This is a genomic window from Pedobacter sp. Hv1 (genome assembly GCF_001412215.1).
In the GTDB taxonomy this organism is placed as follows: domain Bacteria; phylum Bacteroidota; class Bacteroidia; order Sphingobacteriales; family Sphingobacteriaceae; genus Pedobacter.
This window is the reverse complement of sequence record NZ_LLWP01000009.1, coordinates 460,285-517,955: the sequence shown is the minus strand read 5'-3', so window position 1 is coordinate 517,955 and position 57,671 is coordinate 460,285. Positions and strand designations below refer to the sequence as shown.

Genomic DNA, 57,671 nt, shown 5'->3' with positions numbered 1-57,671 from the left:
GAAATTAAGCTGTTTGTTGGCATATTGATGAATGTAATTGAAAGGTTTTTTGACATATTTTTTTTGCAAACGATCTAACAACAACAAACTATCTGGTGTAATTACGGCCCTAGCAACCTCAATACCTGCAATTGCTGTAATGCTTACCCAAATCTTTTTATCTTTTTGCATTCTGATAATCATCGTCACGTTATGCTCATCACCATCCATATTTAGATTTGCCTTGCCTCTCAAAGCCAGTGTATTAAAAGACAGGTTCTTGCTTTTCAACAAATTTAGGTTTTCGGGCTTTTTATCAACCTCTACCTTTTCTTGGCTAACTGGAGGGGTAGTCACAATTATTCTTTTGGGCTTACATCCAAATGCGACTATTGCAATTACTACTAAAGAAAGGCTATTTAATATATTTCTTTTCATTAATTTTCTTGTTTAGTTTTTCGGAGTCATTTCCTGCTTGTTTGGCCTTTTGCCATTGCAAAACAGCTCCTTCTTTGTCTCCTTTTAGAAAAAGAATATCGCCATAGTGCTCTAAATAAACAGGATTCGACACCTCATTGTTTGGTAATGCTTTTTGTATCCAAGTTAAAGCCAAATCGTATTTGCCCATTTTAAACAACACCAAAGCATAGGTATCGGCTATTGATGTATTTTTTGGAAGGGCTGCTGCTGCCTTGGCTACGAGCATTTCGGCCTTTGCCAAGTTCTGGTTTCTTAACGCTAAATAGTAGGCATAATTGCTTAACGTGAGGTAATTATCTGGTGCCAGCTCAATAGATTTATCGAAGGCAAGGTCTGCTTCTTTTAATTTTTGTTGGTCTATCAACACCTCTGCTTGCAAGGCAAAAATCATCGCTTTTAGGTTTTTATCGTCTCCATCTAATTGCAGGGCCGATTTAATTTCTATTCCTGCTTCGGCATTTTGTCCATTTCTATGTAAGGCAAATGCTCTGTAATAATACAATATAGCCTGGTTTGGATAGATGGATAAGGCATCTTCACCAGTTTTGATGGCCTCGGTATACTGCCCCATTAAGTTTTGGATGCCCAAAATCTTTTCCCAAGCGGCATAAAATTGCTCGGAGATTTTTAATACAGCTTGATATTGTTCTTTGGCACCATTTAAATTTCCCTGCTGGTACAAAACATCTCCGTACAATACAATTAATTTAGGGTCGTTTGGATGATTTTTAACGGCCAATTGGATCAGATCTGTGGCATCTTTAGCTACTAGCTGATTACCAAAGCGGGGTAGCATACTTGCTACAATTTTAAGTTGATTGGCAACTGGCATTGCAGGGTTGGCAAATGCAGCTTTCAATGGTACAATGGCCAGTTCGTTCTTTTTCTGAGATTGATAGATATCGGCCATAGCCAAATCTATTTCATAATTATCTGGCTCTAAACTCTTGGCTTTTCCGAGAACAGACAAGGCTTCATCTTTTTTGTTTTTCTCTAACAAAACCCCGCTCAAATAGAGATAACTTTTTACATCGTTAGGATTTTCGGCCAACAACTTATCTATTGTGGCATTATCTGGTGCTGCACTGGCTTGCATTACCACACGTTGTCTGGCAGCTGTTAGTTCTTTTGAGGCGCCGAATTTTTGCTCTATTTCATCGTATGCTTTTTGTGCCTCAGCATTTTTACCACCAAGAAAAAGGGCATTTGCTCTATCAAAATAATTATCTTCGGTTGCTGGCGACTGTTGAATCAACTGTGTAAAAACATTAACCAAAGCATCCATATTGCCATTGCGTTTATAGATTTCGGCTTGTAATTTTAAATACCAGACATTTTTAGGATTGATATTGATTGCCTTTTTAATTGCCGTTTCTGCATCCAACAACTTATTCTGTCTGTAGCTTATTGTTGCCAATTCAAAATATGCGGCATCATGTTTAGGATCTAATGCAACAATTCTCGCAAAATTAGCAGCAGCATTGCCATAGTTTTCGATCAGCTTATCTTTTAGACCTGCAAAATAAAGTTCTGTAATGGTATTATTTGGATTGGCTATGCCAAATGGCTGCTCTTGGGCACTCAAAAGTCCATAACAAAAACACAAACCAATACAAACAACTTTAAACTTCATTTTATAATTTTATAATGAACGTATTTTATTTCCCTGTATGTCCATAACCCCCTGCACCGCGAGCCGTATCACTTAATTCTTCAACACTTTCCCAACTAATGGTTTCGTGTTTGGCAATTACCATTTGGGCAATCCGATCGCCATTGTTAATCACAAAAGCTGTATCTGAAAGGTTGACCAATAATACTTTAATTTCGCCACGATAATCTGCATCTATGGTACCTGGCGAATTTACAATCCCAATTCCATGCTTATAGGCCAAGCCACTACGTGGTCTGATCTGTGCTTCGTATCCAATGGGCAACTCTATATGTAAACCTGTTGGAACTAAAAGACGTTGCAAAGGTTTAATTGTGATTTCTTCATTTGTAAATGCTCTTAAGTCCATACCTGCAGCATTTGCTGTTTCATAGGCCGGCAAAGGGTGATCTGAATGGTTGATGATCTTAATATTCATTATCAATTAGCTTCTTTTTAGAATTTTCAGTAAATCTTCTTTTTCGAAATAGACAATACTCGCTATAAAAGCAATCAATAAGGCATTGCCGATATAGATATTTCGGTTAAATATAAAAAATGAGGCGAAAACAATTGCTGTAGAAACAATTAAATAGGCCAAAATCTTCTTGAGGTTGTAAGGTATTGGATAATACTTCTGTCCGAGGAGGTAAGAAATGACCATCATGGTAGCATAAGCAGCCATTGACACCCAGGCAGAACCCATATAACCATAATGTGGGATCAATAGGATATTGAAAACAATGGTAATCATTGCCCCAATTATAGAAATGTAAAGTCCGAAACGGGTTTGATCTGACAATCTGTACCAAATAGACAAGTTCATGTAAATGCCCAAACATACATAACCCAACAACAAATAGGGCACTGCTGGCAAACCCACCCAATATTCTGCCCGATGTGCGGCATCTCTGCTGATAAAATACTTTAGAATTTCGATATTGGCTACCAAAGCCACAAACAAAATAGCCAAAGCAATTACAAAGTATTGCAGAATTTTAGCATAGGTGTTTTTGGCATTTTGATGTTTGGCATGACTAAAGAAAAATGGCTCGGCCCCCAAACGAAAAGCGGTATTGAAAATGCTCATAAAGATGGCTATTTTACATACTGCCCCATAAATACCAACCTGAGTTTCTGTGGAGTATTTACCTAAAAGGATCTTATCTAAGTTTTCGTTGATGATAAAAGACAAATTGGCCACTAAGATTGGCCAGCTGTACGAGAGCATGTTCATAAACATGGCCTTATCAAATTTAAGCTGGAGCTTTAAGAACTCTGGGATCAACAAAACGAAGGTGATCAAACTGGCAATCAAATTGGCAATAAATACATAACCCACCCATTTTTCGCGAAACCAGCCGGCAAAAAAGTGGGCCATTGGCCAATCGTGTTTGATAATGGCCGGAATACCATAAATAAAGAACAAACAGATACTTACATAGGTTAAAATATTGATAAACTTGATCAAGCTGTAACGAAATGGCTTCCCATCTGCCCTTAATTTCGCAAAGGGAATGATGCAGATGGCATCAGAAAACAACAGCCACAAAAAATATTGTACGTATCGCCTTTGGTCTTCAAATTCTGCCAAATCGCCATTCAATAACCATTTGGTAATTGGGTTGGTAAAAACCAAGCCCGTCAACAAAAACAAAGTGGAGATAAAGGCAATCACCAAAAAGGAATTGTTATAAACCTGCCCCTTTTTATCCTCATGTTTATTCAGATAACGGAAAAAGGTAGTCTCCATTCCAAATGCCAGTACTGCATTGATCAATGATGCCCAGCTGTACATTTTGGTAAACACCCCATATACAGATGCCGTATAGGTACGGGTAAAGATAGGTGTTAAAACAAAATTGAGCAGCCTAGATAAAATGGTACTGATACCATATACCATTGTTTGCCCCACAAATTTTTTATATACCGACAATTGATTTTAGATTTTAGACCTTAGACTTTAGCTTGCTGAGCAGCTGCCCACTTACAAAATCTTTAATCAGTTTATTTTTTCACTTCACTATAATTGTAAATTAGCTTTACCAAAGCAGGTTCTTTTTTACAACTTCAAAGTTGCGATAATTTTTAGCTTCTCCATCTACAACTTCAACATTTTCTACTTTAGCCTTTTCTGGACCTTCATTGCACCAATCTATAAACATTTCTAAGGTGGTGGCATCGGCTTCTGCTTCGATATAAACAGAGCCGTCTTTTTCATTTTTAACCAAACCTTTTACACCCATTTGATCGGCTACGGCCTTGGTACTTGCCCTAAAGAAAACGCCTTGTACTTTACCTGTTATTTTAATATTGATATGTTTCATTTTTTTAGTAAAAAGTATTTAGTAGTTAGTATATAGACATCATGTTGATCAGTTCAATAGTTCATTGGTCATTTGTTCATTAGTTATCAAGCTAAACTCAGACTGATATTTTTTAATATTTTGATATAATGGTTGTCACATTGAGCCTGTCGAAATGCCTTACCAACTGGTCTTCGACAGGCTCAGACTGACATTTTTTAAACTCTAGGACTTCATACTCCTTTACCCAAAATCCATTTCCGTCAACACTGTCCTTTCATTTAAAAACTCTTCCCATATTTCATTTAAAATTGTTGCAGCAGGCTTAATCTCATCCAGCATGGCCGAAACCTGACCAATTTCTAATTCTCCTTCTTCCATATTGCCTTCAAACATACCCAATTTTGCTCTTGCCCTTCCTAAAAGTTCGGCTAGCTGCGTGGTATTTGCACCATCAGCTTCGGCTTGTGCCACTGCATCGGCAAACTCATTTTTAAGCAAACGAACCGGCACCAGTTTTTTCAATCTCAGTTTGGTATCTCCCTCGGCAGCATTGACAATTTTTATCTTGAAATTAGGGTGTGCCGATGATTCTTCTGCAACTGCAAAAGCAGAACCAACCTGAACTGCATCTGCACCCAAAGCAAATGCGGCCAACATGGCTTTACCACTTCCAATACCTCCTGCGGCAATTACCGGAATTTTAACCGCAGCTTTGATCATTGGGATCAGGCACAAGGTAGTTGTTTCTTCTCTACCGTTGTGGCCTCCTGCTTCAAATCCCTCAGCTACAATAGCATCGACACCACTTTCTTGTGCTTTTAACGCAAATTTGGTATTTGCAATTACATGTACAACCGTTATCTGGTGCGACTTTAAAAAAGAAGTCCAAGTTGCAGGGTTTCCAGCCGAAGTGAATACGATTTGAACACCTTCTTCTACCAAAATATTCATAATTTCTTCCACGTTTGGGTACAGTAATGGAACATTTACCGCAAAAGGCTTTGTGGTAGCTTCTTTACATTTTTGAATATGTGTTCTCAATACATCTGGATACATGGAACCTGCACCAATAATGCCAAGGCCACCTGCATTAGAAACTGCAGCAGCCAATTTCCAGCCACTGCACCAGATCATTCCAGCTTGGATAATTGGGTATTTGATATTGAAAAGTGTGGTAATTCGATTGGCCATTTTGCTAAAATAAACGTTTTATAGTGGTTTCTTTTTTAATTATTCGATCTTCAGCAAGGTCAATCAATACAATGCCTGGTTTTTTGCCAACAGTTAAACTTCCGTATTGTGCCGCTATGCCTAAAAATTCGGCACCATTAAGAGTTGCCCATTTCAAAGACTCCTCAAATGAGATATTTTTATAGAATTGTAAGGTTTGCATCTCTGCCAAAATATTTAACTCATTATTACTGGTCAAGCTATCTGTGCCGAGCGTTATTTTTAGCGCTTCGTTCTTGAAGAGCTCCACTTCAGGCAAATGATCTTCAATATACAAATTGGCTTTGGGGCATAAACACCAGTATAATTTTTGATGTTCTTTTTGGGCAAAGTCCATATCGGCCTTTGTGCTAAAAGTATTGTGTACCAAAAGCGTATTCACATGTTTGGGCAGTTTTGGCAAGTGGTAATTTAATGCGTTTTTACCAGAATTGTGTGCTTCACTTTGTGCTATACCAGCAGCCGCAAAAAAATCGGCAAATGTTCCAGTTCCTTTTTCAAAAAGCTCATTTTCTCCAACAGTTTCTTGGTTATGGATACTAATTACATCTTCTATTTGGGTATTTGTACTGATCTGTTCAAACAAAGTTGACGATACTGAATATGGTGCATGTGGCACCAAGCTTGCTTTTAATGGCGCAAAATCATTTTTTAATTGAATGCCAGCCTCCACAATCGGTTCAGATGGTCTATTGAACCCAAAAAGCTCTACAAAAGTTTGGTAATAAATTTTACTGTTTAGCTTTACCGATCTAGAAATTAAAAGGTTCGAAATATCGCCTACGGCAACAATTCCATTCTCATACATCTCTTGGTCTGCTGCTTGCATGGCCGCAATAATCTCGTCTTCTGGTTGATCTCTTATGGCCAATAAAGCTTTGATAAAGTTGGTAAGCCCTGTTTTTTCGGCTATTTTACCTCGCAAATGCGACAATTCTAAATGGCAATGGGTATTGATCAAACCCGGAACCAGCACCCCTTTGTAATATTTGGCTTGTTCTATTCCTTGGCTTTTGGCTTCATCAGCAGTGAGTACCTGTTTAATCGTTCCATCAAGTGCAATTTCTAGCACACCATTTTGAATAGGTTGGCTAACCACAGGGAAGATCCAATCGGCAGTTATAAAATTTTGCATGTACAAATTAAGCGGAATAAGATTAAACTGAAAAGATTTATCATTAACAATGTTGCTAAAGGCAACAAAGTGTTGCACATCTCCACAACTTCAGAATTATCCTTAAATTTTAAATTACTGACAGTAAGATGCTTACAAATATATTTTTCTTTGGCACCATTATGTATCCTAATGGTATAGAGTTTAATAAATGATACTTTAAAAATAACAATTATGAAAAAATTAATTTTATCAGCTGCATTTGTGGCTATCGCAGGGTTAACAGCAGTAAATGCAAGCGAAGTAAAAATAAATCCAGTTGTTGCTGTTCAGGATAGCGTGATTAAAACCCCAATTAAATTAGAAGAATTACCTGAAGCTGTTTTAAATACATTAAAATCTGATCCTTATAAAAAATGGACACCAGTTGCCGCTTTTAGCGTAAAAGATGGCCAGAAATCATATTTTCAAATTGATGTTAAAAAAGAAGAAGAAACTTCATCAATTAAACTAGATAAAGACGGAAAACCAGTAGAATAAGCTAAGCGCTGATTTATTTAACTATTAACTAATCGCATAAAGCCGGAATTTTTCTCCGGCTTTTGCTATTTTTGCTGTATGGCCAGCCTATTGATTATTGAAGATGATACTACTTTTGCCCAATTGCTTGAAGTTTTTTTAGCGAAGAACCATCATCAAGTACAAACTGTTGTCAATGTTCAGCAAGCCAATAAGATCTTAGATCAACAGGAGTTTGATTTATTATTGATTGATTATCGCTTACCAGATGGAACGGGTTTAGACGTTTTAACCAAAGTACGTGAAAAGGGGGTTATTGTTCCTGTGATTATCATGACCAGCTTTAATGATGTACGTACTGCCGTAAAATCGATCCAATTGGGGGCCTTTGATTACATTACCAAACCTGTTAACCCAGATGAGTTGTTAATGATCATTAACAATTCGTTACTTAAAAAGGAAAGCAAAAATAAGCTTCAGCATGAAGAGCTCAACGATTTTATCAAAGGTAAAAGCACCATTGCCGACAAGCTTTATGCACACATCGATTTGGTTGCGCCTACAGATATGTCGGTAATTATACAGGGCGAGAGTGGAACTGGTAAAGAATATGCGGCCAGGACATTGCACCTGCAAAGCAAAAGAAAAGATAAACCTTTTGTTGCGATAGATTGTGGGGCTTTATCTAGAGAGCTCGCTGCAAGTGAATTTTTTGGTCATGTAAAAGGTGCATTTACAGGGGCATTACATGACAAAAAGGGACAGTTTGAAGCCGCCAACGGTGGTACGCTGTTCTTAGATGAAATTGGGAACCTGAGTTATGAAGTACAGATTAAATTATTGAGAGCTTTACAGGAAAGAACCATACAGCCTTTAGGGAGCACCAAACAAATTAAAGTAGATGTACGGATTATTGCTGCTACCAATGATGATTTAACCAAGAGCATTCAACAAGGGGAGTTTAGGGAAGACCTCTACCACCGAATCAATGAGTTTAAAATACAATTACCTCCCTTACGTGATCGAGGTAAAGATTTGGAGCTTTTTATTGCTCATTTTATCACCTTGGCCAATCAAGAACTTCAGCGTAATGTTAAAAGCATATCGACAGATGCGAAATCACTTTTATTACAATACGATTGGCCGGGAAACCTGCGTGAACTTCGCAATGTAATTAAACGGATGGTTTTACTAAGCCCTGGAGAAGAAGCGAGCCTAGCTGCTTTACCAGACGAGATGATGATTGCCATCAACCAATCGCCAATCTCCAATCCATCTGATCTCAAAGCCATTAACGAAGTCAACGAAAAAACCCTGATTACAGAAACCCTGATCAAAGTTAAATACAACAAATCTCAAGCGGCCAAGCTATTAAACATCGATCGGAAGACTTTATATGCTAAGATGGAGCGTTATGGCATTACATAATCTTTTCATCAATTGAGGAGAGCAATTGATCCAGTCGCACTAACAAAATATTAATTTCTTCTTTTTGCCCGCTATCAGAATCAGCTGCAACTTTCAACTCCATCATTCTAAAATCTTTTGCCAGTGCCTTGGCCCCAATTTGTCCCAATCTGCCGGCAAGGCGATGTACAATTAAACGACTATTTTGTACTTCATTATTTTGCATTGCTTTTTTCAGCAAGCTCATATCGGCCAAACAATCTTGTTTAAAACGATCTACAATTTTGTCAAATAGCTGTGGGTCGCCAAAAGTCATTTTTTCAATCGTACTCCAGTCAATCTCCAATCCAATTTCTACTGGCTTGGTCTTTTCAAAAATCGAGAGCAGTTCTTCTGCCCTAAAAGGCTTCATGATCAAACCATCAAATCCATCCTGTAAAATTGATTCTCTTTCATCTGGCAGAACTTGGGCCGTAATGGCATAAAACTTTACGGTACGATCTATCCTTTTTTTCAGCAGATGGTAAAGTGTTAAGCCCGACATGTCTGGCAAACGCATGTCAATTAATACATATTTCACTTCCTCATCAACTGCTGCATTTAATACGGCTTCTGCTTTGTCAAAACTTTGGAAGGCAATATGTTGCTGTGTAAAGATCAATTCGCAGAGTTCCAGAATAAGATGATCATCATCAATAATCCATACCTTGCCTGTATCTGTAATTGGTTGGGTAGTTAAATTTAAGTGATCTACTGTTGTCTGTTCTGATAAGCTATAGGTTAAAAAGAAGTTAAAGACTGTACCTACCCCCTCTTCGCTTTTGGCCACAATTCGTCCACCTTGCTGTTCAACTAATGATTTAACAATACTTAATCCCAAACCAGTACCTGTTGGGTTAATGGTCTTTTTCTCTGGAGATTCTACCTGCTCAAACTCATTAAATATCCTATCCACATCTGTTTTCGCAAAACCAATTCCTGTATCGCTAATGCTAAAATTAAAATGCAATTGGGCTCCTTGCTGTTTATAAGCAACTGCTAACACAATCTCGCCCTTTAAGGTAAATTTAACTGCGTTGCCCAATAGGTTAAATAAAATTTGCTTCAATCTAAAGGGATCTCCATTGATATAGGTTAAATCATCCAAGTCAAATGCAGCCACTAAACGCAATGATTTTTCTTCTGCCAATGGCCGCATCACAGCTACTACTTCTGTTAAAATTTGATGGATGTTGAAACTTTGGTTGGTAAATGAAAATTCGCCAGAAATAATGCGGTTGTAATCTAAAATCTCGTTAGCGATCTGTAGCAAGTGGCTTGATGATTGATAAATTGCGTTGAGATCTTTTTTACTTGGATTGGTCTGTTGAGACACGATTTGAGCATAACCTAAAATGGATTGAAGAGGTGTCCTGATCTCGTGGCTCATGTTAGATAGAAAGCGTTGTTTGGCCTTTCCATGATATTCTGCTTCTTCTTTGGCTTCTTCTAAGGCTGCTCTGTATCTATTGCTCTTTGAGATATCTGTTAAAATAAAATAGAGCAAAATCCCTGTCAATAGAAAAAAGGCTAAAATAATTGCGCTGATCTGCGAAATTCCTTCATTGACCAACTCTTTGGCTACCTGCCCGTTTTTTCCTATTTGGGCTACAGCCTCTGCTTCTACCTTTTTTAAAATATCGAGCATTTGTTGTGTCAATACATTGTTGGCATTGGCCAGCACAATTTCTCGCTTTAAAAATCGCTGTATTTTAACTTGTTGCTCTTGTGCAATGGCCTTAAGCGAAACCTCCATATTTCTGATAATACTATCTTCAGACAGGCCACTTACCGTATCACGTTTAACTTGCAGTTCTTCACTAATGATTTTATAGACTTCGGCTTTCTTTTTACCAAACAGCCTGCTTAAAAAACCCTTAGATTTTTCGGCTTCAGGTTCTAATGTGGTGGTAGAAGTAGTTGTTTTGGTAGTTAAGATGGTACTATCTGCACCTCTAAAACGTGTGCTTACCATTTCGTTCAATTTAGCTACTTCATCAGCATAAGACTTGTTGTTTACCAAGCCTTCTCTAACTTTCAAGTACTCTATAAATTGTCGATCGCGTACGTTCAACAACTTTTGTATAGAAACCAATCGCCTAAACTGCACCGTATCCTTTGCATATAATTTTTTTAAAGTATCTACCACCAATTTCAACCTTTTCGATTCTTTAAAAAACTGACTATAGTTATCGGGATCTTTGAGTGCTTTATTTTTTTGAACCTGATCTAGCCCTGCTATTTGATGCGAGAGCTTATTCACCATTCTCAACCTATCATTTGGTGTAGAGATGTTCTCTACAGTGGTGAGTATTTTTTGCAGTGCAATTTTATTCACAGCCCAAGCCATTAACAAAGCCAAGGATGCTAAAAAAAAGCCCATAATGATTTTGCCCTTTGTTGCCTGCAGAAAACGATGTTGAGTAATTTTGGCCATTATTTAATTTAACGCTGCATTTGTTAAAATGATTACTTTATAGACAGATATAGCATTACTTTTGTTTAAATTAGAAAAATAAGTAGCCGTATTAAATGAACCGTATAGATAGACTTTTTGGAATCCTAATCCTTTTACAATCAAGAAAATATGTAACTGCCGAGAAAATATCCCATCAATTTGGGATCAGTGTACGCACAGTTTATCGTGATATGAAGGCATTGGGCGAACAGGGTATTCCTTTAAGTTTCGAGCAACATAGGGGCTATTACATTGTTCAAGGTTACTTTCTGCCACCTATTTCTTTCAACTCTGATGAAGCCAATGCCTTGTTGTTAATGGAGCGTTTTTTAGAGGGTTTTGCAGACAAATCGATCATGCACCATTATACAACGGCCTTAAACAAAGTGAAGGGCGTACTTCGTTCTACGCAAAAAGAAAAACTAGAACATTTAAATGAGCACATTAAGCTACAGTTACCAGAGCGCTTAAAAAACGATACAGAACACCTTTCTGTGTTACAAAATGCCATTTCTGCAAAATGTATTATTGAAATTGATTATCAAAACAATAAGGCAGAAGTGAGCAAACGTGAAATAGAACCAATTGGGTTAATTTTTTATGCTTTTAGCTGGCATTTAATTGCATGGTGCCATTTAAGAAATGAATATCGAGACTTTAAGGTAGCTAAAATTGCCCAGGTAAAATGTACCGAAATCCCATTCAGAAAATCGCCACACATGTTGGTAAGCGATTACATGAAATTATTGCCCGTTAATTATTAAAAATTAATTTCTCATTTAATTTAACTTCTCTTTTTTACGCTGCCATAGGGTTGTCACTTGTGTGTTTTTTCTTTGTGTAACAAAACATAAAAATGATGAACATTATTGAACTCTTATTGACAGAATTAGAGCGTGAAGCTCAAACAACCCGTAAAATGTTAGCCCTTATTCCGGCAGACAAATTTGACTGGGCACCTCATCAAAAAAGCATGAAGATGGTGAACTTGGCCACACACATTGCCGAATTGCCTAGTTGGGTTACCCTAGCTTTAAAAACTGATGAGCTTGATTTTGCTATTACGCCTTATGAACCAGCGGTTGTAGCTAATGCAGCAGATATCTTGGATTTGTTTGAAAAAAGCTATGCAGATGGCAAAGCAAGCCTAAGCCAAGCCGCTGACGAAGACTTGAGTGGTAAATGGGTATTGCGCAATGGCGAAGAAATTTATGCGACCATGACCAAGTATGAAACCATTAGACATGCCTACAGCCAAACCATACACCATAGGGCACAATTGGGGGTATATTTAAGGTTGTTAAACATTCCTATTCCAGGCAGCTATGGCCCTAGCGCTGATGATCAGAGCTTTTAATTGCTGATCGGGAGTTATATAGTTGTTGGCGAGGACACCAACAACTGCTAGAAGTTGGTCGGGATTTATAATCTCGGCCAACACTTATAACAATAGGCTTTACATAGCTATTGGCGGGGACACCAACAGCTGCTAGAAAAACCAATAAATGTCAGTCTGAGCCTGTCGAAGACCAATACAAACGCTTCGACAGGCTCAGACTGACAATCTTCTAAAGAATCGTGAGTTCTAATCCAGGCCGTTAAATTATGGCTTCGTTTAAGATTCCAACATCTTTTATCATTATCGGACTAGAATTGGTTAACTTTGTAAATTAATTACTAATTCCATCCAATGTCTGATTCAACAACACGTTTAAATAAATACATTAGCGAAAGCGGTTTATGCTCTAGAAGAGCTGCCGATAGGTACATTGAACTAGGTCAAGTTTTTATCAATGGCCGTAAAGCTAAAGTTGGCGATAAAGTATTTTTTGGTGATCTAGTAAGTGTAAATGGCAATAACATTGAGCCAAAACAAGCAGAAAATACCATTCTCTTAGCCTACAACAAACCTGTTGGCATTACCAGTACCACAGAGGCCAATGTAAAGGGCAATATTGTAGACCACGTAAACCATAGCGAACGTGTATTTCCGATTGGGAGATTAGATAAGGATTCGCAAGGCTTGATCTTTTTAACTAACAATGGCGATCTGGTTAATAAAATTTTACGTGCGGGCAATAACCACGAAAAAGAATATATTGTTACCGTTAACAAACCTTTAACCGATCAATTTATTGAGGGCATGGCTAAAGGCGTACCAGTTTTAGGGGTAATGACCAAAAAATGTAAAGTGACTAAAGAAAGTCCTTTTGTTTTTAAGATTACCTTGATTCAAGGGTTAAACCGTCAGATTCGTAGAATGTGCGAGCATTTTGGTTTTGAAGTAACCAAGCTAGAAAGAACCCGCATTATGAACATTACGCTAAAAGGCTTGGCCATTGGCGATTGGAGAGAGTTAACGGAGCAAGAACAGACTGAAATTGGCAAATTAGTGGCCAAATCAAGTTCTGAAAAAGCGGTAACACCGAAAAGGGTAAATAAAAAACCAACCATAGAGAAAGAAGAGAAACCTGCACAGCGCTATGCTAAAAGTAAAACAGGTGGAACAAAATCAAAAGGAGGTGCCCCGAAAACAGGAGGTTCTTTTAAAGGTGGCAATGCCAATAGTAGCGATTGGTTTAAAGCCGGTCCAAGCAAAAGACCAACCAGACCTTCTAATGGCAAACAAGGTGCACCAGCAGCAAAAACACGTAGCCCGAAGCGGAAATGATCACACTCTTAATTTATCTAAATACACTTATTTTTGTATTATTAGCTGCTTTACATTTTTATTGGGCTGTTGGGGGTAAATGGGCCTTGGCATCAAGTATTCCTGTATCTGCTACTGCAAAGCCACTTTTTAACCCAGGCCTTATAGGATCATTGATCGTGGCCATTGGCCTACTTTGTTTTGCATTGGTGATCTATTTTCATTTGGCCAGTTTTTATGAACCCATCAACCCTTATCTAGATCATATCACCCTAATTATTGCACTGATATTTTTTATTAGAGCCATAGGAGATTTTAAATATGTAGGTTTATTTAAGAAAGTAAAAGCAACTCCATTTGCCATTAGTGATAACAAAATCTACATTCCACTTTGTTTCTATTTGGCTATGAGCTGTTTACTTATTGTAATCTTATAACCCTTCAGCTCTTCATCCTTTTTACCCTCAACCTTTTTAATTACCTTTGCCCCTAATGGTTAGCACTAAAAAAATAGACATTCGTTCGTTGGACCTGCCTTCTTTGCAACAACATTTTACGGCAATGAAGGAACCTGCATACAGGGCAAAACAAGTTTACCAATGGCTTTGGGAAAAATCTGCCCGAAATTTTGAGGAGATGAGCAATCTATCTAAAGATTTGCGTAAAAAGCTCGACGACAATTATGCCATCAACGTTGTGGAGATCAATAGTGCGCAGTTTAGCAACGACCATACCATTAAAAATGCTTTTCGTTTATACGATGGCAATATTGTAGAAGGTGTTTTAATCCCTACCGAAGAACGTATGACCGCTTGTGTAAGCTCGCAAGTAGGCTGTAGTTTAACCTGCAAATTCTGTGCTACGGGTTACATGGATCGCAAGCGCAACTTAAACGCAGATGAGATTTATGATCAAGTAGTTTTAATTGACCAACAGGCTAAAAAGAATTACAATATCCCTTTAACCAACATTGTGTATATGGGCATGGGCGAGCCTTTGCTCAACTACGCAAACGTATTGAAATCTATAGAACGAATTACCGCACCAGATGGGCTAAATATGTCGTACAAACGCATTACAGTTTCTACAGCTGGCATTGCCAAAATGATTAAGAAACTAGGTGATGATGGGGTGAAATTTAACCTAGCGCTTTCTCTACATGCTGCAAATGACACCAAAAGACACGAGATTATGCCAATTACAGAGCATAACTCTTTAAAAGCATTAGCCGAGGCACTTAAATATTACTTCCAGAAAACCAAAAATCCGGTAACGTACGAGTATATTGTTTTCAATAATTTCAACGATGAAATTCAGGATGCAATGGAATTGGTTAAGTTCTGTAAACACGTACCTTGTAAGGTTAACCTCATTGAATATAACCCAATTCAGTTTGCAGATTTTATCAATGCCGAAGGGGATAAAATTGATGCTTTTGCTACCTATCTCCGCAATCATGGTGTAAATACTAATATTAGACGGAGCCGAGGTAAAGACATTGATGCGGCCTGTGGACAATTGGCGGTTAAGGAAGAAGCTAAAAACTAATTTCGCAAATAGCTACAGCCACTTATTGCTCACCATCCAATTTTTCAAGCGTTCAAACCAATCATCTTTTGTAGTGGTATTGTTCAACCCAAAACCATGTCCACCTGCTTGGTAAATGTGCAGCTCTGCTGGCACTTTAAATTTTGTTAAAGCCTCATTATATAGGATGCTGTTTTTTACCTGTACAGTTTCATCGTTGTTGGCATGCACCAAAAATGCAGGCGGTGTTTCGGCACTGATATAATTTTGTGTAGAGAAATAGCGTTTTTGACTTTCTGTAGGCTCATTACCCAATAGATTTTTAACAGAACCCGAATGAGTAACAGATCCAAAGCTAATTACAGGATAGATCAAGATAGAAAAGTCTGGCCGCAAGCTGATCTGCTCTTGGTTTTGCACTTTCATATCGTTGTAATGTACACTCAAGCTTGCTGCTAAATGTCCACCAGCAGAAAAGCCCATTACACCTATCTGATTAGCGTTGAGCCCCCATGCTTTAGCATTTTTACGGATCAAATAAATGGCCTGTAAAGCATCTTGTAGAGGCCCCATACTTTTATCAATCATGATCAAGTCGCTAGGCAAACGGTATTTCAATACAAATGCCGTAATTCCCAATTCATTAAATCTTTTGGCCACATTCACCCCTTCCTTGTCGAAAGCTAAAATTCCATATCCACCACCCGGGCAAATGATTACTGCCGTACCATTGGGTTTAGCCGGAGCATACACGATCAGTTCTGGTGAGGTTACTTTACTTATTCTCAAAACTCCATCGGTACCAGTTATGGATTCTTCCTGATATGTTGATGGAGGCATTTTAGCACCAGGAATTGTGCCATTGTAAAGCAGGATACTTTGTTGTGCATTTGTTTGATCCAACATCACAAGAAGAAAAAATATAAAAACAAATAGCTTTTTCATCGAATTATCATCATCTATTAAGGTTATAAACTTACATACTTTATCATCAACCAAACAATAGCCTGACTAATCTTTTTACAATAATATTTCTACCTTTAAGTTAAAGGTAACTATTAATCAACTAGATCAATTCACATGAAAACTATTTTAACCAAAGACCAATTGAAAAAAATTAAAGGCGGAACTGGGGGGGATGATGTTTTTAACTGCACTATTCAATGTACTAGAGGTGTTGGGGGTGTTTACGACACCTGTTGCAATTTGCCACAAGACACAAGTGGCCAAGCTTGTTGCGAACGTAAACATGGTAGTGGCTCTGTTTTTCTTCAAATTATTACAGGGCCTGGCAATTGTGTAGACGGAGCCGTAACAGACAAGTAAACAACACGCACAAATATTTTAACCACAAAATAACCCTATTAATTAGACCCTTAATCTAAAAAAATGAAAACAAGATTAACAAAAGAACAACTCAAAAAAGTAATGGGCGGTGGCGATGAAGGCGATGTATACAATAAAACAGTTAAATGTACCAGAGGGCAGGGCTCTTATGATACTTGCTGTAATTTACCTCAAGATGTAAGCGGACAGGCCTGTTGTGAGCGTAAACACGGAACCAGTTCAGTCTTTTTATATGTTGTATCTGGATCTGGCAGTTGTGTAGACGAACCTGTAACAGATATCGTTTAAAAGATTAAGCCCTCAAGCTATTTAAAATACCTTGAGGGCTTTATATCCATATTACATTATTTGATGCTTCTTTAAAACTCCATCAAATATGCTTTTAAAAAGTCGTTGATATCTCCATCAAGTACCGCTTGTGGGTTAGACGTCTGGTAATTGGTTCTATGGTCTTTTACCCTTCTATCATCTAGCACATAACTCCTAATTTGCGAGCCCCATTCTATCTTTTTCTTGGCCCCTTCAACCTCGGCAATAGCCTCATTCCTTTTCCGTTGTTCAATCTCATATAACTGCGATTTGAGCAATCGGATTGCATTTTCTTTGTTCTGCAGCTGCGATCGTGATTCCTGATTCTTGATAATGATCCCCGATGGTTTGTGGTACAAGCGAACAGCGGTTTCTACCTTGTTTACATTCTGCCCCCCAGCACCACCTGCCCTAAAGGTTTCAAATTCAATATCGGCCGGATTGACATCAATTTGAATGGTATCATCAACCAAAGGATATACATAAACCGAGGCAAAGGAAGTATGTCTGCGGGCATTCGAATCGAAAGGAGAAATCCTTACCAAACGATGTACACCATTTTCTCCTTTTAAATAACCGTAGGCAAATTCGCCAGTAATTTCTATCGTTACCGATTTAATACCAGCCACCTCACCTTCGGCATAATCTTGTTCGGTTACCTTATAGCCATTTTTTTCGGCCCACATTAGGTACATCCGCATTAGCATATAGGCCCAGTCGCAACTCTCTGTTCCACCAGCACCAGCAGTAATCTGCATTACAGCAGGCAATTGGTCTTCTTTACTGTTGAGCATGTTCTTCAACTCCAACTCTTCTACAGCTTTTAAACAGAGGTCAAATTGCTCTTGCATTTCTTCTGCTGTAGCATCGCCATTCTGATAAAAGTCGAACAACACCTGCGTATCTTCGGTTAGTGCATTGGCAGCTTGCCAAGCATCAGTCCATACCTTTTTAGCGTTAATGGCGGCAATATGTTTTTCGGCTTTTTTAGGATCGTCCCAAAAGTTGGGTTGCAGGGTCAATTGCTGCTCAATTCGAATATCTTCTAAACGGTTTTCAACGTCAAAGATACCCCCTCAGCGACATCATTCTGTCCCTTAAATCCTGAATTTGTTCTTTAGTCATAAGGACAAATATAGAAAAACTGAAGCTCAAAGACTAGAGATCAAAAAACAAAAGCAAGTTTGCTGTGTGTCACAAAGCATTTTAGGTCAATTCGACTTCAGTTGTTTCCGTTTCTAAAATTCTACCATCTGATAAAGTAATTCTAATCATAAATTTATGTTTTTTATTAGTGCTTGGGGCAACTTGTAAACGAAAGCCATTGGAAAAACTGAACGCCCCTGGTGAAGAAGAAGAGGGTAAATTATTATAAGACTTGATGTAATCCGCTATTGACATCAACGTCTGATCCTTTTTTACTTTGAAATATAAGCTGAGGTCGGTATTCTTTGGATGACTAGCATCAAAATCATTAGTCGAAAATATTTCTAAAGATAAGACGTCTTCCTTGTCCATGAAATTATAAGCACAATCGCAAGCTTGAGCCGTTTGTATTAGTCCCCAATTGATCTGTCGTTTTCTTAAAACAAGTTGTCTCTTTTTTATTTCAATTTGAATAGCATAATTGGCACTAGCAATTACATTGACATCTGTTGTTGTAGGCTGTGGCAGAGCCACATCTATATTTTTTGCAGATATGCCAAATACTGTCCAATAAATGTCTTTTATTGGACCACAATTACAATCTACACATCCGCTAATGAGCTGCAAACTTAGCGCTAATGCAAAAACAAAAAATATCTTCTTAATCATTAGGTATATTTTAAAATATCTAATCCTAAAATAGTGATACAGATGATAAGATAAAAATAAATGATTATTTCTTCATAGACATATAATCTAAGGTCAGGTTACATAATGCCTTTACCCCTAGGTTAAAACTGCTTTCGTCTATAAAGAAATCTGGTGTATGGTGCGATGGCGCTTTTAAAGGATCTCCTCCTCTTGGCATTCCTCCTAAAAAGAAAAATAGGCCAGGTACTTTTTCTTGGTAAAAAGAAAAATCTTCGGCACCTGTAACTGGTGGTTTTAGTTTTACATTTATTGCACCGGCTGTATTTTGTAAGCTTGGCAACATTTTTTCGGTCAGTGCTACATCGTTAAATGTAACTGGATAATGCGCACTATAAGGCAGTAAAACTTCGGCTTTGGCCCCAGCAGCTTCTGCGGTTTTGGTGGCAATGGTTTTAATTCGTTCAATAAACATAGCCTCGTCTGCTGCTGTAAAATTACGTACCGTACCCAACATCTCTACCTTTTCTGGAATGATATTAGAACGTACCCCACCATGGATAGAACCAATGGTAACTACACCTGGATTTTCGGTAATATTTAAGTTTCTGCTTACTATGGTTTGTAGGTTATTTACAATTTGTGCTGCAACCACCACCGGGTCTACGCTGCTCCACGGATAAGCCCCGTGTGCCTGTTTGCCCGTAATGGTAATCTTCATATCGTTAACGGCTGCCATTGTACCTCCGGGGCGATAGGTCAGTTGCCCTACTGGAGTTTGCGAATTAATGTGCAATCCGAAAATAACATCTACCTTAGGGTTTTGCAGCACTCCTTCTTTTATCATCAACTCTGCCCCACCTTCTTCGCCCACTGGCGCTCCTTCTTCTGCAGGCTGGAAAATAAATTTAACAGTACCTGCAAGGTCTTTCTTCATTCCTGACAATACCTCAGCAACACCCATCAATATCGCTACATGCGAATCGTGGCCACAGGCATGCATTACACCAACCTCTTGATCATTATAGGTAGTTTTAACTTTCGAAGCAAAGGGAAGTGCTACACGTTCTGTTACAGGCAATGCATCCATGTCTGCTCGCAAGGCAACTACTGGCCCAGGCTTGCCCCCTTTTAATATACCAACTACACCTGTTTTGGCTACACCAGTCTTTACTTCAATGCCTAAATCTTGTAAATGCTTGGCTATAATTCCTGCGGTACGTTTCTCTTGATTGCCCAATTCTGGATGCTCATGAAAGTCTCTGCGCCAATTGATTACTTTTCCTGTAATCGCATCTGCACGCTTGCCTACCTCAACTCTTTGAGCCGAATTTTGAGCAAATAACGAAAATGGAAGTATTAAAAGACCGGAGAACAAGAGTTTCTTCATCATGATTTAGATTAATTTAAGCCAATATAAGGAAAAGCTTAAAAAAAATGTGGACAATTGCCCACATCATTCTTCAATACTTTAGCAAAACCTACATATCGATATGTAGGAGCAATTCTTTTTTATAAGATTTACCTATCGGAATTAATGTTTGATTGGTTAAAATCAAATGGTCTTGTGTTATTCTGCTCACCTGCAGTTTATTAACGATATAAGATCGATGTGCCTGAAAAAATATTGCCGTATTTAATCTTTCTAAAATTCCCTTTAAGGTGTGATAAATGATGTGCACCTTTTGGTCGGTAACGATCTTTACATAATCCTTGCAGCCCTCTACAAACAAAATATCTTGTTGTTTAAGGTTCAACATACCATCTTTATCTTTAATCACTAATGTACTGGTAATCCCATCTGTTGCAGCCACTCTTTTTTCGAGCTTACCAACAGCCTTTACAAACCTCTCGTACGAAAAAGGCTTCAATAAATAGTCTATTGCATTCAATTCAAAGCCATCAAATGCGTATTGTTTGTAGGCTGTTGTAAAAATTGTTTGAGGAGCATTGGGCAATGCCTTTAAAAAATTAACTCCATTTACCAAAGGCATTTCAATATCAAGAAACAACAAATCAATTTTGTTCTTGCCTAGGTATTCATAAGCTTCAACTGCGTTTCTGAATTTGGCCACTAGAGTAAAACCAGGTGTTTCTGTAAGGTAATGCTCCAACACTTGGTGTGCCAAAGGTTCATCGTCTAGTATAACACATCTGATCATGGTTTGATAATTAATTCTGCCACAAAGATATGGTCTTCTTCTGTTAATGAAAGTTGGTTGCTATTTGGGTAATACAATTCGAGCCTTTTTTTAATATTGCTTAAACCGATACCACCACGTTTATTTTTGAGCTGTAGTGGATTGGCAGGCAGCATTTCATTTTCAATTCTAAAAATTAATTGGTCATCTTTAAAGGATAGTTCTGCAAAAACCTTGGCATCGTTTTCCAGCTTATGTTTGCCATGTTTGAAACTATTTTCTACCAATGGCAAAAATAACAAGGGAGGGATTTTTAGCTCAGGAATAGCCTCAGGCACCTTCATTACAATATTGGCATGAGGGAACTTTTTTTGCTCCAATTCAAAGTATCCTTCTAAAAACACCAGTTCTTCCTTCAAATCTACCTCTTCTTGGTCACAATCGTACAAAATGTACTGCATCATTTGCGACAGCAACAAAATGAAACGTGGGGTCTCTTTTGAGCCAGTTAAGCTCATTCCATATAGACTATTTAAGGTATTGAACAAAAAATGGGGTTGTAATTGTGTTTTTAACAAATTGAGCTGCAAATGAAGATGGTCGGTCTCTACTTTATGACGTTGAACTTCATTGGTATAAGAAAACCTAGAAAAAGCTACACATAAAAAGGCAATGGCATCTGTTAGAATCATATTCCAATCCATAAAAAACCCTACATAACCCGTAGCGAAAAACCGATGCGAGGGCATTCCTGCTGTAAACTGGGCAAACACCCACGATACTGCCATATTGTTTAGCGTAGTAAGGAATATGAAATACACCAAACTGAGCAAAAATACCCATGTATACTTTTTAACATACAATAAGCGTGGTACCGCCCATTTGTAATAGGGAATCAGGTATAGTGTAGTGCAAATGCTGTACAAACAGATTTCTAAGTAAGGGAGGTCATTATGGGGAATAGGAGGCAGCCTCGACTGATCTAGATAATAAGAATATTTATAGATGCATACATAGAACAACCAGATGAGCAGTTCGAATACGAGCGGAAAGGTAATAGCTGATTTTTTTATCACAATTCAAAACTCGCAAAATTATTGGTCTTTCTTCAATCCATCTCGACCAACATCCTTTTTTGCCCGACTAAAAAAACCAGGGTTAATTTGATGGCGTTTAAAGTTTGCCTTGTCGAATAAGTAAGCTGTTCCGTTCAAACTCTTCCTTCATTTGTGAAAGAAAAAGAACATATGAAATTAAATCTACGTATGAATATGGTTGTAGCAATGATCGCTATCCTATTCCAGATCAGTCCAGTTGCAGCGCAACAAAAATCAGACAACAGCGCTATTACTTTAGAGAAAAAAGCCATTCAAGCAATCTCACTTAAAGATTACAAAAGTTTTAAGGCTAGCGTTGCTCCCTTAATTAAAGAAATGGGTGTCAAAAAAGTAATCGGTTTAGGCGAGGGTACCCACGGCACAGCCGAGTTTTATAAAGTACGTTACTGGATCAGTAGGATATTGGTAGAAGAAAAAGGATTTAACCACATTGCTTTTGAAAATGACCTGAGTGATGTTTGGGCATTGAACCAAAAACTCAGCACCACTGAAGATTTAAGCAAATTGATGAAAGCGCATTTAATGAGCATTTGGCAAAATGAAGAAACCAAAGCCATGTTGGCTTGGGTAAAAGCCCATAATGCAAACCAGAGCAAAAAAGTAACCATTAGCGGAATAGATTTTCCGGTATTAAAACCAGATGTAGAGATGTTAATGGCCCTATTGATTAAAGGGAAAGACACCACTTTAATGCCAGCTGTAAAAAGCATGTTAACTGCAGCATCGCTACAAGATGAGGCTTGGGTTGGCATGAATGACAAAACCTACAAAGTAGACTGGAAGTTATTAGGCAAAGGCAGTAAAAAGGGTTATGTTACAGCCGATTCGGTAGCTAAACAAATTCCAAGCTCAAAACTATCGCCAGCTTTAAAAGCCGAATTTGAACAAGCAATTACCAATTTAAAACAGGGTTTTGCTCCTTTTTATGGTGGCACGGCCGAAGGAGACCGCGATAGTTTAATGGCCAGCAATGCCGCATTAATTTTAAAAGATACCGACAACAAAATGATCATTTGGGCACACAATGCGCATTTGGGCAAAACAAAAATCTACGACAATGCAGTTGGTGGAACAGGTGGATACCTGCTTAAACTATTCCCCAATAATTACTTTGTATTAGGGACAGGTACCGCTAATGGGACTTTTGCAGGCACTGTTGATGTGAGGCCAACCAACAGCAATCCGATGAAGGCTTATACATTAGAAAAACCGATTACAGGTTCTTGGGATGAAATGTTTAACAATACCAATTTGTCTAGCTTTTATTTCAACCCATCAAAATCAAATACAGCTCAGCTAACAAAACCTTTGCGCTTTGTAGGCTTTGGCATAAAAAGCGACAAGTCTACCTACGACAAGGTTAATTTGGCCAACATGTTCGATGCTTTTCTATTCATCAAAGACACACATGCTCCAACTCCTTTAAAATAAGTACTCCCATCAAAATAAAAGGCACATTGTTCAATTACAATGTGCCTTTTTGATAAGATTTAATTAAATAAGCCTTTTAGTTTATCTACTATCCCACCTCCTGCTGAACTTGGCGAATTGTTATCTTGACCTCCAGTAAACATCCCCATTACATCGTTTAGGTCAAACTTCTCATCATCGCCTCCGGCTAATTTTCCGAGTACATCTTTTACATTGAAAGTGCTATCATTAGGATCATTGGTTTTATTGATAAATTTGGCCATGATCATTGGAATTAAGGAAGCCCCAATACTTTTGGCACTTTCGGTATTGATTCCAAAACCAGCCAGCTTATCTGTAAAGCTAGCTGTAGCCTGCTGTACCATTGGGTTTTCGGCATCAACACTATTCTGGTTAAAGGCTGTGGCCAATTCTGAAATATTACCTGTGCTCAACTGATTTTTCAGGGTATCAAAAATTGAACCTGATGCTGCCTGAATAGCTGCTTCATTTTGCTCATTGGGCACATCGCTATTATTTACAATCACATCCTGTGCATTGTCTCTAATTAATTGTTCTAAATTCTCTAACATATGGTTTAGTTTTTTATTTAGTATTTTTACCTTATAAACATTCAATTATGCTTCCAAAAATAAATTTCACCACAACACCTGCGTATCAGTACCTGGCAGACCATTTTATTACGATTAACGAAACAGATATAAAGAATTTATTTGCCCAAGATGGGGAACGTTTTAAAAAATTCTCTATCCTATTTGAAGATATTCTTGTCGATTTTTCTAAAAATAGAATTGAAGATACCACATTGGCGCTGTTAATGCAATTGGCTAGAGAATGTAAATTAGATGAAGCCATTACTGCCATGTATAGTGGCGCTCCAATTAACCAAACAGAAGGCCGACCAGTGTTGCACATTGCTTTACGCAACCAAAGCAACAAAGCCATTTTGGTAAATGGTAAAGATGTGATGCCCGAAGTGAATGCGGTATTGGCTAAAATGGAGAAATTTAGTAATGCTATTATTTCTGGAGATTGGAAAGGTTATACTGGTAAACCCATTACCGATATTGTAAATATTGGCATTGGTGGGTCAGATTTAGGCCCTGTTATGGTAACTGAAGCATTAAAAGCATACAAAACACGCTTAAACCTACATTTTGTTTCTAATATTGATGGCACCCATTTGGCCGAAGCTTTAAAAGGTGTAGATCCTGAAACTACTTTATTTTTGGTGGCTTCTAAAACTTTTACCACACAAGAAACCATGACCAATGCACACAGCGCAAGAGAATGGTTCTTAAATAGCGGTGCAAAAACAGCAGACATTGCCAAGCATTTTGCTGCACTTTCTACCAATGCTAAAGATGTAGCTGCATTTGGTATCGATACGGAGAACATGTTCGAGTTTTGGGATTGGGTTGGTGGTCGTTATTCTTTATGGAGCGCCATTGGGCTTTCTATTTCATTAGGGATAGGATTCGACAATTTTAAACAGTTGTTAGCAGGTGCACATGCAAGTGATCAACATTTTGAAAACACACCATTTGAGCAAAACATTCCTGTAATCTTAGGTTTATTGGGTGTTTGGTATATCAATTTCTTTGGGGCAGAAACGCATGCCATTTTACCATACGACCAATACTTACATCGCTTTGCCGCTTATTTCCAACAGGGTGATATGGAAAGCAATGGCAAACATGTAGATCGCAATGGCGAGCCTGTAGATTACGAAACTGGTCCTGTAATTTGGGGCGAACCAGGCACCAATGGCCAGCATGCTTTTTACCAATTGATTCATCAAGGTACTCGATTAATTCCTTGCGATTTTATTGCTCCAGCTCAAAGCTTAAATCCTTTGGGTAACCACCATCCTATTTTACTATCTAATTTCTTTGCTCAAACTGAGGCTTTAATGAATGGGAAAAGTGAAGCAGAAGTAATTAAAGAATTAAAGGAAGCTGGAAAATCGGAGGATGAAATTGCGGAACTAGCCCCATTTAAAGTATTTGATGGCAACAGACCTACCAATTCTATTCTATTAAAAAAGGTTACCCCTTACAGTTTGGGTAGTTTAATTGCTTTATATGAGCATAAAATATTTGTACAGGGCATTATCTGGAATATTTTTAGTTTCGACCAATGGGGCGTTGAGCTGGGCAAACAATTGGCACAAAAAATACAACCCGAATTAAAAGACGACCACCCTGTTCAAACCCACGACTCTTCTACCAATGGTTTGATCAATCAATATAAAAGCTGGAGATAATCTAACTCCAATCAATTAAGTTTAATTTATTTTTAATCGCCATGTAATAGCTGTTTTTAGCTTGTTGCATGGCGATTTCTCTTTTTGCCAAAATTTTATTTGTAAATTTCTGTAAACATTGGCAACCTTTTCTTATCCGTTAACGTAACTACTGGTAGCTAATAAATTTTATTGACTTATTGATTCCATTTTGCTAACACCTGAACTAATCGATGGCTGTATAAAAAAAGACAGACGAAGCCAAAAAGAGCTTTATCGTCTTTACTATGGGTATGGCATGCGAATTTGTTTACGCTACGCTAAAAGCAAAGATGAAGCTGTAGAAATGGTGAATGATGGATTTATGAAGGTATTTATGAACATCCATCGTTTTGACCAAGGGCGTTCTTTCAATGCCTGGATTAGCACTATTATGATCAATACCTCAATTGATTATTACAGACACCGAATAAAACAGATGGAAATGGAAGAATTAAATGCCAAACATGAAATGGAAGATAGCGAAAGTATTCTTTCTCATCTTCATTATGAAGAGTTAGTAAAATTGGTTCAAAAACTTTCCTACGCATATCGAACGGTTTTTAACCTGTTTGCTATAGATGGTTATTCGCATGAAGAGATTTCGGAAATGTTATCTATTTCTGTTGGCACTTCAAAATCCAATCTCTTTAAAGCTAGAGAGAACCTTAAAAAGATGTTAACAGAAAACAAATCGGTTTCTGCCAAATTGGGGAATTATTAAAATGAAAGATTTAAACGATAAAGACTTTGATCAAGTTTTCAAAAAAAGGATGACGGAAACGTATCCTGACTTTGAGGAAGAATCATGGTTAAAAATGGAAAAGAAATTGCGCAAAAGAGACCGATTGGTGTTTTACAGAAATGCCAGCATTATCCTTTTGTTCCTTTCTTTTGGTCTAGGTTTTTACTTTATCAATGCTAAACGCCAAGAAAAAGACCAAACCCAATTTGTTAAAAAAGACAATCAACCTCAAAAAAAAGTCGAAAACCCTGCTCTTAAAACTCCAGAACCAACCCAACCAACAGCGCAGGTTGCAACAACTAAAACAACAAAAACAGAGGGTTTCTTCGCTCATCCAATTGTTAAACAAAATGAAGTGAAGGCAAAAACTCCCTTATTTGAAAGTGTAGACAGTAGTAAAAACACCATTGTTCCAAGCGTAAAAACTACAGAATTCATTGCTGCCATTCCGCAAAGTGAGCCAGAAAAACCAGTAGAGAACGCAATGGTTAAACCAACCACTCCAAATACAATTACAACAGCTATTGATGAGAAACCAGTAAAAGCAACTCGGGTTAAACATAAAATTCCAATCAGTTTAGCCATTAGTGCTGGCCCCGATTTCAATTCTGCCGCAGCATTATTGGGCGGCAAAACCAGTGTAGCCGTTGGGGTAAGTGTAGGCGTAGGGTTAAGTAAAAGATTAGGTGTGCAAACGGGCTTAATCTATGGCTCTAAAAACTATAGTGCCAGTGGTTATGATTATACTTTTAACAATCCAAACACCCAATCCATTATTGCTTCTATCGAAGCATTGTGCAAAGTTTTAGAAATTCCGTTAAAGGCTACTTATAACTTAACCGAAAATCAAAACCGCAGCATTGAGGTTAATGCAGGCCTGTCTAGCTATATCATGCTTAGAGAAAACTATGTATTCAAATATCAACCCTCATTGAATAGACAAGATAGAACAAACGAAGTGATCAATGCCAATCAACATTTTTTTAGTGTATTGGATTTATCTGCAACCTATAATATCAAGTTAAAAAGTAAAAAATTGGCACTCGGCTTTGAGCCTTACATCAAAATTCCTTTGAGTGGTATTGGCGAAGGTAATGTGCCTTTAAAATCAAGTGGTGTGTCTTTAAAATTACGTTATGATCTCAATAAAAAATAAAAAGCTAGCATTAGCTGCAATCTGTTTCCTTGGTTTTGCATTACAAGGCAGTGCCCAAACCTTAATTGGTAAAACCATTAAAGTGAATCTATTTTCCAGTACTCCAGTAGAAGACATTAAAGCTTCTAGCAATATGGGCACTGCGGTTTTGGTTACACAAACGCAAGAATTAGCGGTTCAAGTATCCATTAAAAGTCTAGTATTTGACAAAAAGCTTATGCAAGAACATTTTAATGAGAACTACATGGAAAGTGATAAATATCCATTGGCCAAGTTTAAGGGAACAATAGAACCCAAAATTGATTGGACAAAGGATGGTGAATATGCCGTAAGTGCAAAGGGTGTACTTTCTGTGCATGGTGTAGACCAACCCAGAAACATCAATGGAAAGATTAGCATTAAAAACGGCATTGTTAACCTCGACTCTAGTTTTGAGGTTACCTGTGTGGCCCATCAAATTAAAATCCCGCGTCTGGTCTTCGCTAAAATTGCAGAAGTGATCCAGCTCAAAGTATCAGGTACATTAACTCCTCTAAAATAAACGCTATGAACAGACACAAACTATTTATCTACCTCTTCTTGTTATTGGTGATCATCGCTATGCAGGCTAGTGCACAACAAGTAGACTCGCTCCTAAAAACCATGGACAATTCTGCCAAATTTAACACGGTCGAATCTACTTTTAAATCGCCGCACATTGTATTGTCTCATTCTACAGAAACACAGAAAAAACATGACCTTGATTTAAGAATCAGACATCATTTTGGAGACATTGGCGGAAAATTTGGTGGTGCCCATACCCTTTATGGATTAGACGTAGCCACAGATCTATTTATTGGTTTTGATTACGGCGTAACCGAAAAACTGACCATAGGCATTGGCCGCAGCAAGCACGATGAGCTTTATGACCTTTATGTAAAACAGAAAATATTCCAACAAAAAAACGATGGTGGAATGCCCATAAATTTGACTCTGTTGGCCCAAGTAGGTTTAATTGCCAGAAAGCCTTTTGCTACAGACGAATTTAGCAATTACAGCGATAGGTTGAGCTATTTTATTCAGCCGATTATTTCCAGAAAATTCTCTTCTCGAATTTCGGCACAAGTAATGCCTGCTTTATTGATCAGATCGGCTACAGGCGATGTAAATGACCCTGAGAATCTGTTTACTGTAGGTTTTGCGGGCAGAATTAAGCTCACTAAACGTTTATCATTTGTTGCCGATTATACATTGGTAAACGGTCTATCAAGAGCCGATAACTTAGCTACTAAATACTATAACCCTTTAGGTGTGGGTTTAGAAATTGAAACTGGCGGACATATTTTCTCACTCAACTTTATGAATTCGGAATACATCATTGAAAACAGTTTTGTTGGCAATACCCAAAAATCGTGGAACAAGGGTGGGGTTCGTTTTGGCTTTACCATCTCTAGAAACTTTAGCCTCTTTAAATCAAAAAACAAAAATCAAGATACAAAATCAACCATTTACTAGAAACAAAGAACTATGGAACGTAATGAATTTATCAAATCGCTAGGCCTGGGAATAGCCTTAGTGTGCACGGGCAGCTGTCTGTCTAGCTGTGGGGGAAGCAAATCAAATGACCCTACTCCAAACCCAAGCGGGGGTGGTAATGTGCCTACAGGCACAAAGGTAGATGTGAACCTGACCACGCAGTTAATGACTGTTGGCTCATTTTTAACCGCCAATGGCGTGTTATTTGTACGTTTGGCAGCAGGAAATACCACTTCTTCATTTGTGGCTACACAGGCCTCTTGCCCGCATCAGGGAGGTTCATTAAATTGGATGCAAGCGAGCAATCTTATTCAATGTAGTTTACACAGTGCTCAGTATTCTTCTACAGGGGCTATACTTGCGCAACCTTCTGATGGTGGAAAAACCAGTGCTTTAAAAATATACAGTACCTCAATTACAGGTAATACACTTACGGCAACAGTGTCTTAGTTCTTAAGGTTGATCTGGGGGCGAATTTATTTCCTCCCTAGATCGACCTTATTTATGACATATTAAGGACACTAATCACCTTTTTTCTTTAAACTTTATTATATTTATGTTGTTTAATATCATAACACAAAAGAATGATAATGAGAACATTTAAAAAACTGAGCTTTATATTTTTAGCTCTATTTGCATTTCAAGCAAATGCACAAACTGATAAAGCCACAACGACTAAAATTGTGGAAGAAAAAAATTACACCTTTGTTGCAACCAAAGCAATTCCATTGAACAATGTTGATATCAATAATATTTTAAGCAGGATGCCCGGCAATACTGGTGGTGGAATAATTAATCTATCTGGCAGCACTTATGACGTAAGGATAACTCCTGATAGTGTAATCGCTTATCTTCCTTATTATGGCAGAGCATACAATGCAACATTAAACGGAGATGACAGTGGTTTCAAGTTTGCCACCAAGAACTTTACCTACACTTCAAAAAAACGTAAAAAAGGAGGTTGGGAAGTAGTGATCAACACCAAAGACACCAAAGAAAACCCAAGGTTAAGCCTTAGCATTTCTGAGAATGGATATGGTTCTTTGGTGATTACCAGTAACAATAAACAGTCTATTACCTACAATGGTTATATAGCTGAAAATGGCAAGAAAAATTAATTAATTGGCCAAAAGCTTAATTTCATAAAGCTTTGGCCATTTTTTACCCCCTACAAATAGTCGTTTACCTTTGGCATCCCAAGCTATTCCATTGAGCACATTATTCTGCTCTTCATCTGGGGTTTTAAAGTAATTTTTAGGTACAATAGCGGATAGGTCTATTTCTGCTTCTACAATACCTGATACAGGATCTATCCTTACAATTTTGTTGGTGAGGTACACATTGGCGTAGATTTTACCATCAATATATTCCAATTCATTGAGGCTATTTACTGGTCCTTTATTGTCATAAACTTCCAAGTAACTTTCTTCCTTGTAGGTTTCTGCATTCATTAACCAGATTCTATTGGTGCCATCGCTCCTTAAAATACGTTGGCCATCAAAAGCCAAGCCCCAACCTTCTCTACTGTTCTGGTAAGGGAATGTGCCCAATTGTTTAAATGACTTTGCATCGAATATGAAACCAATGTTTTCTTGCCAGGTTAACATGATGATCTTATCTCCAATTTTGAGAGAGCCCTCTCCAAAATATTGTGGAGCTAATGTTGTTTCTTGTAAAGTTTTCCCAGATTTTAAGTCCACCCATTTCAATTTAGATGCTCCTTTTTCGCCTGTACTTTCTAATAACCTGCCATCAATATAAGCAAGGCCCTCGGTATAGGCACTCGTATCATGCGGAAAGGTATTGACCACTTTGTAGCTTAACTGAATAGGTTTTAGATTTGTTTTTAATACAATATTGGTAGTGATTGTATCTTTTTGATCGCCATATTTAACAATTGCCGTAATCATTCTATAACCTAATTTTAAATCTTTAGTAGGCAATGATATGGGTTCGTTATGTTGAGCTACTCCTATTGTTTTGTTATCAATTAAATAGGTAATCTCATCAACTTTAACCTCTTCTGGTATAATGATCTTTAGTGGAATGTTTTCGCCAACATTATAATTCTGACCTTGATTGGGTGTGTCAAAAGTAAAAGATGGCTCACTTTTCTGTTTACAACTAGGCAAAAAGCTGAGTGCAAAAGCCATGCAGATGATGAATGGATATAGATAGGATACTCTTTTTTTAGTAGGGCCAAAATGCATCTTCAATGTGGTTTATGGTGTATTTATTTTGTTTATCGAATACGATGGCAACAATGTCAAATCGGATTTCTCCCTGATGATCCATGAGTTCGATGTATTCATTTGCTGCTATTTCCATCTGTTTTTGTTTAGCCAAATCTACAAAGTCTTCTGGCATTCCAAAGCTGATATTGCTTCTGGTTTTTACTTCCACAAAGATCAGTTTTTTGTGCGAATAAGCAATCAAGTCTATCTCTGCCTTACCAAAGGCCCAATTTTCTTCTAAAATTTCATAGCCTCTTTGTTCCAAATATCCTTTGGCAATCTTTTCCCCTTCTAGGCCCAAATCGTTGTGTAAGGCCATGGCTATTTTACAATTACAGAACCCAAAAACCTAGAAATTTCTTTTTCTACATTTTTGATAAAGGCATAACGTTGCATTAAAATCTCCTGGTTTACAGCATCTGGTTCTAGTTTGATCTCGTTTAGCAGGTCAAATAAAATGCGATCTACCTTTCTTTTTTTAAGGTGATAAAGTCCCCCCAAAATGGTCGCTTTTAAATTCATGGTTTCATCACGCACATAAATGTTGTGCTTGTTGTACCAATTTTCGCTCAATGTATAGGGCGAAGTAGACAAGGTAATTGCCAAATCTGCAATTTCCCTATCCTGGCTTTTGATAAACTGATTGGCGGTTGGCAATTGGCCATTTTCTATTTCTAATCGGTAATGGTCAATTATTTTCTTACAAATCGCATTTTCAAATGTTACATCTGTTAGGTTTTGGATGATAAATGAACCGATGTACATGTTATCGATCTTATCCCAACTTACCAATTCGTGGCCAAAAGCTAATAACAAACGAACAATCTCTTGTTCTTGGAGTTCATCATTTGAAACAACTTGTGCTGGTACCTCTACTGTTGGTCCATCATCCGCAAACAGGTTATCGGGTGGCATATCCTGATATTGTTGCTGCTGCTGGTGTGGTCTAGTAGAAGGTTGTATGCTTTTTTTCAGCTTGGCAGCCCGCATGGTATTGAGCTCGCTCAGTAAAATACGTTCTTCTATAGCCAGTAAATTACTGCACTCGCGAATAAACACTGATGCCTTAATGTTATCTGGAATTTTGGCAATACTTTCTACAATATCTCGAATAATGCCTGCCCTTTTTATGGGGTCGGTACCTGCTTCTGCTAAAAGGATATTTGCCTTATATAAAATAAAATCTTTGCGGTTATTTTCTATATAGTTTTTAAACTCTCCTGCACCTACTTTATGCATGTAAGAATCAGGGTCATCACCTGCCGGGAAAGAGACTACTTTTACATTTAGGCCTTCCTCCAAGATCATGTCCAAGCCACGCAAAGAGGCCTTGATCCCTGCCGCATCTCCATCGTATAAAATAGTTACGTTTTGCGTAAAACGACCAATTAAACGGATCTGTTCAATAGTTAAAGAGGTACCTGAAGAGGCCACCACATTTTCTATATGTGCTTGATGGACCGCCAAAACATCGGCATAGCCTTCTACCAAGTAACAATTATCTAACTCGCGAATGGCCTTTTTAGCATGGAACAAACCATACAGCACATTCGATTTATGGTAGATCTCACTCTCTGGAGAATTGACATACTTGGCAACCTTTTTATCGGTTTTTAAAGTACGCCCACCAAAACCAATTACCCTACCAGTAAAATTATGAATAGGGAACATTACCCTACCTCTAAACCTATCGAAAAGCTGTCCTTTGTCATTTCTGATGGCCAGACCTGTTTTCTCCAGGTATTCTTCGGCATGTTTATTTTTAATTGCATTTTGGGTCAATGCATCCCAAACGTCGGGAGAATAGCCAAGGTTAAACTTCTTTACAATGTCTTCCCTAAAACCACGTTCCTTGAAATAGCTTAGCCCTATTGCCCTGCCTTCATCTCCATTCCAAAGTTGTTCTTCAAAATAGTTGGCCGCAAATTGCGAAACGATATATAAACTTTCTCTCGCATTTTGGGCTTCTACATCTTGAACGGTCTCTACGGTTTCTTCAACCTCGATATTGTATTTTTGCGCTAAAAATTTAAGTGCTTCTGGATAGGAGTATTTCTCGTGCTCCATGATAAAGCGCACCGAATCTCCACCCTTACCGCAGCCAAAACATTTATAGATTCCTTTGGTTACAGAAACATGGAACGAAGGGGTTTTCTCTCCATGGAACGGACAATTGCCAATTAAGCTTGTTCCGCGTTTTTTTAAATGTACAAAATCACCTACCACCTCTTCAATACGGGCAGTATCCATTATTTTGTCTATTGTTTCACGGTTGATCATAATCTTTTATCGTCATTGCGAGAAGGAACGACGAAGCAATCTTTGCCAGTAAACTTATTCACCATTCTTTCACCTCTTCCCATAAAACCCTCCAATCAGGATTCATATCTTGTATTAATTTTATCTTTTTTGCCCTACTTCCGCCCTTTATCCTTTTTTCTTCGGCAATTGCTTCATCTATTGTTTGATAAAAGCAAAAATAAACCAATCTGGTCAATTTATATTTTGCCGAGAAAGAATTGGGATAAATTTTTTCTCTATGTTCTTTTATTCTAAATAATAGTTCTGAAGTTACTCCAGTATACAGCGTTGTTTGTGTATAATTCGTAATGATATAAACTGCTCCACCACGTTCCATATTATTTATCTACTAAAAAAGATTGCTTCTCCCAATAAGAATTGGGATCGCAATGACGGAACCCATTATTTAATAAAAGGCAACATCGTATCGGCTACCAATTGGTTACCTATATCGTTAAGGTGTACCATATCATTGGTTAAAATACCTCTATCTTTATTTTCAGTATTGTTTTTTGCTTCGTAAGCAGTAAATGCTTTTCGCAGATCGCAAAGGGGCAAATTATTTTTGGTAGCCAGTTCCCTAATTCCAGCAGCATATTTGTTTAAGTCGGCGTCAACCTCATTGGCATCGTCTTTCTTTTCGCCAATAACAGAAGGGGTACACAATACCACCTTACTTCCATTGGCCTGTATTTTAGTGATCAAAGCTTGATAAAACTTTAAGTACTTATCGTAATCGGTACCTGTTCTTGCACCCAATTTATGCCACACATCATTAATGCCTACATAAATGACTACTAGATCCGGTTTTTTGGCCAACACATCTTCTTCCATCCTTAAATAAAGATCGTACACTTTATTGCCACCAATACCAGCACCTATCAGCTCATATTTAGTAGGATCTAAAGTCTTTTTCAATAGATTGATGTAACCATTGCCTTGCACACCTGCCTGGGTAATTGAATCGCCAAAGAAGATTACTTTTTTAGGTTTTGCTTTCATGGCTACACATAAAGATAAAATAGCAACGATAGCTACCAAACTGCCAATTTTAATAGAATTCTTCATTTTTTTAATTATTTGATATTGATTAGTTTAAAATCTAAATCTTGAAAATCGAAGCTAAAATCTGTTAATGGCGATATAGCCGTCATTTTAAATCCATTAGGTTTGCCCTCATTGTCTAAAGAGAAATTCACAAAAGCATCAGCATCTAAACTTCTATCGTACCATTTTACAATAAAGGTATTGCCTTTGTAATAGGTCATGTCTCCTCTTAGTTTTGGTGCATTTTTAGCCCTGAAGTGCATTTTCCCGTTTACCTCACTAATTGTCACCTGACCAAACCAATCATCGTTAAAGGTTCCATAATAATTCTTCGCCTCTGGTTTAGCACCTGCAGCTTTTTGCGATGCTGCAATATCTGCCCAGGTTTTGTCTACAATTTCTTTGGCTTCCTTTTCGTTTCTTAATCTGTTATCGTTATAGGTTTTAATGCGGTTCATTCCTTTAATCCCTAAATAACCATCTTTAATGCTATTGGTAATGGAATTAAACGCCGCACCAGATTGTTGGTTGGTCAATACAATTATTCCTAGCTTCAGTTCGGGTAAAATCGTTACCTGGGTTACAATACCAGATAAACCGCCTGTATGTGTAGCCTGGAAATTACCATTTACAGAGCTTAAGAACCAGCCCAAACCATAGCTGCTAAAGCTAGCTGGGTTTCCATTATTGATCAATGTTTGTGGTGTCCACAATTCTTTTGCAACTGCAGCACTAAACAATCTTTTATCTAAATTATCTCCATATTTACCGCCATTGATCATGGCAGTAATCCATTTGCTCATGTCGGTTACGTTAGAATAAACCCCACCAGCTGCATTGGCAATTTCGCCAAAACTTAAACCAACAGGAAGCAATTTATCTTCATATGGAGCATGTCCATCAATTACATTCGATTTATCTTTTAAGCGGTACCAAGAAGCCGCAGTTTTTGTCATTCCCAATGGTTTGAATATTCTGTTTTCGATAAACTCATCGTAAGTCATCCCAGAAATTCTGGCCACCACCTCGCCTGCAACAATGTACAATAGGTTATCATAATCGTACTTGGTACGGAAAGATGAAACAGGTTTCAAATATCTTAGGTTATGGATCAATTGTTTTTTATCTACCGTTGATGAATCTGGCCAGATCATCAAATCGCCCGCACCTAAGCCTAAACCACTGCGGTGGGTTAGCAAATCTCGTACTGTAAATTCGTTGGTTACAAAGGGGTCGTATAATTTAAATTCCGGAATAACATCGGTAACCTTTGTATCCCATGTTATCTTTTTCTCATCAACCAACATGCCTAGGGAGGCAGCTGTCATCGCTTTAGTGTTTGATGCTACTCCAAAAAGTGTATTTTCATCAACCTTTAAATTGGTTTTGATAGAGCGGATACCATAACCTTTTGAATGAATGATCTTTCCATCTTTAATTACAGCTACCGCTACACCCGGCACATTAAAGGTGCTCAATGTTTTTTCGGCAACGCTATCAATCTGTTTACTGGTTAATACTTGGGCTTGTACACCAAGACCAGAAAATAGTGCCGCTACCAAAAGTACCTTGGCTCGGATAGGATAAAATGATTGCATAAGTTTAGGGTATAATAAAACGTTTAAAGATAATAAAAAGGTATAAGGTTTTAAGGTGGAAGGCATAAGGTTTGGAGAATTGGCTTTAAACTTTCGAGCGTAAAACCTTATTTGCCTGTACCCAACTTGTAATCTTTATGCACCACCAGAAAACTAGCTCTTTCTTCTTTTTTGAAGGGATAGTCCCAATTGCCTTGATAGGTAATCTTGGTTGGCAGTTTCACTTCATCAAAATAGCTCATTTCAATGTTCATCTGTACATCAAAATCAAATAACATGTTGCTGTATTTCATGTCTACATAACGGCCCAAGATTTCGAAATTTCTTTGGTCGAAAATAGTAACCAGTTCTTTGATCATTAAGCCATCTTTTGTCCAACTGCTCAAATCAGGTTTAACGGCCACCTTGAACCGATACACTGGAATCGAATCCAGGTAGGTAGCGGTATAGAAGGTATAATCGTAATATTGGCGCATATTGGCCGTAAAGATTTGGGTTTTGTTTCCAATAAATGGGAGGCCTTTAATGGGTCTTCCCGGATTAAAAATCAAGGTCTTTAATTTATCTTTATAGCTTTCGTTGGTACCGCCTCCTTTTCCATTTGTCATGGGCGCATTGGGTATAAAATCGCTATTATACGCATTCATAAAGATATAATCGAACATCTCCACAGTATAGAGCTGGTATTTCCCATTCTTTTTATATACCCTACCATTGTCTTCCTTAACGAGATATTCCATTTTATAGGGGCCATTGTTATTGTGTTTAATCTTCCGATAGATTTTCCCGTCGATCTTGTTTTTTTTATCGTAGGTATACACTCTATTTTCGGCTATGAACGTATATTTTTTCATGTTCCGAAAAGCCTGATAAAAACTGGTATCGTTGATCACGGCATTGATAAACCGCTCAACATTTAAACGTGCACCCTTGGTTATGATCGAATCCAAGGTAATTGTTCTAATGGTATCTGGATTAAAACGAGGAATTTCCTGAGCTCGAATGTTCAGAAAGCATAAAAATAAAGCCAGTGATAGAATTACTTTCTTCATGTGGTACTTCTTACAATTATCCTGCCTATTTTTTAATGGAAGATGGAAAATGGCAAACGTAAAATGGCAGAGGGTAGATGTAAAAGGGTAAAGGTAAGATGTAAAATGGCAAAGGGAAAATGGTAAAGGTAAAATGGCAGATGGGAAACTTGCTGACCTATTACATTTTCCATCATCCATTTTACATCTTATTTTTAGTTTCCTAGTTGTTTCAAAGCGATGTAAGCCATCAAACCCGTTGAGGTTCTTAAAGCATCTTCATCAATATCAAAGTTTGGTGTGTGTACAGAATAGGTAGTTCCTTTTGCGGCATTACCTGTACCCAAACGATAAAAACAAGCATCGGTAACCTGCGAATAATAGGCAAAATCTTCTGCTGCCATCCAAATATCTAGATCAATTACGTTTTCTTTACCTAAATAATCTTCTGCAAAGGTGCGGGCATTGGCTGTTAGTTCTTCTTCGTTAATTAAGAAAGGATAACCATGCATAATGTTAAAATCGCAGCTACCACCCATACTTTCGGCAATGCCTTCGGCCATTTTTTTCATGAGCTTGTGTGCCTCTTTCCTCCATTCTTCATTCAGGGTTCTAAACGTTCCTTCTAGTTTTACCTCATTCGGGATAATGTTGGTAGCCCCATTTGCATTTACCTTACCAAATGACAGTACTGATGGTAAACGCGGATCGGCATTGCGACTTACGATTTGCTGCAAAGCCACAATGATATGTGCGGTAATTAAAACTGGATCTATATTTTGATGCGGTTGTGCCCCATGGCCACCTTTTCCGTGAACTGTTACATACAATTCATCTGTAGAAGCCATGTAAATACCAGAACGGAAACCAACTTTACCCGTCTCAATCAATGGCATTACGTGTTGGCCAACAATTGCTTGTGGCTTTGGGTTTTCTAACACCCCTTCTTTAATCATGATACTTGCTCCACCTGGTAACAGCTCTTCTGCAGGTTGAAAAATCAGTTTGACCGTTCCTGCAAATTCATCTTTTAATTGGCTCAAGATGTAAGCTGTACCTAAAAGAGAAGAGCTATGTACATCATGCCCACAGGCATGCATTACACCATGGTTTTTAGAACGGTAAGGTTTATCGTTTGCTTCGTGTATGGGTAAAGCATCCATATCAGCACGCAAAGCGATAACTTGGTCTGAAGGAATTTTGCCTTTGATTAAACCTACTACACCTGTATTGGCCATATCGATAAATTCGATACCCCAGGCTGTAAGTTTTTCTTTAATGAAAAGAGACGTATTAAATTCTTTAAAAGAAAGCTCCGGATTTGCATGAATATGATGGCGATAAGCCACTACATCGTTATATATTTTGGCTGATAATTCTTGTATTTTATTTTTCATGTGTCTTTCTCTTTAAGCTACTTGTTAGTTTCTTCTAGTTCTGGGGCATTGATCTTTTCCCGATAGATAAATAGGGTGGGAAAAATCCCTTTCAATTCGTTCAGCAGGTTTTGGGCTTCCAATCGGGTCCTAAAATCGCCTACACGTAAATAATAATTGGGTTCTTTGTAGGTAATGTATGTTCTTAGTTTGGGATAGAGTGCCTTAAATTTATCCTGTCCACTGAAAACTTCTTTTCTATCCAACCCGTAAAAAATCTGTACCCGATACCCCATTTGCGATACGATGGTGGTACCTGTTGGGTTAGTTGTAGTCGGTTTTTTCTTATTGAGCTCAATGCGTTTGGCAATTAAACTATCAATAAGTGGATCTTTCACTACGGTTACTTCTCCCTTTGTTTGTGCAAAGGAATATTCAAAGCAAAATATACAAACCAAAAAAAGATAAATTCTTACCATAAATCACAATTCAAAAACCACATTTCCAATAATTGGACCAAATTTCAGCCTCTCCAAAACGAGCTATTTCTAAAAAAAGAATGCCGAACTTTTTGCAAAATTCGGCATTCTTATCTTGTATTACAAATTATGCGTTTGCACCGTGGCAGTTTTTATATTTCTTACCGCTACCACAAGGGCAAGGCTCATTACGGCCTACTGTAACTTCTTTACGAATAGGTTGTGGTGGAGCCATTTCTCTTGTATCTTCCATAGACATGGCACTACTGTCTGCCTGGCCATATTCTGGTTTAGATGTTTTCAGTTTGCTCTGCTCACGTCTTGGTGCTTGAACTTCTCTCACATCATCAGCATCTTGCTGCACCGGAATACCACCTTTATATAAGAAGCTCACTACTTCTTTATTCACCACATTTAACATGCTTTTGAATAAATTGAAGGCTTCCATTTTATAAATAATTAACGGATCTTTTTGTTCATAAACCGCATTTTGTACAGACTGTTTCAATTCGTCCATTTCACGTAAATGCTCTTTCCAGCTATCGTCAATCAAAGCAAGGATAATGGTTTTTTCGAAAGCTTTTGTTACTTCACGTCCTTTGTTGGCCAATGCTTTTTTCAAGTCAACTGGTACTTGGATATGACGGATACCATCTGTAAATGGAACCACAACCTGTTCAACATGTTCTCCACGCTCTTCAAAAACCTGCTTTAATACTGGTAAAGCTTGGCCCATAATGCCTTCAGATTTACGAGCATAGAAAGTAGTTACCTCTTCAAATAAGATATCTGTTAGGGCATGGATGTTTTTCGATCCAAATTCTTGTTCTGTAATTGCAGTATCTGATGAGAAGTTTTTGATCACCTCTAATCTAAATCCTTCGTAGTTTGAACTTTCTTTGTATTCGGTTACAATATCTTCTGCAACATCAAATACCATATTGTTCATGTCTACATCTAAACGATCGCCAAATAAAGCATTGCGACGTTTAGCATAGATTACCGAACGTTGAGAGTTCATTACATCATCATACTCTAACAAACGTTTACGCACACCAAAGTTGTTTTCTTCTACTTTTTTCTGTGCACGTTCGATAGAATTGGTAATCATAGAGTGTTGAATTACTTCACCTTCTTCGATACCCATCTTAACCATGATGTTAGAAATACGCTCTGAACCAAATAAACGCATCAAGTTATCTTCCAATGAAACAAAGAACTGAGAAGTTCCTGGATCTCCCTGACGACCTGCACGACCACGCAACTGTCTGTCTACACGACGAGACTCATGGCGTTCTGTACCTACAATAGCTAAACCACCAGCATCTTTAACGCCTGGGCCTAACTTGATATCCGTACCACGACCTGCCATGTTGGTAGCAATGGTAACTGTACCTGCAATACCTGCTTCTGCTACAATGTCTGCCTCTTTCTGGTGCATCTTCGCATTTAACACGTTGTGCTTAATGCCACGTAGTTTAAGCATTCTACTTAACAACTCCGAAATCTCAACTGAAGTAGTACCCACCAATACCGGGCGGCCTGCTTCTGTTAATTTTACAATTTCTTCTGCTACAGCATTGTATTTTTCTCTAATGGTACGGTATACATAATCTTGATGATCTAATCTGGCCATTACACGGTTAGTTGGTATTTCTACCACATCTAACTTATAGATAGACCAGAACTCGCCTGCTTCGGTAGTTGCCGTACCCGTCATCCCACACAATTTGTGGTACATACGGAAGAAGTTTTGCAAGGTAACCGTAGCATAAGTTTGTGAGGCATCTTCTACCTTTACATTTTCTTTAGCCTCAATTGCTTGGTGTAAACCATCAGAATAACGACGACCATCCATGATACGGCCAGTCTGCTCATCTACAATTTTAATCTTGCCTTCATCAATAATGTATTCTACATCAATCTCGAACAAGGTATAGGCTTTTAACAACTGGTTTACCGAGTGGATGCGCTCTGCTTTTACAGAATAATCACGCATTAAAGCGTCTTTCTGCGCAATTTTCTCTTCACTGCTTAAGCTAGATTTTTCAATTTCGGCAATTTCGGTACCCACGTCTGGCAAAACGAAGAAACTTACATCTTCACCTTGTTGGGTAATGAGCTCAATTCCTTTTTCTGTTAATTCTACCTGGTTATTTTTTTCATCGATATAGAAGAACAACTCAGAATCTACCTTTGGCATATTCTTAGACTGATCTGCCATGTAATAGTTTTCTGTTTTAAGCAAAGTCTGTCTTACACTTCCTTCACTTAAAAACTTGATCAAAGCTTTATTCTTTGGCAAACCACGGTGTGCACGTAATAAGGCTAAACCACCTTCGCCTTCTTCGGTGCCGGTTTTACCATCGTTTATTAATTTTTTTGCGTCGTTTAAGGCTTGGCTTACAAATGTTTTTTGGGCATTCACCAAACGCTCGATACGTGGTTTTAACTCATGAAACTCATGTTGATCTCCAAAAGGAACTGGACCAGAAATGATCAATGGGGTACGGGCATCATCAATTAAAACTGAATCGACCTCATCAACCATGGCAAAGTGCAATTTACGTTGCACCAATTGGTCTGGCGTTTGCGACATATTGTCACGCAGGTAATCGAAACCAAACTCGTTGTTTGTTCCGTAGGTAATATCTGCCAAGTACGCATTTCTACGTTCTTGAGAGTTTGGCTCATGTTTATCAATACAATCAACCTTTAAACCATGGAACTCAAATAAAGGACCATTCCACTCTGAATCTCGTCGAGCAAGGTAATCATTCACCGTTACGATGTGTACACCTTCGCCTGCTAGGGCATTGAGATATGCAGGCAATGTACTTACCAAGGTTTTACCCTCACCAGTAGCCATCTCTGCAATTTTACCGCTGTGCAATACCATACCACCAATCAACTGTACATCGTAATGTACCATGTTCCAGGCTACTTCCGTACCAGCTGCATCCCATTTATTGGCCCAATAAGCTTTATCGCCTACAATTTTAACATTGTTTTTACGGGCTGCGTAATCTCTATCAAATTGTGTAGCGGTTACTTCTAGTGCCTCGTTCTCGCTTAAACGGCGTGAAGTATCTTTAACTACCGCAAAAGCTGCTGGCATAATTTGTAGCAATACTTTTTCAAGCTCTACATTTCTTTCTTTGGCCAAAGCATCAACTTCTTCATACAAAGCAGTTTTCTCTTGTAATGACAGTTCTTGATTCTCTGCATTCAATTTTGTTTCTGCAATTTTTGCATCAATAGTGGCCAATGCCTCAGCAATAGTTGCTTTAAATTCGATGGTTTTATGACGTAGCTCATCATTGCTTAATGAGGCTAATTTTGCATATTCTTCGTTTATCTGTTGAACTAAGGGTTGTAGCACCTTAATATCTCTTTCTGATTTGCTTCCAAATATCTTGGCTAAAAATCCTAACATGTTGTGTATCTGTGTTTATAAAAATTCAAAAATGATCAATTTGCAACAACCAAGCCATTACTTACGTATAAGCCAACTTGGCAGTTGAGGGGAGTTAAAAACTCGAACCTGCCTATCATTTCGATAGTGCAGCATTGTTATTTTAAAAGAAAGGTAACTAAGGACTGTTATTTTTTGGTTTATCTACAACTGCAAGATCTGCAACAACTTGGTTCTGTGCTCTGTATTTAGCAACTTGTAGTTTAGGCAATGCTCCTATAGAAGCTAATTCGCTATAAGATAAAAAGAAAGGACTTTGGTAATCATCATTCAGTTGATCAGAATCCTGTGTAATTGTTTGGGTAGAAACCTGTTGTCTGTTACAATAGCGCTCGGTCAATATCCTTAAACTCTCTACTCGCTCAGTTTTGGCAAGGTGAGTTAGGCTAAAAAAAACCAGAGATATGGTAACAATGTGCTTCATTTCTAGCGGCAAATCTAATTTTAATCTTTTACATATAGAAATATGATTGCATCTAAATCTCTTATAACGGTGCTAAAGCGCTTGAGGGCCTAATTTAGGAAATGGGAAATAGGCAATAGTAAATAGATAAACAAATTTACCCCTATTGCCCATTATCTATTCCCTATTTACTGTTGGCTATTTATTTATATTTTATATGTCTTCTAAAAGTAAAGCAATATCTTTGTTGCCATGACAATTTTACTATTAGGTTCTGGTGGAAGAGAATGTGCTTTTGCCTGGAAAATGAGCCAATCTGCTCAATGCTCAAAATTATTTATCGCTCCTGGAAACGCTGGCACTAGTGCTTACGGTAAAAATGTAAACCTCAATCCGAATGATTTTGAGGCTGTAAAGGCATTTGCGCTAAAAGAAGGCGTTGAGCTTTTAGTAGTTGGTCCAGAAGAACCTTTGGTAAATGGTATCCATGATTTTTTTAGCAATGATGAGGCTTTGGCACACATCCCGGTTATTGGTCCTAAAAAGGAAGGCGCTATTTTAGAAGGAAGTAAAGACTTCTCTAAACAATTTATGGAACGCCATGGCATTCCGACAGCAAAATCTAGGTCTTTTAGCAATGAAAACCTAGCAGATGGTTTGGCCTATTTACAAACCCATGCCTTACCTATTGTTTTAAAAGCCGATGGTTTGGCCGCTGGGAAAGGGGTGTTGATTATAGACAATACTGCAGAAGCGCAAGAAGAACTCAAATTAATGTTAGGTGGCAAATTCGGCAATGCCGGAAGCACTGTTGTGGTTGAAGAGTTTTTAACGGGAATTGAACTTTCGGTTTTTGTATTGAGCGATGGACAAAACTATGTGATTTTACCAGAAGCCAAAGACTACAAAAGAATTGGACAAGGCGATACTGGTTTAAATACTGGCGGTATGGGTTCTGTATCTCCGGTTCCATTTGCCAACGAAGCATTTTTAGCCGAAATTAAAACCAGCATTATCCAACCCACTATTGACGGTTTGGTAAAAGATAAAATCGATTATACAGGCTTTATTTTCTTTGGACTAATTAAAGTTGGCGACAAACCTTATGTAATTGAGTACAATTGCCGCATGGGCGACCCTGAAACTGAAAGTGTAATTCCAAGAATTGAGAATGACTTGGTAGAATTGTTTAATGCTTGTGCACAAAAGAAATTAGGCGATTATAAAATCAATATTAGCAATAAAAGTGCGGCAACAGTAATGATTGTTGCAGGTGGCTACCCTGGCGAGTATGAGAAAGGCAAAGCAATTTCTGGTCTAGAAAATCTCCGCGATTCATTGGCTTTCCATGCAGGCACCAATCTAGAAGGTGGAGTAGTTAAAACCAACGGCGGAAGAGTGATTGCCATTACTAGTATTCAAGATAACCAATTTAATGCCTTACAATGTGCTACTGCTGATGCGGCCCGTGTCTATTTTGATGGCAAATATTTTAGAGAAGATATAGGGTTTGATTTGATGTAACTGAACTACTCAAATCTCCTATCCTAAAAAAGCCCCGAAAATTTTTCGGGGCTTTCCTTTTTGTTCATTTTTTTAATCACTTATAGAGATCAATAAAATTGTATAGATTTAGATTACCTAATTATCAATCTTTTAAACCCTATTAAATCAAAAAAATGATGAAAAAAATGAATGTATTAAGTAAAACAGAAATGAAAAAAGTATTGGGAGGTGTTGATAGTATTGATTCCTGTAATGGCATGGGTTGGCAATTTTCATGTGATTGGACATGTCATAATTCTGATCAATCAATACATCTAGGCAGGATGACTTGTAATGAGGCGCAATCTGCTTGTCCATTTGGCGCTATCGACGGAGGAGCTTGCAATGCTTCGTAAGGCATTTAACTTACTCGGCTTAGCATAAAAAAACGGGCTGTCTCTTTTTTATTTTGAGACAGCCCGTTTTTTTTCGGAATTACTTATTTATTTGGTTTTTCCACCTAATAGTTCTGCTAGTTTGGTTTGCAGTTCTTCTCCTCTAAGGTTTTTAGCAACAATTTTACCTGTTGGGTCAACTAGGAAGTTAAAAGGTATACCACCAATGCCATAGCTTTTAGACACTTCATTGTCCCAGCCTTTTAAATCTGAAACGTGAGTCCAAGTTAATTTATCATCTTCGATCGCTTTTAACCAATCTTCTTTGGTCGTTCTGGTTTTTTCAGTCATTCCATCTAAAGAAACACCCAATATTGTAAAATTCTTATCCTTAAATTTATTGTAAGCGATTACAACATTAGGATTTTCTTGTCTGCACGGCCCACACCATGCTGCCCAGAAATCTACCAGTACATATTTACCTTTAAAATCAGATAATTTAACAGGTTTGCCATTTTGGTCATTTTGGGTGAAATCAGTTGTTAAGCCAAGCTGCGTTTTTTTCGCTCCCTGAATTGATTCATCAATATATTTCCCCAAAGCTGTTGTTCTAACTGCAGCAGAATATTTTAAAAACTCTGGCTCTACTACCTTTGGATCAAAATCAGACCCAATTACACTTCTATAAGCTGATAAGCCGATATAAGAGTCACGATTTTCTTCAGCAAACTTTTTAGTCAAAGGCATTCTTTCTTTATTGGCCGCATTATATTTTTCCATAAATGGCTTCATAAAATTTTCATCCTTTTTCTGTTCAGTGGTGTATCCGTTATATTCTTTCATTAACACCGCTACATCAGCATCTATTTTTGTAAATAAGGCTTTAAACCTCGCATTGTCGTCATTAACTTTTGACCCTGTTATTTTTGCTTTTTTAACCGAATCTGGCGCTGTTACATTAATGGTTGCTTTCTCTAAATAAATAGAGAGCTGATCTGCTGGTATCCGTTTTTTAGGATCTGGATTAACCGGAGTAGCATCGTGTTTAATTCTAAGCGTTGCTGTAGTTGGCGATTCTACGTTTCCTTTAAACTCAAAGGCACCTTTGGTTACTGCAGCAGAGTCGATTACCCTGGTTTTACCAGAAGTATAACTTAAATAAGCCATTGCAGGTGCATCTAAGCTACCTACTTTACCTTTAACTATAAAAGCTTGTTGTGCCATTACACCTAGGGGAAGTAGGCAGATAGCAGATAATACTAATTTTTTCATTGGGTTATAAAATTGGGTTTTGGTTATTTTAATCAAATATATAAATTCTGCCGTTTATCAGAGAGGTTTGATGGTCAATTCAACCTCATATTGATGTGTTTATTTGGGGTTTGTAGTACCCGTTTTCAAAAAAAGCCCGGTGACCAGGCTTTTCTCTTTATCGTTGAATGGCTATTTTGTTTTTCCGCCTAATAATTCTTCTAATTTCTCTTCCAGTTTGTCTCCTCTAAGGTTTTTGGCAACAATTTTACCACTTGGATCCATAATGAAATTAAAAGGAATAGCCTGAACTCCATAAAGTTTGGCTGCAGTATTGCCACCTTCTTTTAAGTCCGAAACCTGAGGCCAAGTTAAACCATCATCTTTAACTGCCTTTAACCATTCTGCCTTCTTATTTGGTTCATCAAGTGATACGCCCAATATTTCGAAGTTTCTGTTTTTGTATTTGCTGTAAGCGGCCAATACATGTGGGTTTTCTTGACGACAAGGGCCACACCACGAAGCCCAAAAATCTACCAATACATATTTACCTTTAAGGCTAGACAAGTTTACCGCTTTACCTTCTGGATCATACTGTGTAAAATCTGTAAACATGGTGCCAATCTGAGTTTTTTTAGCCCCATCAATGGCAGTCTGAATATCTTTTCCTACTTGTGTAGCTCTTAAAGCAGCCGAAAATTTGTGGTATTCTGGTTCAACAACGGTAGGGTCAATATCATAACCCATAATGCTCCTGTAAGTTACCAAACCGATGTAGGAATTACGGTTTTCTTCTACAAACTTTTTGTTCATTGGACCTCTCTCTTTATTGGCTGCATTATATCTTGTCATAAATGGCTTCATAAAAGTAGTGTCCTTTCTCTGCTCATTGCTGTAGCCATTATATTCTTTCATTAACGTCTCTACATCGGCATTCATTTTTGCAAATAAGGCTTTATACCTGGCATTGTCATCATTAATTTTCGAGCCAGTTATTTTGGCATTTTTAACAGAATCTTTCGCTGTTACATTAATGGTTGCTTTTTCTAAATACAGTTGCACCACATCTAATGGCACACGTTTTTTAGGGTCTGGATTAACTGGGCTAGCATCATGTTTAATTCTAATAGATGCCATAGTTGGCGACTCTATGTTTCCTTTAAACTCAAAGGCACCTTTGGTTACGGTAGCAGAATCGCTTACTTTTGTTTTACCAACACTGTAAGTTAAATAAGCTTTTGCAGGTGCATTTAAGTTCCCTACTTTACCTTTAATGGTAAAAGCCTCTTGCGCCATTAAGCCTATCGGAAGTAGGCAGATAGCAGATAATAATAGTTTTTTCATGGTTAAATTTTTAGATTGTTAATACGCATTGCAAAAAATGCGGGTTCGGTCACTTATATGTTTTTTTAGGTAGATGTTGTTCAATATCTATTATAAATTAAAAGACAAGCCGTTTACTGAGTCAGGATTTCAACAAAATAGTAATCCTTTAACTCTTTATTTTGGGTGAGATATCTGGCTAATCTTTTGATAGATGAACCGATTTATGCAGCATCTTTTATTTTTAATAAAAATGAGCATTACAGCTAATAAAACCAATAGACCTTAATTATTCCATAAATTTTATGGATATTTGAGTTTTATTTATTCTTTTTTTCAGTTTTATACCACTTTCTAACCAAATTGTATTTGTTTTTTTCATTTTACAGCCACAACAATGACTCAAAAAAACTTAGATTCTGTTGATTTAGAGATTCTTAACCTCCTGCAACACGATGCCTCTTTAACCAATAAAGAGATTGCAATGAAATTATATAAATCTATAGCTACCATACACGAGCGTATTAGGCGATTAAAGGAACAAGGTTATATCAAAAAGATTGTGGCCATTCTGGACAGAAAAAAAATCAATAAAAATTTGATCGCCTTTTCGCATGTATTATTAAAAGACCATACCGCTACCACCCTAAACAGATTTGAAACCGAGGTGTCGAAATTTAGCGAGGTGATGGAGTGCCTGCAAATGACTGGCGCACACGATTTCATTCTGCGTATTGCCACCACAGACATGGATGCCTATCATCAATTTTTAAGAAATAAATTAGCTACGCTAGAAAACATTACCACGGTTCAGAGTTATTTTGTGCTCTCCGAACCAAAAAGCGAAACAGCTTATCCGCTAACTTAATTTCTGGTAGGTACGCCACCACAAATCTGGCATTTCGCCATTTACTGCGGTATTGTAATCGTCGTATCGACAAGGCACCAAATGATATCTTTCATTTTTAGAGATGCCCGAAGGATATGGCACCTGCATCCACCAACGATCTGAACGCTTGCTTTTTACAAAACTCATCTCTCCAGAACCGTCTTTTAAACTTGCCCTATAAATGATATATTGAGATTTTGGCGTCAATGGAAAATCTTGCTTGCGGCTATAGTATCCATCAATAAAATACCAAACCATTTGTGCCAATAACATGGCACTTTGCCCATTGCGGTCATAAGCAGGGTTAAATTCATAGAAACCGATAGAGGTTAGTTTGTCGTTCATTCCTGCATAACGGGTAATCCTACAGGCATCTTCTCCGTAAAACCCATTCGGGCCAGCATTGATATTGGCTCCGGCATCGCCAGAACGAATGGCCCCCATATCAAAACTGATCATGTTCGCATTGCGCAAAATAGGTTCTGTTAAGGTAATATCGGGCAAAAACTCGCCCAAACGGTGCACATCAAAATAGAGCTTATCCATTACTTTCAAGCTATCTTGGTTTACAAAATAAGTTTGATAGCCAATATTGCTAAAGTTGAAGAGATAGTTTGGTTGGTGCAGAAAAACCTTGCTCAAATAAGAATTGGAAGTGGTTGCAATGCCTTCGTGACCATCTTCATCCAAATCAAATTTCGAATCGATGACTACCAAATCTACTTTTTGCTCTAAATGCTCATAGGCCATGTACTGCGCATAGGTAATGTCTTGTCCACCACCAATAATTACCGGCAGAATATTCAGCTTAACCAATTCGGCCACTACGGTCTTCACTGCAAAATAGGTATCAGATATTTCTTTACCAGCAATAATGTTTCCCAAATCAACAATCTTACTTACAAAAGCCCCTTCATTTAAGGTATAAAATTGTTCGCGAAAGTGATCTGCGGCCAAAGCACAACCATTATTATTTACTGCTCCCCGATCGTCTTTCACCCCAAAAATGGCAATATCGAAGGCTTTATCCTCTAATTCTGGAAAGCGATCGGTATAGAAATTGGCCTTTAATCCGAGCTGACTAGTATAAAACCCTTGTTTAGGACTAAACTTTTCTGGATTAATGGGTGAAAAAAAATCTGATAAAGACATAAAGCGGTATAAATGTTTGGCATCAAATATCTATTTTTGAGCGCATATATTAATGAACATCCTAAAAAAAATGAACCATACATCTTTAAATACATGAAGAATCGGTCATTTAAACAGGGAGAAGCTCCATCTGACAGATGAAAACAAGAGAACAAACAGATGAAATGATATTGGTAACTGGAGCAACTGGGTTTTTAGGAACAGAATTAATCAATCAATTAACCGCTCAAAATTTAAGGGTTCGCGCTTTAAAAAGAAGCACTTCCACTATTCCGCAGCTACTAGAAGGCAATGCGCTGGTTGAGTGGTTTGTTGCCGACATTAATGAGCCTGAAACTTTAGCCGATGCTTTCGAAGATATTACCCAAGTTTATCATTGTGCGGCATTTATTTCATTTGATCCTAAAGATAAATCCAAGCTTTTAAAAATCAATATCGAAGGTACTTCTAACATTGTCAATCTGTGTATTCACCATCAGGCTCGTTTGGTTCATGTAAGCTCTATTGCAGCTTTGGGCAATGCCAAAAAGGGAGAACAAATTACAGAGAAAGATTTTTGGGAATATGATGCCCATGTACATGCCTATGCCATTTCTAAATACGAAGGAGAAATGGAAGTTTGGCGTGGCATTGCCGAAGGTTTAGATGCCGTTATTGTCAACCCTGCTGTAATTATTGGGAAAAACGCTGGTTTTACGGGCAGCGGCGCCATTTTTAAATTGGTTAAAGATGGGCTTAAATTTTATACTGATGGCGCAACCGGCATTGTAGATGTAGAAGATGTTGCCAAAAGTATGATTGCATTAATGAATAGCGAAATCAGTTCAGAACGTTACACGCTTTCTGCAGACAACCTCAACTACAAAGATTTTTTTGCCGAAATTGCCAAAGGTTTCGAAATGAAGGCACCAGCTACCGAAGCCAAGCCTTGGATGTTGGGCATTGCCTGGAGAGCAGCCAAGTTGGCCTCTTGGTTTACGGGCAAGGCGCCTGCTTTAACCAGAGATGCGGCCAGAAGTAGTTTTAATTTAAGCTACTACAACAATACGAAGATCAAAAACGCCATCCATATTCACTTTAAACCTTTAAAAGAGAGCATTCTTGAAGTTTGCCAAGCTTTGAAATAACCATCCATGGAACAAAAGAACTTTTACATCATCGATTTCGACAGTACTTTTACACAGGTAGAAGCTTTAGATGAACTGGCCCGTATCTCTTTAAACAAACATCCCGATAAGGAAGCCATCTTTAAAAAGATTGAAGATTATACCAATTTGGCCATGGAAGGCAAATTATCGTTTTCAGAAAGTTTGGCCCAACGTGTAAAACTATTGGAAGCCAACGAAGATCATCTAAAACAATTGATTACCCGTTTAAAAAAGAAGGTTTCTAGTTCATTCTCTCGAAATGCAGCATTCTTTAAAAAACACGCAGATGAGGTACTGATTGTTTCTGGTGGGTTTAAAGAATTTATTACTCCAGTGGTAAGCCAATACCACATTAAAAAGGAAAACATTTACGCCAACACTTTTGTAACTACTGGTGATGGAAAAATTATAGATTACGACCATGCCAACCCTTTAAGTGAAGAAGGTGGAAAAGTGAAATTGATGCGTCAAATGGATTTAAAAGGTAACTTATATGGCATTGGCGATGGCTATTCAGATTTTCAGTTGCGCGAAAGTGGATTGATCAAAAAATTTTTTGCCTTTACAGAAAATATAGCCAGAGAAAGCATTGTTTCAAAAGCCGACCATGTTACCCCAAGCTTTGATGAGTTTTTGTATGTAAACAATTTGCCAAGGGCGATATCGTACCCAAAAAACAGGATTCTTTGTTTAGTAATTGGCGATGTACCCAAAGAAAGTATTGCTTTGCTTAAAAGGGACGGTTTCTCGATCAGACATAAAACTTCTTTCGAAGAAAAATATGTGGCCGATGTGGGCATGATTTTATTGGCCGATGGCGAAAAGCTTGAAAATGAAAAATTAGCCCGTGCAGTTAAACTTAAAACCATTGGTTACTTGGGGAGTGCTAAAAACAAATTTTCGTTTCAAACCTGTACTGAAATGGGCATTGTGGTTTTTGACGATGTAAAAAGCAACCCAAGAAGTGCTACGTTTATTCCAAAAAGGGTAATCGATTTCATGAACAAGGGCACGACCTATATGAGCAGCAATTTTCCAAATCTGCAATTACCGGCTATCGATAAATCGCATCGTTTAATCCATATCCACAAAAACGTGCCGGGTATTATGGCGCAGATCAATACCATTTTTGCCAAGCATAACATCAACATTGTGGGCCAATTTTTAATGACCAACGCTACATTGGGTTATGCCATTACCGATATCAACGCAGAATATGATAAACAACTTTTCAAATCTTTGAAAAAGATAGAGAACACCATTAAGTTTAGGGTTTTATATTAATATATAAATTCAAAATTATTTCTTTTTCGCCTCCCATATTCTGATCTGACGATAAGTACCTAGATATCTTATTTCCAAAAGTGTTGTAAAAGTGAAATATTTTGCAACCTACTTTGAATTTCGTGGTCTAATTAAGGTATGGGGAATGAAACCAACCTATTTTCTGATAGACTATTGGTAGATAAGATATTGAATGGCAACACTCAATTATTCGCTATAGTTGTTAAAAATACAGAAAGACTGGTTGCGCAAATTGTTCGAAAAATGGTTGCAAATGAGGAAAATCAAAAAGACCTAGTACAAGATATTTATCTAAAGGCCTATCAAAAGTTGCCATTATTTAAGTTTGAGTGCAAGTTATCAACCTGGCTTGCTACAATTGCTTACAATACAACTGTAAATTACTTGGAAAAGAAAAGAATTCCGCTGTGTGACATTGAGGAAGTAGAAGAAAATACAATCTTAATGGCTGAAAACATAGAGACTGAGATTTTCAAAAATGAAGTCAATAAATTACTCTCCAAAGAGATTAGGAAGCTACCCCCATTATATCAAACATTAATATCACTTTATCATATAGAAGAATTGCCCAATAAAGAAATTGCAGAAATCACCAATTTGCCAGAAGGGACGATTAAAAGCTACTTATACCGAGCTAGAAAAATACTCAGAGAAAATATTGAGAAAAATTACAAAATGAATTGTTATGAAAAATGACCACCTTACTGATAATGATATACAAGCTCATGTTTTCAACAAAGTATCAGAGGATGATATAGTTTTACATATTTCGACATGCACTGTCTGCAAAGCTAAAGTAACATCATATCAAGCTTTACTACATGCGATTGATGAAATTGAGCCTGAAACATTTCCATTTGATACCACAAGACTTGCAATGCTTAAAATTGAGCAATTTAAAAATAAGAAGTCAACAACCGCTAGTTACATTCTATATGCATTTCTAGGGATTTTTATTTTAACTGTTTTCGTAGTTTGCATTCCTTATATAACACCCATTTTTAAGACTTTTCAAGAGATGAATAACATTACAAATGCATTTGTAATTGTGTCTACCTTGAGTGTTCTTATTTTCTTCTTGACAGTAACTTTCAGACAATACAAGCAGAAAATTATATTACTTACAGCATAAAGTTTGCAACCGAAATAAAAGTCGTCGGTCTAATTAGATAGCATTCAAAAATAGATCATATGAAAAAAATAATGTTAAGCAGTATCAGCTTTTTATCTCCAATTCTTCTTTTTTCACAGGAGAAACCCATTGTTACTGCTTCAGTAGATTCTAATCTAGAGCTAAACAAGTTAATCTTAGCTGATAAAAGCTTTCAAGTTGAACCGTTTTTACCCGTGCTTTCAATCGGACTATTGATTTATTTTATAATTTATTTGGTAAAATTCATTCTAGAACATCGGTTAAAAAACAAAATTATTGATCTTGGAATTTCTGAGCAATTGTCAGCTTCCATTCTTGAAAAAAACGGGAAAAACAAGTACGATGATGCCATGAAATTAGCCATTATATGCTTTGGCATTGGAACTGGTTTAATTATCACCTATTACACAATGCCGTTGAACATTCATTCTTTGGCTATCATGGCATTTAGTGTTGGTGCCAGTTATCTAAGCTATTTCTTCTATTTAAAAAATCAGCAAAAGTAGTTCCATTCAATTAAATTCCTGGGAATATCACCTCCATCTTCCGATGGAAAGTGAAAGATATTGCCTTTTAAAAAGTAAAATCAATTTAAAAACATAAAACAATGAAATATAAAATCGCAATCATTTTCTTGTTCGCAAGTTCTACACTTTTTGGACAAAACAACATTCAAAGAATAGACAGCTTGCTAATTTCCTTATATAAAAAAGGACGAATAAATGGTAATGTACTCATTGCCGACAAGGACCAAATCATTTATAGTAAAAGCTTCGGCTTTGCTAATGAAGCCACTAAAGAAAAATTAACTGAAAACTCCGTTTTTGATTTAGCTTCGGTATCCAAACAATTTACAGCGTTAGGCATTATGCTGTTAAAAGAAAAAGGGATCCTAAACCTGGATGAGCCTTTTTCCACATACATTCCCGAGCTCTCCTCTTATAAAGGCATTACCGTAAAACACTTGCTCAACCATACTGGAGGTTTACCTGATTACATGGATATTTTTAATAAAACATTCGACAAAACTAAAATAGCTACTAACAATGACATTATAGCTCATTTTTCTAAAGAAAAACCCAAAGTATTGTTTGTTCCTAATTCGAGATGGGAATATAGCAATACCGGATACGCATTATTAGCAAGTATTATCGAAAGAGTTTCTGGATTGAAATATCGTGATTTTATGACTAAGCATATTTTTAAACCCTTAGAAATGAGTAATACGTTTGTGCAAAACGGTAACAACCCATTACCTAATATTAAAAACCTGGCGTATTCTTATGCCTTTTCAGATAGCTTGAAAAAATTAGTCCTTACGGATGAATTGAAAGAATATAATGATCAAAAAATGCTTAGCGGTGTTGTTGGTGATGGTGGAATATTTTCTAATGTGATCGATTTACTAAAATGGGATAGAGCGCTGTATGATAATCGACTTATCTCGACAGCTGTAAAAAAAGAAATGTTCAAACCAGCTATTCTGGCTAATGGTTCAACTTTTGAATATGGTTATGGTTTCCAATTGGATAGTAGCAAAGTATTTGGAAAGATAATTTCGCACACTGGTGGTTGGGGTGGATATCTCACGTTAAACGAATTACATGTTAACAGTGGTAAAACAATCATCATACTTTTCAATCATGAAAGCTCTGAAATTATCAACAAAAGTATACGTTACACGTTATATGGATTACAGGAGCCAAACCCAACTGGTAAAAAAGAAATAACCTTAACTCCAGAACAGCTTAATAAAGTTGTTGGAGCCTACAAAATTCAAGAAGGAATGGAGTTTTTCATTACTTTAAAGGGCGGTGTGCCCTATGCATCTATGACAAACCAAACGCCTTTAAGAATTTATCCTGTAAGTGATACTTTATTTTTCTTAAAAGAATTTGATGCGACGATTCTATTTGAGAAGGACGAAAAAAGAAATATATACAAGCTTACTTTTTCTCAGGGAAAAGGTAAAATGGAAGCAAAAAGGATTAAGTAACTGTGAGCTAAATAAAATTACGCGAGAAACAATGTAGATGTAGACTTCCTTAAACATTAAAGCTTGCTGTTTCACGCGTATTCAATCAATATATTGAAGCTATTAAAAACTTAGGTTAGATGCTCTAGAAATATGGTTAACTATTTTTGTTAACCATATTTCTACCCAATAATACAGCTTTCAATCTAAACAATGGTTTATTCCAATTAATTGGATAACTTTGAACAAAGCAAAAACAAGCTGTTTTAATTTATGTCACTTTCATTGTGGATACAAATTTTCAATTTCTCTCTTATCATAGATAGGCCCAGCTAGTTAGTTGATTAGTAAAACAATTATTGTTGCAGGTTAAATTTTGCGACCATTTTAATTATCACTAATCATTATCATTCATGGATTTTACACCAGAAATAAAAGACAAACTACACAAGCTTCAAGAAAAATATGAAGCCATGGGCCAAGATATGGCTTCTTACCTTGATGGCCTGTTATATGCCGATTTTTTAACCTATTGGGACTACATCCATTTGGATACCCTATTGAGCTTACAAAGTCCCAAAACACCTTTCCCAGATGAAGAGATCTTCATCATGTACCACCAGATTACTGAGCTTTACTTTAAGCTTGCCTTACACGAGTGTAAACAGGTTTCTACACATCCTGAACTGACGGTTCAATTTTTTACCGACCGTATAAAAAGAATCAATGCCTATTTCAATGCCTTAACCACCTCTTTTGAGGTAATGGTAAACGGTATGGAAAAAGAACAGTTCTTAAAGTTCCGCATGTCTTTATTGCCTGCTAGTGGTTTTCAATCAGGCCAATACAGAATGATCGAGATCTGCGCTACAGACTTTAACCGATTGGTAGATAAAAGCAAACGCGAAGAATTGACCAACAGCAGCATCGAAGAAAAGTTCGAATACATCTATTGGAAATTTGGCGCTACAGAATTGGCTACCGGCAAACAAACCTTAACCTTAAAACAGTTCATTAAAAAATATGCTGCAGAGTTTTTGGCCTTGGCCAAAGAGAGAGAGTTCAGTAATTTTTCGGCTTTATACCATCAATTAGCTGCTAAAGGCGAAGATGTAAGCCAACTTGCAGAAGAGTTGCGCAAATTAGACCTTTACGTAAATGTAGAGTGGCCACTATCGCATTACAAATCGGCAGTTCGGTATTTAGAAAAAGATCCTGTAGATATTGCTGCAACTGGTGGAACCAACTGGCAGAAATACTTACCTCCGCGTTTTCAGAAACGTATTTTCTATCCGTTTTTATGGACTACAGAACAAATGGAAGAATGGGGTAAAGGATGGGTGCTTAGTGTATTACAAACACTTCGAAACGAAAAATAAGTTGCGTTTAAACCTGTTTTTTCGTACTTTTGTATCAAATTAATACCTAAGGCAGTGATAGATACTTTACAGATTAAGATTACAAAAAACAGCAACTCTAGGTTGGCTGAAACTGAGTTTAAAGATATCCCTTTTGGAAAAATTTTTACAGACCACATGTTTGTAGCAGATTTTGAAGATGGAGAATGGAAAAATTTCGAGATTTTACCATACGGTCCAATTCCAATGAGCCCGGCAATTTCTGCCCTACACTATGGGCAGGCCATTTTTGAAGGCATGAAGGCCTATCGCCTGCCGAGTGGCGAGATCAGCATTTTTAGAGCCGACAAGAATTTTGAACGCTTTAATATTTCTGCAGATCGCATGGCGATGCCAACAATACCCGAAGAAATTTTTATGCAAGGTATTGCTACATTGATCAATATGGATAGAGACTGGGTGCCAACACAAGAAAACTATGCTTTGTACCTTAGACCTGTAATGTTTGCAACCGACGATTCTTTAGGCGTTAGAGCAAGTTCAAATTACAAATTTGTGGTTTTGGCTTCCCCAACTGGCCCTTATTATACCAAAGCATTAAAGGTAAAAATTGAAACTAAATATACCCGTGCAAACGAAGGTGGTGTTGGTTATGCCAAAACTGCTGGTAATTATGCCCGTTCTTTATACCCATTTGCGCAGGCCCAAAAAGAAGGGTTTGATCAATTGATCTGGACCGATTCGGCTACCCATAGTTTTGTTGAAGAATCTGGTGCTGCCAATGTGATGTTTGTTTTAGATGGCAAATTAATTACAGCCGCAGTTGGCGAAACCATTTTAAATGGCGTAACCCGCGATACCATTATTGCTTTGGCAAAAGACAAAGGCATTACCGTTGAAGAAAGAAAAGTTACCGTTGCAGAGATTATTGCAGGTGCAAAAAATGGAACATTAACAGAAGCTTTTGCAGTAGGTACCGCAGCAACAGTTACCCAAATAGGCGAAATTGGCTACGAAGGTGAACTTTATCAATTGAGCGATAGCAGTACCCGTACCATTTCTACTGGCATTGCCAAAGAATTGAACGAAA

General features: G+C 37.5%; 57 protein-coding genes (2 of these 57 only partly in view). 28 read left to right on the top strand and 29 right to left on the bottom strand.

Annotated features, from left to right (window positions below; translation table 11 throughout):
- The 7 genes from AQF98_RS18450 to AQF98_RS18420 form a co-directional block, all read right to left on the bottom strand.
- Positions 1 to 417, bottom strand: partial view of a DUF4292 domain-containing protein gene (locus tag AQF98_RS18450; RefSeq protein WP_055133431.1) — the 5' portion only. 372 nt of this gene lie to the left of the window's left edge; only the first 417 of its 789 coding nucleotides appear in the window; the start codon lies at positions 415 to 417; its stop codon lies beyond the left edge, outside the window.
- Positions 395 to 2,092 (bottom strand): tetratricopeptide repeat protein, encoded by a 1,698-nt coding sequence (locus AQF98_RS18445; protein WP_055133430.1) that lies wholly within the window; start codon positions 2,090 to 2,092, stop codon positions 395 to 397. The genes AQF98_RS18450 and AQF98_RS18445 overlap by 23 nt, the downstream gene beginning before the upstream one ends.
- A gap of 25 nt (positions 2,093 to 2,117) precedes the next feature.
- Positions 2,118 to 2,549 carry a dUTP diphosphatase gene (dut, locus tag AQF98_RS18440; protein ID WP_055133429.1) on the bottom strand — a complete coding sequence of 144 codons (432 nt, stop codon included), beginning with the start codon at positions 2,547 to 2,549 and terminating at the stop codon, positions 2,118 to 2,120.
- A 6-nt stretch (positions 2,550 to 2,555) separates the two neighbouring features.
- Positions 2,556 to 4,046 carry a lipopolysaccharide biosynthesis protein gene (locus AQF98_RS18435; protein ID WP_200911918.1) on the bottom strand — a complete coding sequence of 497 codons (1,491 nt, stop codon included), beginning with the start codon at positions 4,044 to 4,046 and terminating at the stop codon, positions 2,556 to 2,558.
- A gap of 106 nt (positions 4,047 to 4,152) precedes the next feature.
- A complete protein-coding gene (locus AQF98_RS18430) occupies positions 4,153 to 4,437 on the bottom strand; it encodes an acylphosphatase (RefSeq protein ID WP_055133427.1) in 285 nt (94 codons plus the stop codon).
- A 222-nt stretch (positions 4,438 to 4,659) separates the two neighbouring features.
- Positions 4,660 to 5,610 (bottom strand): nitronate monooxygenase family protein, encoded by a 951-nt coding sequence (locus tag AQF98_RS18425; RefSeq protein ID WP_055133426.1) that lies wholly within the window; start codon positions 5,608 to 5,610, stop codon positions 4,660 to 4,662.
- Positions 5,611 to 5,614: 4 nt separating this feature from the next.
- The gene (locus tag AQF98_RS18420; protein ID WP_055133425.1) at positions 5,615 to 6,784 is read right to left on the bottom strand and encodes an amidohydrolase family protein; all 1,170 of its coding nucleotides are present in this window, start codon (positions 6,782 to 6,784) and stop codon (positions 5,615 to 5,617) included.
- A gap of 213 nt (positions 6,785 to 6,997) precedes the next feature.
- Here AQF98_RS18420 and AQF98_RS18415 point away from each other — a divergent pair, with 213 nt between their 5' ends.
- Both AQF98_RS18415 and AQF98_RS18410 read left to right on the top strand, forming a co-directional pair.
- On the top strand, positions 6,998 to 7,303 hold the full coding sequence (locus AQF98_RS18415) for a hypothetical protein (protein WP_055133424.1): 306 nt from the start codon (positions 6,998 to 7,000) through the stop codon (positions 7,301 to 7,303).
- Positions 7,304 to 7,381: 78 nt separating this feature from the next.
- Positions 7,382 to 8,710: a sigma-54 dependent transcriptional regulator gene (locus AQF98_RS18410; protein WP_055133423.1), complete on the top strand. Its 1,329-nt coding sequence runs from the start codon at positions 7,382 to 7,384 to the stop codon at positions 8,708 to 8,710.
- Here AQF98_RS18410 and AQF98_RS18405 read toward each other — a convergent pair.
- Complete coding sequence (locus AQF98_RS18405; protein WP_055133422.1) at positions 8,703 to 11,165, bottom strand: hybrid sensor histidine kinase/response regulator; 2,463 nt, start codon at positions 11,163 to 11,165, stop codon at positions 8,703 to 8,705. The genes AQF98_RS18410 and AQF98_RS18405 overlap by 8 nt on opposite strands.
- Positions 11,166 to 11,260: 95 nt before the next feature.
- Here AQF98_RS18405 and AQF98_RS18400 point away from each other — a divergent pair, with 95 nt between their 5' ends.
- From AQF98_RS18400 to rlmN, 5 genes are all read left to right on the top strand, one after another.
- On the top strand, positions 11,261 to 11,950 hold the full coding sequence (locus AQF98_RS18400) for a YafY family protein (protein WP_055133421.1): 690 nt from the start codon (positions 11,261 to 11,263) through the stop codon (positions 11,948 to 11,950).
- Positions 11,951 to 12,042: 92 nt separating this feature from the next.
- Positions 12,043 to 12,543 (top strand): DinB family protein, encoded by a 501-nt coding sequence (locus AQF98_RS18395; RefSeq protein WP_369816941.1) that lies wholly within the window; start codon positions 12,043 to 12,045, stop codon positions 12,541 to 12,543.
- 333 nt (positions 12,544 to 12,876) lie between these two features.
- Positions 12,877 to 13,857, top strand: coding sequence for a 23S rRNA pseudouridine(2604) synthase RluF (rluF, locus tag AQF98_RS18390; protein WP_055133419.1), 981 nt, complete (start codon positions 12,877 to 12,879; stop codon positions 13,855 to 13,857).
- Complete coding sequence (locus AQF98_RS18385; protein WP_055133418.1) at positions 13,854 to 14,273, top strand: DUF3995 domain-containing protein; 420 nt, start codon at positions 13,854 to 13,856, stop codon at positions 14,271 to 14,273. Before rluF ends, AQF98_RS18385 begins: the two co-directional genes overlap by 4 nt.
- Positions 14,274 to 14,328: 55 nt before the next feature.
- Positions 14,329 to 15,384 carry a 23S rRNA (adenine(2503)-C(2))-methyltransferase RlmN gene (rlmN, locus tag AQF98_RS18380; RefSeq protein WP_055133417.1) on the top strand — a complete coding sequence of 352 codons (1,056 nt, stop codon included), beginning with the start codon at positions 14,329 to 14,331 and terminating at the stop codon, positions 15,382 to 15,384.
- 12 nt (positions 15,385 to 15,396) lie between these two features.
- Here rlmN and AQF98_RS18375 read toward each other — a convergent pair whose 3' ends face one another.
- Complete coding sequence (locus AQF98_RS18375; protein ID WP_055133416.1) at positions 15,397 to 16,308, bottom strand: alpha/beta hydrolase; 912 nt, start codon at positions 16,306 to 16,308, stop codon at positions 15,397 to 15,399.
- A 135-nt stretch (positions 16,309 to 16,443) separates the two neighbouring features.
- Here AQF98_RS18375 and AQF98_RS18370 point away from each other — a divergent pair, with 135 nt between their 5' ends.
- Both AQF98_RS18370 and AQF98_RS18365 read left to right on the top strand, forming a co-directional pair.
- Positions 16,444 to 16,689: a hypothetical protein gene (locus tag AQF98_RS18370; protein ID WP_055133415.1), complete on the top strand. Its 246-nt coding sequence runs from the start codon at positions 16,444 to 16,446 to the stop codon at positions 16,687 to 16,689.
- Between the two features lie 63 nt (positions 16,690 to 16,752).
- Entirely contained in the window at positions 16,753 to 16,998 is a 246-nt protein-coding gene (locus tag AQF98_RS18365) for a hypothetical protein (RefSeq protein ID WP_055133414.1), read from the top strand.
- Between the two features lie 71 nt (positions 16,999 to 17,069).
- Here the strand turns inward: AQF98_RS18365 and prfB are convergent.
- The 5 genes from prfB to AQF98_RS18340 form a co-directional block, all read right to left on the bottom strand.
- Positions 17,070 to 18,144 (bottom strand): peptide chain release factor 2 gene (prfB, locus tag AQF98_RS18360; protein WP_152969757.1). Its coding sequence is split into 2 segments (ribosomal slippage): positions 17,070 to 18,083 and positions 18,085 to 18,144, totalling 1,074 coding nucleotides; the frame shifts between segments, so codons are not numbered across the junction.
- Positions 18,145 to 18,225: 81 nt separating this feature from the next.
- Positions 18,226 to 18,834 (bottom strand): DUF5034 domain-containing protein, encoded by a 609-nt coding sequence (locus tag AQF98_RS18355; RefSeq protein WP_055133413.1) that lies wholly within the window; start codon positions 18,832 to 18,834, stop codon positions 18,226 to 18,228.
- Between the two features lie 64 nt (positions 18,835 to 18,898).
- Positions 18,899 to 20,206: an amidohydrolase gene (locus AQF98_RS18350; protein ID WP_082435164.1), complete on the bottom strand. Its 1,308-nt coding sequence runs from the start codon at positions 20,204 to 20,206 to the stop codon at positions 18,899 to 18,901.
- A gap of 88 nt (positions 20,207 to 20,294) precedes the next feature.
- Positions 20,295 to 20,975, bottom strand: a complete 681-nt coding sequence (locus tag AQF98_RS18345; protein WP_055133411.1) for a LytTR family DNA-binding domain-containing protein — start codon at positions 20,973 to 20,975, stop codon at positions 20,295 to 20,297.
- Positions 20,972 to 22,030 carry a sensor histidine kinase gene (locus tag AQF98_RS18340; protein WP_152969756.1) on the bottom strand — a complete coding sequence of 353 codons (1,059 nt, stop codon included), beginning with the start codon at positions 22,028 to 22,030 and terminating at the stop codon, positions 20,972 to 20,974. The genes AQF98_RS18345 and AQF98_RS18340 overlap by 4 nt, the downstream gene beginning before the upstream one ends.
- Positions 22,031 to 22,201: 171 nt before the next feature.
- Here AQF98_RS18340 and AQF98_RS18335 point away from each other — a divergent pair, with 171 nt between their 5' ends.
- A complete protein-coding gene (locus AQF98_RS18335; RefSeq protein WP_082435162.1) occupies positions 22,202 to 23,503 on the top strand; it encodes an erythromycin esterase family protein in 1,302 nt (433 codons plus the stop codon).
- 59 nt (positions 23,504 to 23,562) lie between these two features.
- Here the strand turns inward: AQF98_RS18335 and AQF98_RS18330 are convergent, their stop codons facing one another.
- Positions 23,563 to 24,075: a hypothetical protein gene (locus tag AQF98_RS18330; protein ID WP_055133570.1), complete on the bottom strand. Its 513-nt coding sequence runs from the start codon at positions 24,073 to 24,075 to the stop codon at positions 23,563 to 23,565.
- A gap of 47 nt (positions 24,076 to 24,122) precedes the next feature.
- Between AQF98_RS18330 and pgi the strand changes: the two genes are divergently transcribed.
- The 7 genes from pgi to AQF98_RS18295 all read left to right on the top strand — a co-directional run bounded on the left by pgi (position 24,123) and on the right by AQF98_RS18295 (position 30,321).
- Complete coding sequence (pgi, locus tag AQF98_RS18325; protein WP_055133408.1) at positions 24,123 to 25,769, top strand: glucose-6-phosphate isomerase; 1,647 nt, start codon at positions 24,123 to 24,125, stop codon at positions 25,767 to 25,769.
- Between the two features lie 190 nt (positions 25,770 to 25,959).
- Positions 25,960 to 26,511, top strand: coding sequence for an RNA polymerase sigma factor (locus AQF98_RS18320; RefSeq protein ID WP_255352939.1), 552 nt, complete (start codon positions 25,960 to 25,962; stop codon positions 26,509 to 26,511).
- Position 26,512: 1 nt separating this feature from the next.
- The gene (locus AQF98_RS18315; protein WP_055133406.1) at positions 26,513 to 27,688 is read left to right on the top strand and encodes an outer membrane beta-barrel protein; all 1,176 of its coding nucleotides are present in this window, start codon (positions 26,513 to 26,515) and stop codon (positions 27,686 to 27,688) included.
- On the top strand, positions 27,669 to 28,229 hold the full coding sequence (locus AQF98_RS18310; protein WP_082435160.1) for a YceI family protein: 561 nt from the start codon (positions 27,669 to 27,671) through the stop codon (positions 28,227 to 28,229). The genes AQF98_RS18315 and AQF98_RS18310 overlap by 20 nt, the downstream gene beginning before the upstream one ends.
- 5 nt (positions 28,230 to 28,234) lie before the next feature.
- A complete protein-coding gene (locus AQF98_RS18305; RefSeq protein ID WP_055133405.1) occupies positions 28,235 to 29,182 on the top strand; it encodes a DUF5777 family beta-barrel protein in 948 nt (315 codons plus the stop codon).
- Positions 29,183 to 29,194: 12 nt separating this feature from the next.
- Positions 29,195 to 29,653 (top strand): Rieske 2Fe-2S domain-containing protein, encoded by a 459-nt coding sequence (locus tag AQF98_RS18300; RefSeq protein ID WP_055133404.1) that lies wholly within the window; start codon positions 29,195 to 29,197, stop codon positions 29,651 to 29,653.
- A 140-nt stretch (positions 29,654 to 29,793) separates the two neighbouring features.
- Positions 29,794 to 30,321, top strand: a complete 528-nt coding sequence (locus AQF98_RS18295) for a DUF4251 domain-containing protein (protein WP_055133403.1) — start codon at positions 29,794 to 29,796, stop codon at positions 30,319 to 30,321.
- Here the strand turns inward: AQF98_RS18295 and AQF98_RS18290 are convergent, their stop codons facing one another.
- From AQF98_RS18290 to AQF98_RS18240, 11 genes are all read right to left on the bottom strand, one after another.
- Positions 30,322 to 31,356, bottom strand: a complete 1,035-nt coding sequence (locus AQF98_RS18290; protein ID WP_235524263.1) for a glutaminyl-peptide cyclotransferase — start codon at positions 31,354 to 31,356, stop codon at positions 30,322 to 30,324.
- A 37-nt stretch (positions 31,357 to 31,393) separates the two neighbouring features.
- Positions 31,394 to 31,756, bottom strand: coding sequence for a YraN family protein (locus AQF98_RS18285; RefSeq protein ID WP_055133401.1), 363 nt, complete (start codon positions 31,754 to 31,756; stop codon positions 31,394 to 31,396).
- Positions 31,757 to 31,758: 2 nt separating this feature from the next.
- Positions 31,759 to 33,717: a DNA primase gene (dnaG, locus tag AQF98_RS18280; RefSeq protein WP_055133400.1), complete on the bottom strand. Its 1,959-nt coding sequence runs from the start codon at positions 33,715 to 33,717 to the stop codon at positions 31,759 to 31,761.
- Positions 33,718 to 33,775: 58 nt separating this feature from the next.
- Positions 33,776 to 34,075, bottom strand: coding sequence for a GIY-YIG nuclease family protein (locus AQF98_RS18275; protein ID WP_055133399.1), 300 nt, complete (start codon positions 34,073 to 34,075; stop codon positions 33,776 to 33,778).
- Positions 34,076 to 34,140: 65 nt separating this feature from the next.
- Positions 34,141 to 34,806 carry an SGNH/GDSL hydrolase family protein gene (locus tag AQF98_RS18270; RefSeq protein WP_055133398.1) on the bottom strand — a complete coding sequence of 222 codons (666 nt, stop codon included), beginning with the start codon at positions 34,804 to 34,806 and terminating at the stop codon, positions 34,141 to 34,143.
- A gap of 8 nt (positions 34,807 to 34,814) precedes the next feature.
- Positions 34,815 to 36,383: a serine hydrolase gene (locus AQF98_RS18265; protein ID WP_055133568.1), complete on the bottom strand. Its 1,569-nt coding sequence runs from the start codon at positions 36,381 to 36,383 to the stop codon at positions 34,815 to 34,817.
- 107 nt (positions 36,384 to 36,490) lie between these two features.
- The gene (locus tag AQF98_RS18260) at positions 36,491 to 37,435 is read right to left on the bottom strand and encodes a hypothetical protein (protein WP_055133567.1); all 945 of its coding nucleotides are present in this window, start codon (positions 37,433 to 37,435) and stop codon (positions 36,491 to 36,493) included.
- A gap of 194 nt (positions 37,436 to 37,629) precedes the next feature.
- Entirely contained in the window at positions 37,630 to 38,811 is a 1,182-nt protein-coding gene (locus AQF98_RS18255) for a M20 family metallopeptidase (RefSeq protein WP_055133397.1), read from the bottom strand.
- Between the two features lie 17 nt (positions 38,812 to 38,828).
- Positions 38,829 to 39,269, bottom strand: a complete 441-nt coding sequence (locus tag AQF98_RS18250; protein ID WP_055133396.1) for an SPOR domain-containing protein — start codon at positions 39,267 to 39,269, stop codon at positions 38,829 to 38,831.
- 127 nt (positions 39,270 to 39,396) lie between these two features.
- Positions 39,397 to 42,705, bottom strand: coding sequence for a preprotein translocase subunit SecA (gene secA, locus AQF98_RS18245; RefSeq protein WP_055133395.1), 3,309 nt, complete (start codon positions 42,703 to 42,705; stop codon positions 39,397 to 39,399).
- Positions 42,706 to 42,862: 157 nt separating this feature from the next.
- Positions 42,863 to 43,168 (bottom strand): hypothetical protein, encoded by a 306-nt coding sequence (locus AQF98_RS18240; RefSeq protein ID WP_055133394.1) that lies wholly within the window; start codon positions 43,166 to 43,168, stop codon positions 42,863 to 42,865.
- A gap of 231 nt (positions 43,169 to 43,399) precedes the next feature.
- Between AQF98_RS18240 and purD the strand changes: the two genes are divergently transcribed.
- Both purD and AQF98_RS18230 read left to right on the top strand, forming a co-directional pair.
- On the top strand, positions 43,400 to 44,671 hold the full coding sequence (gene purD / locus AQF98_RS18235) for a phosphoribosylamine--glycine ligase (RefSeq protein WP_055133393.1): 1,272 nt from the start codon (positions 43,400 to 43,402) through the stop codon (positions 44,669 to 44,671).
- A 155-nt stretch (positions 44,672 to 44,826) separates the two neighbouring features.
- A complete protein-coding gene (locus AQF98_RS18230) occupies positions 44,827 to 45,048 on the top strand; it encodes a hypothetical protein (protein WP_055133392.1) in 222 nt (73 codons plus the stop codon).
- A gap of 87 nt (positions 45,049 to 45,135) precedes the next feature.
- On the opposite strand, the gene AQF98_RS18225 is transcribed toward AQF98_RS18230, so the two are convergent.
- The gene (locus AQF98_RS18225) at positions 45,136 to 46,299 is read right to left on the bottom strand and encodes a TlpA disulfide reductase family protein (RefSeq protein ID WP_055133566.1); all 1,164 of its coding nucleotides are present in this window, start codon (positions 46,297 to 46,299) and stop codon (positions 45,136 to 45,138) included.
- A gap of 171 nt (positions 46,300 to 46,470) precedes the next feature.
- Positions 46,471 to 47,622 (bottom strand): TlpA disulfide reductase family protein, encoded by a 1,152-nt coding sequence (locus AQF98_RS18220; protein ID WP_055133391.1) that lies wholly within the window; start codon positions 47,620 to 47,622, stop codon positions 46,471 to 46,473.
- Positions 47,623 to 47,998: 376 nt separating this feature from the next.
- Between AQF98_RS18220 and AQF98_RS18215 the strand changes: the two genes are divergently transcribed.
- Positions 47,999 to 48,469: an Lrp/AsnC family transcriptional regulator gene (locus tag AQF98_RS18215; protein WP_055133390.1), complete on the top strand. Its 471-nt coding sequence runs from the start codon at positions 47,999 to 48,001 to the stop codon at positions 48,467 to 48,469.
- On the opposite strand, the gene AQF98_RS18210 is transcribed toward AQF98_RS18215, so the two are convergent.
- Positions 48,461 to 49,642, bottom strand: a complete 1,182-nt coding sequence (locus AQF98_RS18210) for a formimidoylglutamase (protein ID WP_055133389.1) — start codon at positions 49,640 to 49,642, stop codon at positions 48,461 to 48,463. The genes AQF98_RS18215 and AQF98_RS18210 overlap by 9 nt on opposite strands.
- 137 nt (positions 49,643 to 49,779) lie before the next feature.
- Here AQF98_RS18210 and AQF98_RS18205 point away from each other — a divergent pair, with 137 nt between their 5' ends.
- From AQF98_RS18205 to AQF98_RS18170, 8 genes are all read left to right on the top strand, one after another.
- The gene (locus AQF98_RS18205; protein WP_369816940.1) at positions 49,780 to 50,769 is read left to right on the top strand and encodes an NAD-dependent epimerase/dehydratase family protein; all 990 of its coding nucleotides are present in this window, start codon (positions 49,780 to 49,782) and stop codon (positions 50,767 to 50,769) included.
- Between the two features lie 6 nt (positions 50,770 to 50,775).
- Entirely contained in the window at positions 50,776 to 52,074 is a 1,299-nt protein-coding gene (locus tag AQF98_RS18200) for an HAD-IB family phosphatase (protein ID WP_055133388.1), read from the top strand.
- 138 nt (positions 52,075 to 52,212) lie between these two features.
- Positions 52,213 to 52,791: an RNA polymerase sigma factor gene (locus AQF98_RS18195; protein WP_055133387.1), complete on the top strand. Its 579-nt coding sequence runs from the start codon at positions 52,213 to 52,215 to the stop codon at positions 52,789 to 52,791.
- Complete coding sequence (locus AQF98_RS18190; protein ID WP_055133386.1) at positions 52,781 to 53,227, top strand: hypothetical protein; 447 nt, start codon at positions 52,781 to 52,783, stop codon at positions 53,225 to 53,227. Before AQF98_RS18195 ends, AQF98_RS18190 begins: the two co-directional genes overlap by 11 nt.
- A 59-nt stretch (positions 53,228 to 53,286) precedes the next feature.
- On the top strand, positions 53,287 to 53,754 hold the full coding sequence (locus AQF98_RS18185; RefSeq protein ID WP_055133385.1) for a hypothetical protein: 468 nt from the start codon (positions 53,287 to 53,289) through the stop codon (positions 53,752 to 53,754).
- Between the two features lie 101 nt (positions 53,755 to 53,855).
- On the top strand, positions 53,856 to 55,244 hold the full coding sequence (locus AQF98_RS18180; protein WP_055133384.1) for a serine hydrolase: 1,389 nt from the start codon (positions 53,856 to 53,858) through the stop codon (positions 55,242 to 55,244).
- A gap of 392 nt (positions 55,245 to 55,636) precedes the next feature.
- On the top strand, positions 55,637 to 56,602 hold the full coding sequence (locus AQF98_RS18175) for a tryptophan 2,3-dioxygenase family protein (RefSeq protein ID WP_055133383.1): 966 nt from the start codon (positions 55,637 to 55,639) through the stop codon (positions 56,600 to 56,602).
- A gap of 54 nt (positions 56,603 to 56,656) precedes the next feature.
- On the top strand, positions 56,657 to 57,671 hold the 5' portion of the coding sequence (locus tag AQF98_RS18170; RefSeq protein ID WP_055133382.1) for a branched-chain amino acid aminotransferase. 50 nt of this gene lie beyond the right edge of the window; only the first 1,015 of its 1,065 coding nucleotides appear in the window; the start codon lies at positions 56,657 to 56,659; its stop codon lies off the right edge, out of view.

What these genes read in the sequence shown, in the direction of transcription:
- AQF98_RS18395 (WP_369816941.1), top strand. Translation starts at nt 12,043, where the DNA reads ATGATGAACATTATTGAACTCTTATTGACAGAATTAGAGCGTGAAGCT.
- AQF98_RS18400 (WP_055133421.1), top strand. Translation starts at nt 11,261, where the DNA reads ATGAACCGTATAGATAGACTTTTTGGAATCCTAATCCTTTTACAATCA.
- AQF98_RS18220 (WP_055133391.1), bottom strand. Translation starts at nt 47,622, where the DNA reads ATGAAAAAACTATTATTATCTGCTATCTGCCTACTTCCGATAGGCTTA.
- AQF98_RS18230 (WP_055133392.1), top strand. Translation starts at nt 44,827, where the DNA reads ATGATGAAAAAAATGAATGTATTAAGTAAAACAGAAATGAAAAAAGTA.
- AQF98_RS18335 (WP_082435162.1), top strand. Translation starts at nt 22,202, where the DNA reads ATGAAATTAAATCTACGTATGAATATGGTTGTAGCAATGATCGCTATC.
- AQF98_RS18310 (WP_082435160.1), top strand. Translation starts at nt 27,669, where the DNA reads ATGATCTCAATAAAAAATAAAAAGCTAGCATTAGCTGCAATCTGTTTC.
- AQF98_RS18225 (WP_055133566.1), bottom strand. Translation starts at nt 46,299, where the DNA reads ATGAAAAAATTAGTATTATCTGCTATCTGCCTACTTCCCCTAGGTGTA.
- rluF (WP_055133419.1), top strand. Translation starts at nt 12,877, where the DNA reads ATGTCTGATTCAACAACACGTTTAAATAAATACATTAGCGAAAGCGGT.
- purD (WP_055133393.1), top strand. Translation starts at nt 43,400, where the DNA reads ATGACAATTTTACTATTAGGTTCTGGTGGAAGAGAATGTGCTTTTGCC.
- AQF98_RS18425 (WP_055133426.1), bottom strand. Translation starts at nt 5,610, where the DNA reads ATGGCCAATCGAATTACCACACTTTTCAATATCAAATACCCAATTATC.
- AQF98_RS18300 (WP_055133404.1), top strand. Translation starts at nt 29,195, where the DNA reads ATGGAACGTAATGAATTTATCAAATCGCTAGGCCTGGGAATAGCCTTA.
- AQF98_RS18255 (WP_055133397.1), bottom strand. Translation starts at nt 38,811, where the DNA reads ATGAAAAATAAAATACAAGAATTATCAGCCAAAATATATAACGATGTA.
- AQF98_RS18315 (WP_055133406.1), top strand. Translation starts at nt 26,513, where the DNA reads ATGAAAGATTTAAACGATAAAGACTTTGATCAAGTTTTCAAAAAAAGG.
- AQF98_RS18240 (WP_055133394.1), bottom strand. Translation starts at nt 43,168, where the DNA reads ATGAAGCACATTGTTACCATATCTCTGGTTTTTTTTAGCCTAACTCAC.
- AQF98_RS18180 (WP_055133384.1), top strand. Translation starts at nt 53,856, where the DNA reads ATGAAATATAAAATCGCAATCATTTTCTTGTTCGCAAGTTCTACACTT.
- AQF98_RS18285 (WP_055133401.1), bottom strand. Translation starts at nt 31,756, where the DNA reads ATGGCCTTACACAACGATTTGGGCCTAGAAGGGGAAAAGATTGCCAAA.
- AQF98_RS18420 (WP_055133425.1), bottom strand. Translation starts at nt 6,784, where the DNA reads ATGCAAAATTTTATAACTGCCGATTGGATCTTCCCTGTGGTTAGCCAA.
- AQF98_RS18370 (WP_055133415.1), top strand. Translation starts at nt 16,444, where the DNA reads ATGAAAACTATTTTAACCAAAGACCAATTGAAAAAAATTAAAGGCGGA.
- AQF98_RS18430 (WP_055133427.1), bottom strand. Translation starts at nt 4,437, where the DNA reads ATGAAACATATCAATATTAAAATAACAGGTAAAGTACAAGGCGTTTTC.
- AQF98_RS18385 (WP_055133418.1), top strand. Translation starts at nt 13,854, where the DNA reads ATGATCACACTCTTAATTTATCTAAATACACTTATTTTTGTATTATTA.
- AQF98_RS18295 (WP_055133403.1), top strand. Translation starts at nt 29,794, where the DNA reads ATGAGAACATTTAAAAAACTGAGCTTTATATTTTTAGCTCTATTTGCA.
- AQF98_RS18200 (WP_055133388.1), top strand. Translation starts at nt 50,776, where the DNA reads ATGGAACAAAAGAACTTTTACATCATCGATTTCGACAGTACTTTTACA.
- AQF98_RS18405 (WP_055133422.1), bottom strand. Translation starts at nt 11,165, where the DNA reads ATGGCCAAAATTACTCAACATCGTTTTCTGCAGGCAACAAAGGGCAAA.
- AQF98_RS18355 (WP_055133413.1), bottom strand. Translation starts at nt 18,834, where the DNA reads ATGATTAAGAAGATATTTTTTGTTTTTGCATTAGCGCTAAGTTTGCAG.
- AQF98_RS18260 (WP_055133567.1), bottom strand. Translation starts at nt 37,435, where the DNA reads ATGAAGAAAGTAATTCTATCACTGGCTTTATTTTTATGCTTTCTGAAC.
- AQF98_RS18210 (WP_055133389.1), bottom strand. Translation starts at nt 49,642, where the DNA reads ATGTCTTTATCAGATTTTTTTTCACCCATTAATCCAGAAAAGTTTAGT.
- AQF98_RS18375 (WP_055133416.1), bottom strand. Translation starts at nt 16,308, where the DNA reads ATGAAAAAGCTATTTGTTTTTATATTTTTTCTTCTTGTGATGTTGGAT.
- AQF98_RS18365 (WP_055133414.1), top strand. Translation starts at nt 16,753, where the DNA reads ATGAAAACAAGATTAACAAAAGAACAACTCAAAAAAGTAATGGGCGGT.
- AQF98_RS18350 (WP_082435164.1), bottom strand. Translation starts at nt 20,206, where the DNA reads ATGATGAAGAAACTCTTGTTCTCCGGTCTTTTAATACTTCCATTTTCG.
- AQF98_RS18345 (WP_055133411.1), bottom strand. Translation starts at nt 20,975, where the DNA reads ATGATCAGATGTGTTATACTAGACGATGAACCTTTGGCACACCAAGTG.
- AQF98_RS18190 (WP_055133386.1), top strand. Translation starts at nt 52,781, where the DNA reads ATGAAAAATGACCACCTTACTGATAATGATATACAAGCTCATGTTTTC.
- dut (WP_055133429.1), bottom strand. Translation starts at nt 2,549, where the DNA reads ATGAATATTAAGATCATCAACCATTCAGATCACCCTTTGCCGGCCTAT.
- AQF98_RS18175 (WP_055133383.1), top strand. Translation starts at nt 55,637, where the DNA reads ATGGATTTTACACCAGAAATAAAAGACAAACTACACAAGCTTCAAGAA.
- AQF98_RS18250 (WP_055133396.1), bottom strand. Translation starts at nt 39,269, where the DNA reads ATGGTAAGAATTTATCTTTTTTTGGTTTGTATATTTTGCTTTGAATAT.
- AQF98_RS18290 (WP_235524263.1), bottom strand. Translation starts at nt 31,356, where the DNA reads ATGGCTTTTGCACTCAGCTTTTTGCCTAGTTGTAAACAGAAAAGTGAG.
- AQF98_RS18415 (WP_055133424.1), top strand. Translation starts at nt 6,998, where the DNA reads ATGAAAAAATTAATTTTATCAGCTGCATTTGTGGCTATCGCAGGGTTA.
- AQF98_RS18195 (WP_055133387.1), top strand. Translation starts at nt 52,213, where the DNA reads ATGGGGAATGAAACCAACCTATTTTCTGATAGACTATTGGTAGATAAG.
- AQF98_RS18275 (WP_055133399.1), bottom strand. Translation starts at nt 34,075, where the DNA reads ATGGAACGTGGTGGAGCAGTTTATATCATTACGAATTATACACAAACA.
- AQF98_RS18305 (WP_055133405.1), top strand. Translation starts at nt 28,235, where the DNA reads ATGAACAGACACAAACTATTTATCTACCTCTTCTTGTTATTGGTGATC.
- AQF98_RS18410 (WP_055133423.1), top strand. Translation starts at nt 7,382, where the DNA reads ATGGCCAGCCTATTGATTATTGAAGATGATACTACTTTTGCCCAATTG.
- AQF98_RS18445 (WP_055133430.1), bottom strand. Translation starts at nt 2,092, where the DNA reads ATGAAGTTTAAAGTTGTTTGTATTGGTTTGTGTTTTTGTTATGGACTT.
- AQF98_RS18265 (WP_055133568.1), bottom strand. Translation starts at nt 36,383, where the DNA reads ATGCAATCATTTTATCCTATCCGAGCCAAGGTACTTTTGGTAGCGGCA.
- AQF98_RS18215 (WP_055133390.1), top strand. Translation starts at nt 47,999, where the DNA reads ATGACTCAAAAAAACTTAGATTCTGTTGATTTAGAGATTCTTAACCTC.
- rlmN (WP_055133417.1), top strand. Translation starts at nt 14,329, where the DNA reads ATGGTTAGCACTAAAAAAATAGACATTCGTTCGTTGGACCTGCCTTCT.
- AQF98_RS18185 (WP_055133385.1), top strand. Translation starts at nt 53,287, where the DNA reads ATGAAAAAAATAATGTTAAGCAGTATCAGCTTTTTATCTCCAATTCTT.
- AQF98_RS18270 (WP_055133398.1), bottom strand. Translation starts at nt 34,806, where the DNA reads ATGAAGAATTCTATTAAAATTGGCAGTTTGGTAGCTATCGTTGCTATT.
- secA (WP_055133395.1), bottom strand. Translation starts at nt 42,705, where the DNA reads ATGTTAGGATTTTTAGCCAAGATATTTGGAAGCAAATCAGAAAGAGAT.
- AQF98_RS18330 (WP_055133570.1), bottom strand. Translation starts at nt 24,075, where the DNA reads ATGTTAGAGAATTTAGAACAATTAATTAGAGACAATGCACAGGATGTG.
- dnaG (WP_055133400.1), bottom strand. Translation starts at nt 33,717, where the DNA reads ATGATCAACCGTGAAACAATAGACAAAATAATGGATACTGCCCGTATT.
- pgi (WP_055133408.1), top strand. Translation starts at nt 24,123, where the DNA reads ATGCTTCCAAAAATAAATTTCACCACAACACCTGCGTATCAGTACCTG.
- AQF98_RS18205 (WP_369816940.1), top strand. Translation starts at nt 49,780, where the DNA reads ATGAAAACAAGAGAACAAACAGATGAAATGATATTGGTAACTGGAGCA.